The organism is Mesorhizobium sp. M1006 (assembly GCF_040318825.1).
Lineage (GTDB): Bacteria > Pseudomonadota > Alphaproteobacteria > Rhizobiales > Rhizobiaceae > Mesorhizobium.
In genome coordinates this window covers 166,344-210,570 of the sequence record NZ_JAMYMZ010000009.1, presented here as the reverse complement: position 1 = coordinate 210,570, position 44,227 = coordinate 166,344, and the positions used below count along the sequence as shown (strand labels likewise).

At 61.6% G+C, this 44,227-nt stretch carries 53 protein-coding genes and 4 pseudogenes (1 of these 57 running past the window's edge); 36 read left to right on the top strand and 21 right to left on the bottom strand.

Going from position 1 to position 44,227, the window contains the following annotated elements:
- The 3 genes from NKH60_RS11915 to NKH60_RS11905 form a co-directional block, all read left to right on the top strand.
- A partial coding sequence (locus NKH60_RS11915) for a zinc-binding dehydrogenase (protein ID WP_352872179.1) occupies positions 1-282 on the top strand: 282 nt, incomplete at its 5' end.
- Between the two features lie 93 nt (positions 283-375).
- Positions 376-678 (top strand): tautomerase family protein, encoded by a 303-nt coding sequence (locus tag NKH60_RS11910; RefSeq protein ID WP_352502116.1) that lies wholly within the window; start codon positions 376-378, stop codon positions 676-678.
- Between the two features lie 168 nt (positions 679-846).
- Complete coding sequence (locus NKH60_RS11905; protein ID WP_352541805.1) at positions 847-1,698, top strand: LysR family transcriptional regulator; 852 nt, start codon at positions 847-849, stop codon at positions 1,696-1,698.
- A gap of 410 nt (positions 1,699-2,108) precedes the next feature.
- Here the strand turns inward: NKH60_RS11905 and NKH60_RS11895 are convergent, their stop codons facing one another.
- From NKH60_RS11895 to NKH60_RS11885, 3 genes are read right to left on the bottom strand one after another with little or no spacing between them, the layout of a single operon-like run.
- Positions 2,109-2,450 (bottom strand): nuclear transport factor 2 family protein, encoded by a 342-nt coding sequence (locus NKH60_RS11895; RefSeq protein ID WP_352502118.1) that lies wholly within the window; start codon positions 2,448-2,450, stop codon positions 2,109-2,111.
- Between the two features lie 4 nt (positions 2,451-2,454).
- Entirely contained in the window at positions 2,455-2,856 is a 402-nt protein-coding gene (locus tag NKH60_RS11890; protein ID WP_352502119.1) for a VOC family protein, read from the bottom strand.
- Positions 2,857-2,866: 10 nt separating this feature from the next.
- Positions 2,867-3,610 (bottom strand): SDR family NAD(P)-dependent oxidoreductase, encoded by a 744-nt coding sequence (locus NKH60_RS11885; protein ID WP_352502120.1) that lies wholly within the window; start codon positions 3,608-3,610, stop codon positions 2,867-2,869.
- A 132-nt stretch (positions 3,611-3,742) separates the two neighbouring features.
- Between NKH60_RS11885 and NKH60_RS11880 the strand changes: the two genes are divergently transcribed.
- The 5 genes from NKH60_RS11880 (at position 3,743) to NKH60_RS11860 (ending at position 8,167) form a co-directional block, all read left to right on the top strand.
- On the top strand, positions 3,743-4,660 hold the full coding sequence (locus tag NKH60_RS11880; protein ID WP_352502121.1) for an AraC family transcriptional regulator: 918 nt from the start codon (positions 3,743-3,745) through the stop codon (positions 4,658-4,660).
- Between the two features lie 267 nt (positions 4,661-4,927).
- Entirely contained in the window at positions 4,928-5,179 is a 252-nt protein-coding gene (locus NKH60_RS11875) for a hypothetical protein (RefSeq protein WP_352502122.1), read from the top strand.
- Positions 5,180-5,492: 313 nt separating this feature from the next.
- On the top strand, positions 5,493-6,425 hold the full coding sequence (locus NKH60_RS11870) for an alpha/beta hydrolase (RefSeq protein ID WP_352502123.1): 933 nt from the start codon (positions 5,493-5,495) through the stop codon (positions 6,423-6,425).
- Positions 6,426-6,444: 19 nt separating this feature from the next.
- A complete protein-coding gene (locus NKH60_RS11865; protein ID WP_352617790.1) occupies positions 6,445-7,392 on the top strand; it encodes a sigma-70 family RNA polymerase sigma factor in 948 nt (315 codons plus the stop codon).
- Positions 7,393-7,429: 37 nt separating this feature from the next.
- Positions 7,430-8,167, top strand: a complete 738-nt coding sequence (locus tag NKH60_RS11860; protein WP_352617787.1) for an SGNH/GDSL hydrolase family protein — start codon at positions 7,430-7,432, stop codon at positions 8,165-8,167.
- 71 nt (positions 8,168-8,238) lie between these two features.
- Here NKH60_RS11860 and NKH60_RS35140 read toward each other — a convergent pair whose 3' ends face one another.
- Positions 8,239-8,730, bottom strand: a complete 492-nt coding sequence (locus NKH60_RS35140) for a GFA family protein (RefSeq protein WP_502894794.1) — start codon at positions 8,728-8,730, stop codon at positions 8,239-8,241.
- 14 nt (positions 8,731-8,744) lie between these two features.
- On the bottom strand, positions 8,745-9,110 hold the full coding sequence (locus tag NKH60_RS11855; protein ID WP_352872174.1) for a VOC family protein: 366 nt from the start codon (positions 9,108-9,110) through the stop codon (positions 8,745-8,747).
- An 88-nt stretch (positions 9,111-9,198) separates the two neighbouring features.
- On the opposite strand from NKH60_RS11855, the gene NKH60_RS11850 reads away from it, so the two are divergent.
- From NKH60_RS11850 to NKH60_RS11840, 3 genes are all read left to right on the top strand, one after another.
- Entirely contained in the window at positions 9,199-9,855 is a 657-nt protein-coding gene (locus NKH60_RS11850) for a TetR/AcrR family transcriptional regulator (RefSeq protein WP_352617784.1), read from the top strand.
- Positions 9,856-10,560: 705 nt separating this feature from the next.
- Positions 10,561-11,130, top strand: coding sequence for a TetR/AcrR family transcriptional regulator (locus tag NKH60_RS11845; RefSeq protein ID WP_352502126.1), 570 nt, complete (start codon positions 10,561-10,563; stop codon positions 11,128-11,130).
- Positions 11,131-11,179: 49 nt separating this feature from the next.
- A complete protein-coding gene (locus NKH60_RS11840; protein WP_352617781.1) occupies positions 11,180-12,097 on the top strand; it encodes an oxidoreductase in 918 nt (305 codons plus the stop codon).
- A gap of 713 nt (positions 12,098-12,810) precedes the next feature.
- Here NKH60_RS11840 and NKH60_RS11835 read toward each other — a convergent pair.
- From NKH60_RS11835 to NKH60_RS11815, 5 genes and pseudogenes are all read right to left on the bottom strand, one after another.
- Positions 12,811-12,923: pseudogene (locus tag NKH60_RS11835) on the bottom strand (alpha/beta fold hydrolase); the annotation flags it as partial.
- Positions 12,924-12,926: 3 nt separating this feature from the next.
- Positions 12,927-13,739, bottom strand: coding sequence for an SDR family NAD(P)-dependent oxidoreductase (locus tag NKH60_RS11830; protein WP_352473461.1), 813 nt, complete (start codon positions 13,737-13,739; stop codon positions 12,927-12,929).
- A 34-nt stretch (positions 13,740-13,773) separates the two neighbouring features.
- A complete protein-coding gene (locus NKH60_RS11825) occupies positions 13,774-14,280 on the bottom strand; it encodes an SRPBCC domain-containing protein (RefSeq protein WP_352450990.1) in 507 nt (168 codons plus the stop codon).
- Positions 14,281-14,283: 3 nt separating this feature from the next.
- A complete protein-coding gene (locus NKH60_RS11820) occupies positions 14,284-14,883 on the bottom strand; it encodes an NADPH-dependent F420 reductase (RefSeq protein WP_352872170.1) in 600 nt (199 codons plus the stop codon).
- A 62-nt stretch (positions 14,884-14,945) separates the two neighbouring features.
- Entirely contained in the window at positions 14,946-15,680 is a 735-nt protein-coding gene (locus NKH60_RS11815; RefSeq protein WP_352473458.1) for an SDR family NAD(P)-dependent oxidoreductase, read from the bottom strand.
- A 276-nt stretch (positions 15,681-15,956) separates the two neighbouring features.
- Between NKH60_RS11815 and NKH60_RS11810 the strand changes: the two genes are divergently transcribed.
- From NKH60_RS11810 to NKH60_RS35135, 3 genes and pseudogenes are all read left to right on the top strand, one after another.
- Positions 15,957-16,853, top strand: a complete 897-nt coding sequence (locus tag NKH60_RS11810; protein WP_352502130.1) for a LysR family transcriptional regulator — start codon at positions 15,957-15,959, stop codon at positions 16,851-16,853.
- Between the two features lie 460 nt (positions 16,854-17,313).
- Entirely contained in the window at positions 17,314-17,949 is a 636-nt protein-coding gene (locus tag NKH60_RS11805) for an NAD(P)H-dependent oxidoreductase (protein ID WP_352617777.1), read from the top strand.
- A gap of 96 nt (positions 17,950-18,045) precedes the next feature.
- A pseudogene (locus NKH60_RS35135) lies at positions 18,046-18,210 on the top strand (GMP synthase (glutamine-hydrolyzing)); the annotation flags it as partial.
- Between the two features lie 424 nt (positions 18,211-18,634).
- Here NKH60_RS35135 and NKH60_RS11795 read toward each other — a convergent pair.
- The 3 genes and pseudogenes from NKH60_RS11795 to NKH60_RS11785 all read right to left on the bottom strand — a co-directional run.
- A pseudogene (locus tag NKH60_RS11795) lies at positions 18,635-18,862 on the bottom strand (hypothetical protein); the annotation flags it as partial.
- Positions 18,858-19,508, bottom strand: a complete 651-nt coding sequence (locus NKH60_RS11790) for a TetR/AcrR family transcriptional regulator (protein ID WP_352612030.1) — start codon at positions 19,506-19,508, stop codon at positions 18,858-18,860. The gene NKH60_RS11790 and the pseudogene NKH60_RS11795, both read right to left, overlap by 5 nt.
- Positions 19,509-19,609: 101 nt before the next feature.
- Positions 19,610-19,798, bottom strand: coding sequence for a hypothetical protein (locus NKH60_RS11785; RefSeq protein WP_352542047.1), 189 nt, complete (start codon positions 19,796-19,798; stop codon positions 19,610-19,612).
- On the opposite strand from NKH60_RS11785, the gene NKH60_RS11780 reads away from it, so the two are divergent.
- Complete coding sequence (locus NKH60_RS11780) at positions 19,797-20,690, top strand: NAD(P)/FAD-dependent oxidoreductase (RefSeq protein WP_352872167.1); 894 nt, start codon at positions 19,797-19,799, stop codon at positions 20,688-20,690. The two genes, NKH60_RS11785 and NKH60_RS11780, sit on opposite strands and share 2 nt — an antisense overlap.
- A 730-nt stretch (positions 20,691-21,420) precedes the next feature.
- On the opposite strand, the gene NKH60_RS11775 is transcribed toward NKH60_RS11780, so the two are convergent.
- The 3 genes and pseudogenes from NKH60_RS11775 to NKH60_RS11765 all read right to left on the bottom strand — a co-directional run bounded on the left by NKH60_RS11775 (position 21,421) and on the right by NKH60_RS11765 (position 24,538).
- Positions 21,421-21,966: a dihydrofolate reductase family protein gene (locus NKH60_RS11775; RefSeq protein WP_352502134.1), complete on the bottom strand. Its 546-nt coding sequence runs from the start codon at positions 21,964-21,966 to the stop codon at positions 21,421-21,423.
- A gap of 281 nt (positions 21,967-22,247) precedes the next feature.
- Positions 22,248-22,331 (bottom strand): annotated as a pseudogene (locus NKH60_RS11770) (dihydrofolate reductase family protein); the annotation flags it as partial.
- Between the two features lie 167 nt (positions 22,332-22,498).
- Positions 22,499-24,538 carry a N,N-dimethylformamidase beta subunit family domain-containing protein gene (locus tag NKH60_RS11765; RefSeq protein ID WP_352872165.1) on the bottom strand — a complete coding sequence of 680 codons (2,040 nt, stop codon included), beginning with the start codon at positions 24,536-24,538 and terminating at the stop codon, positions 22,499-22,501.
- A gap of 225 nt (positions 24,539-24,763) precedes the next feature.
- On the opposite strand from NKH60_RS11765, the gene NKH60_RS11760 reads away from it, so the two are divergent.
- The 9 genes from NKH60_RS11760 to NKH60_RS11720 all read left to right on the top strand — a co-directional run bounded on the left by NKH60_RS11760 (position 24,764) and on the right by NKH60_RS11720 (position 33,605).
- Positions 24,764-25,537 (top strand): SDR family NAD(P)-dependent oxidoreductase, encoded by a 774-nt coding sequence (locus NKH60_RS11760; protein ID WP_352473450.1) that lies wholly within the window; start codon positions 24,764-24,766, stop codon positions 25,535-25,537.
- An 80-nt stretch (positions 25,538-25,617) separates the two neighbouring features.
- On the top strand, positions 25,618-26,940 hold the full coding sequence (gene hisD / locus NKH60_RS11755) for a histidinol dehydrogenase (RefSeq protein ID WP_352612040.1): 1,323 nt from the start codon (positions 25,618-25,620) through the stop codon (positions 26,938-26,940).
- 15 nt (positions 26,941-26,955) lie between these two features.
- Positions 26,956-27,978 carry a zinc-dependent alcohol dehydrogenase gene (locus tag NKH60_RS11750; protein ID WP_352502217.1) on the top strand — a complete coding sequence of 341 codons (1,023 nt, stop codon included), beginning with the start codon at positions 26,956-26,958 and terminating at the stop codon, positions 27,976-27,978.
- A 31-nt stretch (positions 27,979-28,009) separates the two neighbouring features.
- Positions 28,010-28,741 carry a histidine utilization transcriptional repressor HutC gene (gene hutC / locus NKH60_RS11745; RefSeq protein ID WP_352502138.1) on the top strand — a complete coding sequence of 244 codons (732 nt, stop codon included), beginning with the start codon at positions 28,010-28,012 and terminating at the stop codon, positions 28,739-28,741.
- A gap of 225 nt (positions 28,742-28,966) precedes the next feature.
- Entirely contained in the window at positions 28,967-29,968 is a 1,002-nt protein-coding gene (locus NKH60_RS11740) for an ABC transporter substrate-binding protein (protein WP_502904858.1), read from the top strand.
- Between the two features lie 97 nt (positions 29,969-30,065).
- The gene (locus tag NKH60_RS11735) at positions 30,066-30,863 is read left to right on the top strand and encodes an ABC transporter permease (protein ID WP_352569437.1); all 798 of its coding nucleotides are present in this window, start codon (positions 30,066-30,068) and stop codon (positions 30,861-30,863) included.
- Between the two features lie 10 nt (positions 30,864-30,873).
- Positions 30,874-31,656, top strand: a complete 783-nt coding sequence (locus NKH60_RS11730) for an ABC transporter ATP-binding protein (RefSeq protein ID WP_352451005.1) — start codon at positions 30,874-30,876, stop codon at positions 31,654-31,656.
- 204 nt (positions 31,657-31,860) lie between these two features.
- On the top strand, positions 31,861-32,262 hold the full coding sequence (locus NKH60_RS11725) for a YciI family protein (protein WP_051406115.1): 402 nt from the start codon (positions 31,861-31,863) through the stop codon (positions 32,260-32,262).
- 86 nt (positions 32,263-32,348) lie between these two features.
- Complete coding sequence (locus tag NKH60_RS11720) at positions 32,349-33,605, top strand: RNA polymerase sigma factor (protein ID WP_352612043.1); 1,257 nt, start codon at positions 32,349-32,351, stop codon at positions 33,603-33,605.
- A gap of 87 nt (positions 33,606-33,692) precedes the next feature.
- Here NKH60_RS11720 and NKH60_RS11715 read toward each other — a convergent pair whose 3' ends face one another.
- From NKH60_RS11715 to NKH60_RS11700, 4 genes are all read right to left on the bottom strand, one after another.
- Entirely contained in the window at positions 33,693-34,100 is a 408-nt protein-coding gene (locus NKH60_RS11715) for a PIN domain-containing protein (protein ID WP_352502141.1), read from the bottom strand.
- Complete coding sequence (locus tag NKH60_RS11710; RefSeq protein WP_023676182.1) at positions 34,090-34,320, bottom strand: AbrB/MazE/SpoVT family DNA-binding domain-containing protein; 231 nt, start codon at positions 34,318-34,320, stop codon at positions 34,090-34,092. Before NKH60_RS11710 ends, NKH60_RS11715 begins: the two co-directional genes overlap by 11 nt.
- Before the next feature lie 108 nt (positions 34,321-34,428).
- Positions 34,429-34,857 carry a type II toxin-antitoxin system VapC family toxin gene (locus NKH60_RS11705; protein ID WP_352612047.1) on the bottom strand — a complete coding sequence of 143 codons (429 nt, stop codon included), beginning with the start codon at positions 34,855-34,857 and terminating at the stop codon, positions 34,429-34,431.
- A complete protein-coding gene (locus tag NKH60_RS11700) occupies positions 34,854-35,096 on the bottom strand; it encodes a type II toxin-antitoxin system Phd/YefM family antitoxin (RefSeq protein ID WP_352502143.1) in 243 nt (80 codons plus the stop codon). Before NKH60_RS11700 ends, NKH60_RS11705 begins: the two co-directional genes overlap by 4 nt.
- Positions 35,097-35,290: 194 nt before the next feature.
- On the opposite strand from NKH60_RS11700, the gene NKH60_RS11695 reads away from it, so the two are divergent.
- The 6 genes from NKH60_RS11695 (at position 35,291) to NKH60_RS11670 (ending at position 37,768) form a co-directional block, all read left to right on the top strand.
- Entirely contained in the window at positions 35,291-35,614 is a 324-nt protein-coding gene (locus NKH60_RS11695) for an ArsR/SmtB family transcription factor (protein ID WP_023716560.1), read from the top strand.
- The gene (locus tag NKH60_RS11690; protein ID WP_352473443.1) at positions 35,611-36,021 is read left to right on the top strand and encodes an SRPBCC family protein; all 411 of its coding nucleotides are present in this window, start codon (positions 35,611-35,613) and stop codon (positions 36,019-36,021) included. Before NKH60_RS11695 ends, NKH60_RS11690 begins: the two co-directional genes overlap by 4 nt.
- Positions 36,022-36,092: 71 nt before the next feature.
- Positions 36,093-36,485, top strand: coding sequence for a VOC family protein (locus NKH60_RS11685; RefSeq protein WP_352502145.1), 393 nt, complete (start codon positions 36,093-36,095; stop codon positions 36,483-36,485).
- 87 nt (positions 36,486-36,572) lie between these two features.
- Positions 36,573-36,803, top strand: coding sequence for a hypothetical protein (locus tag NKH60_RS11680; protein ID WP_352612050.1), 231 nt, complete (start codon positions 36,573-36,575; stop codon positions 36,801-36,803).
- 4 nt (positions 36,804-36,807) lie between these two features.
- Entirely contained in the window at positions 36,808-37,278 is a 471-nt protein-coding gene (locus NKH60_RS11675) for a DUF1801 domain-containing protein (RefSeq protein ID WP_352569221.1), read from the top strand.
- A 109-nt stretch (positions 37,279-37,387) separates the two neighbouring features.
- On the top strand, positions 37,388-37,768 hold the full coding sequence (locus NKH60_RS11670) for a DUF1801 domain-containing protein (RefSeq protein ID WP_352612052.1): 381 nt from the start codon (positions 37,388-37,390) through the stop codon (positions 37,766-37,768).
- Here NKH60_RS11670 and NKH60_RS11665 read toward each other — a convergent pair whose 3' ends face one another.
- Complete coding sequence (locus NKH60_RS11665) at positions 37,769-38,677, bottom strand: dihydrodipicolinate synthase family protein (protein ID WP_352612054.1); 909 nt, start codon at positions 38,675-38,677, stop codon at positions 37,769-37,771. It abuts the gene before it with no gap.
- Between the two features lie 265 nt (positions 38,678-38,942).
- On the opposite strand from NKH60_RS11665, the gene NKH60_RS11660 reads away from it, so the two are divergent.
- The 6 genes from NKH60_RS11660 to NKH60_RS11635 form a co-directional block, all read left to right on the top strand.
- Complete coding sequence (locus NKH60_RS11660; RefSeq protein WP_352612056.1) at positions 38,943-40,040, top strand: Gfo/Idh/MocA family protein; 1,098 nt, start codon at positions 38,943-38,945, stop codon at positions 40,038-40,040.
- 11 nt (positions 40,041-40,051) lie between these two features.
- The gene (locus NKH60_RS11655) at positions 40,052-40,711 is read left to right on the top strand and encodes a ThuA domain-containing protein (protein WP_352612058.1); all 660 of its coding nucleotides are present in this window, start codon (positions 40,052-40,054) and stop codon (positions 40,709-40,711) included.
- A gap of 154 nt (positions 40,712-40,865) precedes the next feature.
- The gene (gene uxuA, locus NKH60_RS11650; RefSeq protein ID WP_352612060.1) at positions 40,866-42,065 is read left to right on the top strand and encodes a mannonate dehydratase; all 1,200 of its coding nucleotides are present in this window, start codon (positions 40,866-40,868) and stop codon (positions 42,063-42,065) included.
- Positions 42,062-42,976: a PfkB family carbohydrate kinase gene (locus tag NKH60_RS11645; RefSeq protein WP_352612062.1), complete on the top strand. Its 915-nt coding sequence runs from the start codon at positions 42,062-42,064 to the stop codon at positions 42,974-42,976. The genes uxuA and NKH60_RS11645 overlap by 4 nt, the downstream gene beginning before the upstream one ends.
- A 44-nt stretch (positions 42,977-43,020) precedes the next feature.
- Entirely contained in the window at positions 43,021-43,803 is a 783-nt protein-coding gene (locus tag NKH60_RS11640; protein ID WP_352451506.1) for an SDR family NAD(P)-dependent oxidoreductase, read from the top strand.
- A 70-nt stretch (positions 43,804-43,873) separates the two neighbouring features.
- Positions 43,874-44,227, top strand: partial view of a GntR family transcriptional regulator gene (locus NKH60_RS11635; protein ID WP_352612064.1) — the start only. Its footprint extends 408 nt past the window's final position; only the first 354 of its 762 coding nucleotides appear in the window; its start codon is at positions 43,874-43,876; its stop codon lies off the right edge, out of view.

Here is a 44,227-nt window from a genome sequence, read left to right as displayed (position 1 = left end):
CATGTCGTCAGTTCCCTCGGTTGGGGTAGTCACGCACTGGCGCCACTGTCGTTCAAGGCGGCGACCTATTCGGGCGTGTTCACGCTTCTTCCGCTGCTGACAGGCATTGGCCGTGAACACCACGGCGAGATCATGCGGGAGGCCGCGCGGCTGGCCGAGGCTGGCAAGCTTGTCCCGATCGTCGACCCGCGTCTCTTCACACTCGAAACAGCGAGCGACGCCTACGCTGCCATCGAAGATGGCAATGCCCAGGGCAAGCTGGTCGTCGACATAGACGTCTGATGCGGAACGTCGAAGCGGGCTGTTCCGGGACCGTGACAGCCTCCCAGACGACGTCTCCGTTCACGGATCCCAAGAACCTAAAAGGAAAACATCATGCCATATATTCGCGTTACGTTGGTCGACAACGTCTTCTCCGCCGAGGAGAAGCATGAAATGGCCAAGGCCCTCACAGACGTCATGGTTCGCTTCGAAGGTTCCGAGGCGTTTCGCGAAGTAGTGTGGGTCTTGATCGAGGAACTCCACACCGATGGCTGGCACATTGGCGGACGCCCGTTCGAAGGTCCGAAGTCTCTGATGGGCATGCTCGAACGAAGCAAGACGGTTTACGAGTCGATTGACGGAAATCCCGCGACGCGGGAGGAATTTGCTCGGTTGGCCCCACCCATATCTGCGTGACGGGCGGCGTGGATGCTCAAGAATCCCACGATTCGAGCCGGCGCTTGCATTCCCGGCTCGAATATATCGCGCCTCCCATGGCGCCCCGCCTCGATCTGCTGCATATGAAATCGCATGAAGATGGGCGATCTTCGTGAGAATCCATGCGAGCACGTTTGAGTATCAAGGATGGAATGGAGCGATCTAAAGATATTTCTGGCTATTTCCCGCGAGGGCACTTTGGGCGCAGCAGCGCGCCGACTTGGGCAGACGCAGCCGACAATGGGTCGGCGATTGCGCGCGCTGGAAGAGGCTGTCGGCCATACGCTTTTCCAACGCAACTCCGACGGTTTTGTTCTGACCGACGAAGGTCAAGCGGTGCTCGGCCATGCCGAAAAGATCGAGGAAGAGGCGCTCGCCTTCGAGCGGCGGCTTGCCGGCGCCGAGGCGCATCTCGAGGGCAACTTGCGCGTTTCGTCGTCGGATTGGTTTGGTCACATCATGCTGGCTCCCGTTCTAGCCGAGTTTGGCCGCCGGCATCCGAAGCTATGCGTGGAGTTGCTCACCGACGCGCGCCTCTACAGCCTTCCCCGGCGAGAGGCCGATCTGGTGTTTCGGATTACCCCATTCAGCGATGTGGAAGTGATCTCGCGTCGACTGATGCACATTCCCTATGCGCTCTACGCACCAGCAGGCATGGCCTCCCCGTTGCTGGGAGACGGTGCGGGCGCGCGTTTGATCACCATGGATATGGCATACGCAGAAATGCCCGACGCAGTGTGGCTTAAACAGAAGCTGCCTAACGCTGAAGTCTGCCTGCGCAGCAACAATCGCGAGGTCCAGGCGCAGCTTTGTGCGCAGGGCGCCGGGCTTGCGGTTTTGCCGAGGCCACTGGGCGACCGCACGCCTGGGCTCGCAGCGATAGACATCGGCGAAACGCCACCCGGCCGGGATACCCATGTGGGCTACCACCGGGACTTACGGCGGCTCGCACGGTTACGAGCCTTGCTCGACCTAGTCATAGAGCGGCTCGCAAATTGATCTCTCGTCGATTCCATTCAGTGCACGTCGATGTCGTCGCGTCGAAGCGACGTTCTTGCGCGGCCTGTTCGAACCGGCGCAGGCGCTTCACGTCGCGCAGAGGGGGAGCGCCAAACAGACGCCGGAACTCACGATTGAATTGCGTCGCGCTTTCGCAGCCCAATTGAAATGCCGAGACGTTCCCCTCGATGCCCGCCGACGTTGTTCTGCCAGGGTTCGCGTGCGTCGGCGACGAGCTGCTGGTCCGGGTGGACATCGAGGCATTGCCGTAGGGTGATGTGCTACGCCTGGTCGATGTTCTGGACGTTGTACGCGACGCGTTGCGCTTCGCCCAAAAGCTGCTGCGTGCGCTGGACAGACTGCTGGAACTGTAGAGAGACGAGAACGGCAGGTTCGTAAAGCTAGTCTAGTTATTCGAGATCGGCGTCAATGCGAACGATCAGCCCGGCGGCATTAACCGAGATGTCAAGAAGGCCGGTCTCGTGACCAAAGTCTCCGGTGAAATTGACCCGCACGCGCGCTTGGCCGGCGCCGATGCCGTCGATCGAGAGGAAGCGGGTGACCGTGTGATAGCCTACGAAATACCGCTCGATGTAATCGCGGACGCCGGCATGACCGTCGAATCGGTGGCCGGTCGACGGGTCGTCGATCACCGCATCTGGCGTGAACAAGGTCACCGCCGCGTCGGCGTCGAACGCGTTGGTTGCCGCGATCAGCGCATCTGCCGCTTTGCGCAAGGTGTTGGCGGTCATCGCTTTAGCTCCCGTGCTGCCAGCTCTTGAAGACGAATTCGAGGCTGCAACCGTCCAGGTCTCTGACCTGCGCCGCATAGTAGCGGGGATCGTAGTGCAGCTGCGGTCCCTGTGCGTTGATCTTGGTCGCACCGGCCGCCAAAGCTTCGGCATGGGAGGCATTCACCATCGCTTCAGAATCGGCGGCGAAACCGACATGCACCGCGCCGGGTGCTGCCGAGCCCTCCCTCAGCCAGAAGAACATCCGGCCCTTGGCGCCGAAGCCCTTGAGGTCGGGATGCCCCGCCGGTCCGTCCTTACCGTCGTAGTCGAGGCGGTCGGTGACCCCGAGCATAGGAAGTGGCCTTTCGCAAAAGGCGATCGACCGCGCCGTATCATTTACTGTCAGGAGCACATGATCGAGCATGTGAGCTTCCTCAAATCATGTAGCCGCCGCCAATTTCGATGTTCTGGGCGTTGATCCAGCGGTTCTCGTCTGACAGCAGGCTGGCGACCATGCAGCCGACATCGTCCGGTTCGCCGACGCGACCGAGCGCAGTCTGCCCGGCGAGTAGCGCCTCGAATTCTTCGCTTAGCCCACCGCCAAGCTCGGTGCGGATGGGCCCCGGCGCGATCGAGTTGGCACGGATGCGGCGCTCGCCGAATTCCTTGGCCATGTAGCGCGTCAGCACCTCGAGGCCGCCCTTGAAGGAGGCGTAGGGCGCAACGCCGGCGGTCGCGACGCGGCTGGTTGCGCTGGTGACGTTCACGATCTGACCGCCATCGGCGATCAGGGGAAGCAGGGCCTGCGTGAGAAAGAATGGCCCCTTGAGATGCACGCGGAACAGTCCATCGAACTGCTCTTCGGTCACCGAGGCGATGGGGTTATAGAGCCCGTACCCCGCATTGTTGACGAGGAAATCGAAGGTCTTTCTGTTCCAGGTCCTTGCCAGCGCTTCGCCGACTGCGTCGCGAAACGCAAGGAACGCCGAACTGTCGCTGACGTCCAGCTTTATGGCGACTGCCTTGCCGCCATCCGCTACGATCGCCTTGCCGACCTTCGCTGCCGCATCCGGATTGCTGTTGTAAGTCAGGATGACACCCATGCTGCGCCTGGCGCACTGGATCGCGACGCTGGCGCCGAGGCCGCGGCTGCCGCCTGTGATGATGACGATGCTCATTTGGTGCTCCTTGGATTTGCTGACCAGGTGATAGGCGCGGGGGATCGCGGCCGCTCGCACGATCCTACTCGGATCTTGCCTATTTCTGCTTCCCTGTTGATCGGCGTGCACCGCTGTGAAACAACGATGCCCATGGGCACGCAGCTTCAGGAACTCAGGCAGCTGGCTTCTCGCGCGGAAAACCGCCGCACGGAGACGGGCATTCCGCGTGTCGCCATGGTTCAGGGCGACATACCGGAACATCAGCTTGCCGCCGTCTACGATCCCATGGTCAATCTGATCCTGAGAGGGTCGAAGACGATGACGGTCGGCGATCGGACGTTTCGCTACGATCCCGCGACCTATTTCGTGATGTCGGTCGATCTGCCGGCGGTTGGCTCCGTGCACCCATCTGAAAACGGAGAACCCTATCTGGCGATCAGCCTGACTCTGGAGCCGGCGATCGTCGCCAACCTGCTGGCCGACCTGCCCAAACCTGCTGGAGGTGAGCTCTACAGACCCGGCTTCTCCGTCGCGCCGGTCACACCGGACCTGCTCGACTGCTGGCTTCGCATGCTGCGCTTGATGGAGCGTCCGAACGAGATCGCAGCCCTGGCGCCTGCCTACGAGCGCGAGATCCTCTTCCGCGTGATGCAGGGGCCGCTCGGCTGGATGCTGCGTGATGTCGCCACGCCTGACACTGCTCTCTCGCGGATCGGGATCGCCATCCAGTGGATCAGGGAGAACTTCGCCAAGCCGTTGCGCGTCGAGGCTTTAGCGGAGATGGCGGCTCTCAGTGTTTCCGCGTTCCACCGCCATTTCAAGGCCGTGACGGCGCTCAGCCCGCTGCAGTACCAAAAGCACGTGCGCTTGCTACACGCCCGATCCCTGCTCATTGCCGGAGAAGGCAACGCCACGTCCGTCGCGTTCGGTGTGGGTTACGAAAGCCCAAACCAGTTCAGCCGCGAATATGCTCGTCAGTTCGGGTTGCCGCCGTCGAGAGATGTGGCGCGATTGCGCCAGAGAGGCCCACGCAACGCCGAACATTTGCTGGCGATCAGCAATGGATGAATGTCGCGGGGCGAACTCGCGGACGACGAAGGACTACACCGTAGGCAGGGCTTCAATTCAATCCTGCTCCGACGTGGAGATGATATCCTTGTCGAGTCACATTCTTTTTTCTGACACGCAAAGGGTGAGCGATAGGGGAGGGCACAGCAGGCCTCACAACGCGACCTTCACTTCGCGCGCCTGGCCAAGCGGTTGTTTGAAGGTGAAGGACGTTCACGCGCCGGGGATGGCGGACCGAGCCGTGACGGTATAATTCCGGGAGGAATCGTGGGCGGCGTAGTCTGGCGTAGAGGCGGCGGTGCGGGCCAAGGAGTGATGTCGCCGCCGCGCCTGCCGATAGATGGCGGAACCATAATTTCCGCGATATGCCAGAAAAAACCAATGATTTCAAAAGCCGGTACTTTTGGCGGTCTATATGACGGTATGCAGAAACCGAAAAAACATTTTGTGAAGCGAATTCAAGTTCTTAAGTTAACGATTGATAATCGAGTGGGAGTGACGAGGAGTACTGCGGAGTAGAAGAGGATAGAGCAGCACGTTTAAGGCGATGTTGGCTCGGCGATAATAGTCAATAGTCCCAGCCCCCGGCCACCCGGCGACGGCATAGACGAAGCATCTGGCCGATCGGCGAATGTCTGGAACGAACGTCCCACAGAGAAGGGTGGAGCAGCCTAGCCTTGCTGGGTTTGACACCCGGGGTCCGCGGCAACTGCCACCGGCGAGGCGTTGCATCTGCCGGCCACGTATCCTTTCGCTGGGTTCATCCGTCTTAGCTGTTCATGGGCACGGTCATCCTTGACATCGCCCTCCTGGACGAATTGGAGCGTGACAAATGAACAGCAAGCAGAGCCTAGCGAACAAGATACACTACGAAACGCTCGCGGAGGCTTTTCGCAGCGGTCGAGAATCGCCACAGGAAGCATCCGAGTGGTCCGTTTTGACGGCAGAACCGGGCGGCGTCGATTACGTCGAGACGAAGGTCGGCGACAAGACCGCGCTGTGGGTTCAGCCAAAAACGGCGGCCAAAGACCGGGTCATGCTTTACCTGCACGGCGGTGGCTATGTCGGCGGATCGATCTGGACCCATCGCAAGATGGTCGGACACCTTGCTAAGGCGATCGGCTGTTACGCTCTGCTCGCTACGTACGACTACGTTTTCCAGAGCAAGTTTCCGCGCCAAATCGAGCAGGCCGTGACCGCGTTCGAATGGCTTGCCGAGCAGGGTGTCGCGCCGAAGCACACCATAGCTGCAGGCGATTCCGCTGGTGCTGGCCTGATCGTTGCGGCGGCGATGAAACTCCGCGATGCGGGACGGCCGCTGCCGGCCGCGATCCTCAGCATCTCTGGCTGGTATGATCTGTCGGCGAGCGGGCACTCCTACGAAAGCAACCGCGAGAAGGACGCCTTCTTCCAGAAGGCGGTCGTGGATATGCTGGTATCGCAAGTCCTTGCAGGGACCGATCCCCGGCATCCACTCGCCAGCCCGATCTTTGCCGATCTGAAGGGCCTGCCGCCGATCTATCTGCAAGTGGGTGGAGACGAAACCCTGCTCGACGACAGCCGAGCGCTCGCCGACCGCGCGAAAGCCGCCGGCGTCGAGATGCGCTTAGACGTATTTCCGGGGATGCTGCACTCGTTCCAGATGATGGCCGGCCGCGCTCCCGAAGCCGACGACGCGATCGCGCGGTTGGCACAATGGGTTCGCCCCAAGCTTGGTCTGGCCGCAACCGCAGCAACACGCGCTGAAGGTCAGGAGGTCGCATGACTGGCAAATTGAAACCAAGATGTGGCAGCTGAAGGACATGCCCGAGCGACCGACCGGCCTGTTCGACGCGCGATATCGCGCCTTCCTCGAGACGGTGTCAGGCGCCCGCGCCCAACTGCATCGCTACTGCGCCCGCATGACGGGCTCACGCCTCGACGGTGAGGATCTCGTGCAGGAGACGCTGTTCGAGGCCTACACGAAGATTGAGACCCTCGACGATGCCCGCCGGCTGAAGCCCTGGCTGTTTCGCATCGCTCACAATCGCTGCATCGACTTTCTGAGGCGACGCGATGTGCGCGAGCGCGCGGAGCACGCCTATTCGGACGACATCGGCGTTGTCTCTGCAGAGCCGGCAGCGACCGATGCACGCCGCGCCATCGAACGGCTGGTTGGCCGCTTGCCGCCCAAGGAGCGCGCCTGCATCCTCTTGAAGGACGTGTTCGACTATTCGCTGGAAGAGACCGCAGAACTCGTGGACTCGACGGTTGGGGGCGTCAAAGCCGCGCTCTCCCGCGGACGGGCGAAGCTCGCCGACTTGCCCGCTGAACCTGCCGGTGAACCGAACCGTCCGCTTGATCCCGACACCGCGCGGCTCTTGCAGCGCTATGTTGACCTCTTCAACCGCCATGACTGGGATGGCGTGCGGAGCCTGACCAGCGCCGATGCTCGGTTGCGGGTCGCCGACTGCTTCGACGGCCTGCTCAGAAGTTCTCCCTATTTCGTCGAATACGAGCGAAACCCGGAGACGTGGACCATGGAGTTGGGGGCGATCGACGGAGAGCCTGTCCTGATCGTGCTCTTCCAGCGAGGCGACCGGTGGCAGGTCGCGTGGCCGGTTCGTGTCCATGTCGCCGGTCGCGTCATCGATCGCATCGAAGATTATTATGCCTGTCCATGGATGTTGGAAAACGCCGCGGAATCCGACCTGAAACTCATGACTGGGCGGGCCGTTTTGGGAAGAGCATAAGGCGACGATTTCTCACTTCTGGCCTGGCGGAGTTACGATGGTGCGTCCTCAACGAAAAATCGTGGCGTGCCTCGGGTCGAGCAGCACGGCGGGCAAGCGCCAGGCATTCGATTGGATGGCGGAGCTCCGCCGGCGGCCGGGCAACGGGCAATTTGAGTTCCGGAATTTTGGCGTCGGCGGCGACTTGGCGTACAATGCGCTGCAGCGGTTGCCGGATGTGCTCGCCTGCCGTCCCGACAAGGTCATCGTCTGGGTCGGCGGGAATGATGTTCTCACGCTCGTGTCACGCAAAGTGCGGCGGTTCTTTGCGTTTTGGAAGCGTCTGCCCCGCACGCCTTCGCCCGATTGGTTCCACGAGAATCTGGCCGAGATAGCACGCAGGCTGAAGCGCGAGACGGCGGCGGACATCGGCCTTTGCTCGCTCCCTCCGATAGGAGAAGCGCCGGATTCGGACGATCCGTTCCAGAGCGAGCTCAACCGGCGGATCAAGGAATATTCTGCGATCGTGGCGGCCATCGCGCACGAGGAACGCTGCGGCTATGTCCCGCTCCATGAGGCGCTCACCGAGGAAGTTCGCGCCTCGCCTGGCCGGGCCTACACGGCGTTCAACTTTCTTCCATTCTATCGCGATGCTTTTCGCGTACTGGTGCTGCGGCAGCGTCCGGATGATGTCGCCCGCGTAAATGGCTGGCTATTTCACACCGACGGCGTGCACTTGAACAGCCGGGCAGGGCTGATCGTGGCGGATCGCCTACAGAAGTTCATTGAGGCCTGAGCCTGAGCGGCAGGGCCGTATCCGATTTGCGCACCTATCTGAATGTCTTATCGCGCAGGCTGGCGGCCGGTTTATCGACCTAGCAACATCGCCACGCGCGATGCCAAAAGTTTAACGACGAACCCTAGAGGATAACCGCGGTGGCTCGGCACGTCGTCAGGAATGACATCGCTGTCCGACTTGAACTTAGTGCAAATCCGCAGCTGCAGTGGCGGGAGTTCTCCGTGAAACCGCGCTCTGTATGCCGAGACCCAATGCGGACCTCTATCGAAGTTCATTAACATCGCTGAATTGCAGCACATGGCGATGACCCTATTCGTGGCTGAAGTTTCCTTAAGCTTGTAACCCCTCAGCAATTCGGCCCCCTTGGAGCACTCGATGCGGTCCTTTCGATAGAGGATGTATGCGGTGCCGCCATCGGGATCGCGTATGGCGCCAGCACCTGGCAAAGCTTCGATCTGATCAGCTCCCTTCCGGCAGTCGTCGCAGTAGCAGGCACTGCTCACGATCGGCCTGCCAAAGGCTTTGAGTTCGACGCCACCGCAAGAGCAAGTTGCGGTCATGATAGGTGAGTGCGTCATCTGCTGGTGATCATCATGCGATTGCCCTCGCTGTCCCGAAACTCCGCGATCGTGCGCCCCGGTTGCGATGGCGCGGGGCGCGGTTCTGCTATGATCTCGGCGCCTCGCGATTTGAGTCTCTGAACGGTGACTTCGATTTCGTTGTCAACCAGCACGAGGACGGGGCCCTCAGATGGTGTTTCGTCCTTGCGCCTTAAGAAGTGGAGGGTGGTTTCGGCACCTGGAAATCCGAGTTCGATCCATCGCCACCCATCATTGCCCATTGGCTGATCGGCGACGACGCGGCAGTTCAGGTGATCGATGTAGAACGCCTTGGCGCGTTCCTGGTCGAACACCGGAAGCTCCGCGAACTGGATGTGCATTGTCGATCTCTCCCTATTGCATCTCGGTCCAAATCAAACTAGACGGTCCAGTACCCATGAGTCAATCGGCAGCGGACACGCCAGGAGCATGACCACGACGCGTTCAGCAGGTGCTACAGAAGAACTCGAACCGCACGGACGGTCGGCGAAAAAGCGCCGGGCCATCCTCGAGGCGGCGACAGAAGTGTTTCTGCAAAAGGGCTATCTGGCCACCAATATGGACGAGATCGCGGCGCTTGCGGCGGTGTCGAAACAGACCGTCTACAAGAATTTTCCGAACAAGGAGATGCTGTTCGTGGAGATCGTGAGCAGCTTGACCAATCGAGCCAGCGATAGGGTCCACAGTAAAATGCCCGAACTCGCCGAGGGCGAAGATATTGCCGAATATCTTCGGCGCTATGCGTACCGACAGCTTACCACCGTGCTCACGCCGCGCGTCATGCAGCTACGCCGTCTGGTGATCGGTGAGGTCGGCCGCTTCCCGGAACTGGCAAAGGCGCTCTTCGATGGCGGACCCGGGCGCGCAATGACGGCGATGGCAGTGTTGTTCGAGCGCTTGGCTGATCGCGGCCTGCTTGCGATCGATGATCCGGCCGTCGCCGCTTCCCAGTTCAATTGGTTGATTATGGGCGAGCCATTGAACAGGGCCATGCTGTTGGGTGACGAGTCGATTCCGAAACCGGCGAAGCTTCGACGGCACGCCGCGGCCGGCGTACGGGTGTTCCTTGCGTCATACGGCAAGTGAGGCACGCCACGGCGACGAGCGAATGCCGGGCGCAACCGTGCGGACCGCTCGGCCGTGTTTGACGGTCCTTTTTTTGGTCCCCAGTGGGTCGCGGCTTGTTGCGGCGCGGCTGTCGAAAATAGACCGATTGTTGTCGATAGTCGCCGAAACCGAGCCGATCCCGAATCGCCGAAATTCCCTTTTGAAATCAAGAGCGCAGATTTCTGACGGATCGCAGAGTCGGTTCTTTAGGGCGTGCAGAAAAGTTTGTGCTGCCGCGTCAACGCGTTACGATGGCTCAAAACGATCGAGTGGGAGTGAGGGGAGCGTAGTTTCGGACACTGCGGGAAACTGTGTCGTAGTGTAGGCGGCTCACACATCTCGATAGATACCGAGTAATGTCCGCTTGTGGTGCCGTTCACGCTTTTGGATTGGTCAGGGCTGGGCGTGCCATCACCTGCTCTCATCGAAGTAGGCATGATGATGCCCCGGGGACTGCAATCAAGGCCCTGAATTCAATGCATTTCCCTTTCGATAGACATCTCGATCCCCACTGCGTCCCTTATTGAAAAGGCAGCCGCAGCCTCATGGTGTGTGCCCACACAATCTTCATTCGAGCTTGGTCGGTATGGACCGCGAAAGATGCGGGGCTGCATCCCTTGACCAATCTCATGCTATTCCCTATATAATCGAGTATGTACTCACTCAATGTCGTTGGACGGAAATATGGCGCGTCCCCTCAGTGAAGAAAAGCGACAGGCACTGCTCGATGCAGCGGCCGAGTTCGTCGCCAGCCTGGGCACAGGCGCGTCCACGGCCAAGATCGCAAAGGCTGCTGGCGTGTCTGAGGGAACGCTGTTCACTTACTTTCCAACCAAGGACGATCTGCTCAACCAGCTCTTTCTCGAGATCGAGGCCGACTTGGTAGAGATGATGCTGGCGCCATATCCGGCGGACGCCTCCCCCAAAGACCGACTATTCGCGGTCTGGAACCGTCTGATTGACTGGGGACTGGCTCACGCCACGGCGCGCAAGGCCCTTCGTCAGTTGAAGGTCTCGGATCGCGTGACAGCGGAAAGCCGGAACCGGTGTCACGCCATGCAGCGGGATGCGCGGACGATGGTGGAGGAGTGTCTCGCCGGCCATGCCGCGCCTGACAGGATCGCCTTCTACATCGATACCATTCTCTTCGACTTGGCCGACATCAGCATCAACGCGGTCACAGCCAAACCTCAGGAAAGTGACGCCATCCGGCAGGCCGGGTTCGACCTTTTCTGGAAGGGGTCTGCCGCCTGAGTTTTAGCCCCTAAATGAGTATGTAGTCACTCATAGATAAGGATCGAAAATGTCGAATTGCAAGGGTTTCACCGAAGCTAACGTTCCCAAGCAGACGGGAAAAAGCTTCATCGTCACAGGCGCCAACGCCGGCGTCGGGTTCGAAATCGCGCGGGTGCTTGCCGCCAGGCGCGCGCGCGTCCTGCTTGGCTGCCGCGAGCAGACCAGGGCGCAGGACGCCATCGCGCGGATCAAGCGGATCACGCCGAATGCCGATCTCGTCTGGTTGCCGCTCGACCTCGGTGACCTGGACAGCGTTCGCACCGCAGCCGAGATCGCGGCGAAGGAGCCACGGATCGATGCGCTCATCAACAATGCCGCGATCATGAATCCGCCGCTGACGCGCACGAAGCAGGGGTTCGAATCGCAGTTCGGCGTCAATCATCTCGGCGTGTTCGCGCTCACCTCGCTGCTCCTGCCCAAACTGGCGGAGACGCCGGGATCGCGGGTGGTCGTGACCTCGAGCATCGCGCATCTGAAGGCCAAGATCGACTGGGACGACCTCAACGCCGACAAGAGCTACATCAAGACCGATCGCTACGGCGGCAGCAAATTGGCGAACGCGCTGTTCTTCTTCGAACTGGATCGTCGCCTGCGCGCGCCGAAGTCGCCCGTCACAGCCATCGGCGTTCACCCTGGCGTCGCCAATACAAGTCTTGGCCGCCACATGGGGATTGTCCAGATCGCAGGCCCAATCGTCGGCCTGCTGCTCAATAGCTCCGACAAGGGCGCGTGGCCGGCACTTTTGGCTGCGACCGGCAAGGTGAAGCCCGGAGGCTATTACGGTCCCACCGGCCTTGGCGGAATCCGCGGTGTAGCCGGCGAAGCAAAGCGCGCGCCGCATGCCGAAGATCCCGCGCTTGCGAAGCGGCTCTGGGACGTCTCCATCGCCATGACCGGCATCGATCCAGGCTTGCCGGCCACCTGACTTCACGGCGACACGGTGCGTCAGGCCCTCGTGTAGGCTTGCTCTGGGGCGCGGATTGGACGAGCCTCGCCCGGGCGACGAAACCTTGCTATAAGAGACATGACGGTACTTTTCCGCTGTTAGCGGAGCGGCTCCCAGCCGCTAAAAATCGGCTCTCAGAGGCAATCGACCTCGATAGATGCCGAAACCATGCGAAAAATATTCAGTGAAAAATCTGTTTAAAATCAACAGCGTAGATTTTTGACAGCCCCCATGTCGGCTTATTGTCATCTAAACTGAGAAATTTCGAGCGAAATCAGATGCTTATGGTCCGTCCGAACAATCGAGTGGGAGTGAGGGGGCGTGCGGTAGAGTAGGTTGGAGTACTGTGGGATATATTCGGAAATTGTTGGTCAACGATAGGAGGCGATAGTTCGCGGGCGATTCTGCAAGAACAAGCAGCCGTTTTGCAGGTCGGCGATAGACCTTCGATTATGTGTAGAGATGCTCAAAGGGATCGATCCACCGCGCCGTTCACAGCACATGCTTTGGATTGGGATCGGAGCGCCGATCAATTCCTCGGACAATAGACATTATGTTCCGTGGATTTGTATCATGGTCTAAGCCCCGGGGCGGGACCAACGAGACGAGCACACAGCCGCCGAGCACAGCGGGGACGGCGCCGTAGCTGAATACGTTCTCGTGCCTCGCATAGTTTCAGAGTGCTCCCGCAATGCGTGGACCGTGCGCATGCCGTGCGCCAGATCCCTGTAGGCTTAAGCGTGCCATGCTTCAGCAGCTTGGCCGACAGCGGACCCGAGTTGGCGAACGGCACAATTTGGTCGTCCTGCTACGCGACGAAGCGGACCACGCCACCATCCACCCGCAAAGCCGCGCCGGTGGTCGCCGAAGCCTGCTCCGAGCATGTGTAGATGATCATGTTGGCCACCTCATCGGTGGTCGCGAAGCGGTGGATGAGGCTCGTCGGACGCATCGCCTGCAGGAAGCCCTGCTCGGCTTCGTGCTGCGTGATTCCATTTGCGTCAGCCTGTTTCGCCATGAAGTTGCCCAGGATCTCAGAGCGGGTAGGTCCCGGCAGGACGGCGTTGACGGTGACGCCCGTGCCCGCGACCGCCTCGGCAAGCCCGCGTGAGACCGCGAGTTGAGCGGTCTTGGTCATGCCATAGTCGAGCATTTCCTTAGGGATGTTGACTGCGGATTCGCTACTTATGAACACGATGCGGCCCCAGCCTTTCGCCACCATCCGCGGCAGGTAATGACGGCTCGCGCGCACGCCACTCATTACGTTCAACTGGAAGAGGTCAAGCCAGTCCTCATCGGGGATATTTGCGATATCCTCGACGCCGTTGTAGCTCCGGATGTGTGCTGTACCGACGTTGTTCACAAGGATATCGGCGTCAGGCGCATGCGCGATCAAGGCCTTTGCCCCCTCCGCTGTCGCAAGATCAGCGGCGATACCCGAGATGTCGCTGCCGGGGAAGGCCTGCCGCATCTGCCGCACCGCCTCATCGACCCGAGCGTTTCCACGGCCGTTGACGACGACCGATGCACCGGCACGTGCCAACCCCTCCGCCGTCGCGCGGCCGATACCGGCGGTGGATCCGGTAACAATGGCCTTGCGGCCTTTGAGTTCGATATTCATCTCATTCATCTCCAAAATTAAACAGGAAGCGCAATCAATCCACTGTCGTCTTCGCTGTTTCCGCCTCCGCTGCGTGGGCGAGGCTTTCGACCCAGTCTTGGTGATACCGATAGAGTGCGCCGGGATGTTTGCGCCCGAGTTCATCGAGGAAGAAGGGGCCCTGCTGCGTTTCCTCGGTCAGCACATGGCAGCCATGGTCCGTAGGCGTGATGACCCAGCCATGGTATGCGCTTGAGCCGGTCTCGTCGCCATCAACTGTCGTCGCCCATGCGAGCCTGCGAAGGGGCTCGCATTCCGTCACGACCAGACTCATCGGAAATCCAACCGTCACACGGCTGTATCGCGTTCCGAGCGCCAGTTCCGGCTCCCCCGTCAGAATCTTGACCTGATCCTCGGCGGGAAAGTAGCTCGACCAATTCTCGGCTTCGACGAGCAGCTTCCAGACCGCTTCAGGCGGCGCCTTCACGTCAATGTCGTTGAGTGCGTAGATGGCCGACGTTTTCGGATCATATCGCTCGGGCCAAGTCACATGGTCGTACATCGATTACTGCTCCTTCTTGAACAAATCCTGGAAGATGAGCTGGCCCCAAGTGCGGGCGCGCGCGTGCACCAGCGCGCCACCCTCGTTGAGCTTTCCCAGCTTGACGGGTGCGAACCCGAGTTGTTTGGCCAAGGCCGCCACGGGAGCGGTCGCGTCCTCGTCGTCGCTCGACAGAAAGACGACACGGTGCCCGCCCTGGACGATCGGATCGGCAGCCAGAGTGGCCGCACCCAGATGATTGAACCCTTTGACGAGCTTGGCGCCGGTGAACGCCTTCGCGACGAAGGCGGAGGACGGGAGACCGTCCAGCTCTTCAGGCACTGGAAACGCGTTCATCGCGTCGATGACTGTCTTGCCTTCCCAGCTCGGCAGAGCCTTCGCAACCTCGCGATGCTCCCCGAACGGGACTGCCAAGATGATTGTGTCGGCCTCGAGTGCATCCCGCAGCGACTTGGCGACTACCGTGGGTCCAATCGCCCGAGCCTGCGGCGCCAACGCCTCGGGCGGTCGGCGGCTCGCGACGGCCACGTCGATGTTTTTACGGGCGAAGGCGTGGGCGAGGGCCTGGCCTATCTTACCGAATCCTACAATTGCGTAGCTCATGATCTTCTCCGATCCGTGTTGGTATTGATTTCCCCGGCCTTCAACGGCGCTGGGTTAGCGCGTCAGAGTTGCGCAAGACCGCCGTCAACGGCGACCTCGCTGGCAGTCATGAAGCTGCTGTCCGACGACGCGAGAAAGGCCGCCGCCGCCCCGATCTCCGCCGGATCGGCCATGCGCTGGAGCGGAGTCATCGAGGCGAAGACCTTCTGGCCCTCCTCGCCTAGCGCTTCCTTCGCTAGCTCGGTCGCAGTGGCCCCGGGCGACAGCACGTTTACCCGGATGCCGGTGCCCTTTAGGTCCTCCGCCCAGGTCCGCGCGAGGTTGCGCACTGCCGCCTTGCTCGCGCTGTAGGCGCTCATCCCCGGGGCGCCCGTGGTGCCAGCGCTCGATCCGGTCAGGATTATCGAACCGCCCTCGCTCATCAGCGGCAGCGCCTTCTGGATCGTGAAGATCGTACCCTTCACATTGGTGTCGAAGGTTTCGTCAATGTGCTCGGCGGTGATCTCGCCGAGCCGAAGCTGGCTTCCCGCCCCGGCATTGGCAAAGACGATGTCGAGGGTTCCACGCTCGGCCTTCACCGCAGCGTAAAGTCGGTCGAGGTCGGTCAGATCGGAGACCGAGCCCTTCACCGCGCGGGCATTGGGCCCGAGGTCGGCCACAGCGGCGTCGAGCGCTTCCTGCCGACGGCCGAAGATGAAAACGAAGGCGCCCTCCTCGATGAAGCGCTTTGCTGCGGCGCGGCCGATGCCGGTAGCGCCGCCGGTGATGACTGCAACCTTCCCTTCAAGCTTTCCCATGACTTATCCTTCCAGGCCTTCGCCTTTGGTTGTGCGGGGACACCCCCGAGAACCTCGAAATGGGTCCGCCGGCGTCAGTTGTTGAGTGCGGAAGCGCGCACATCGGTGGTGCGAAATCGATCCGGCTGGACGACTGACGCCAGCCGCGACGATCGGCGTCCGCCGTTCGGAATTGAGCCGCGCGCGTCGACATAGGCTATGATGACCGCCCGTACTGCTGTTCGATGTGTTAGATACGGGCTTTGGAAGGCGCACCGCGCGGTGCCGGATTGCACCATGATCGACTGGGATGACGTTCGCTACTTTCTTGCCGTCGCGCGCGGAGGCTCGGTGCGGGCCGCCGCCGAGCGCCTCGGTGTGAACCACTCGACCGTGCTGCGACGTGTCGCCCAGCTCGAGGAACGCCTCGGGGTGCACATGTTCGAAAAGCTGCCTTCGGGCTACCGCCTGACGACTGCGGGCGAGGAGGTCCTCGAGTTCGCGGACCAGATGGAAGTGTCGTCGCACCTGCTGGAGACGCGCGTCTTCGGGCGCGACCAGAGCGTGCGCGGGCTTCTGCGGGTGACGCTGGCACCGCCCCTCGCGACACACCTGCTCATGCCGGACTTCGCCGACTTCGCGCGTCTGCATCCGGACATCGAGATGGAAATCTTGTCGTCCGGCGAGCTGGCAAATCTGACCAACCGAGAGGCCGACGTCGCGATCCGCGTCGTCTACGACCGCAAAACCCTGCCGCTCAATCTTCACGGCCTGAAGGGACCGGAGCTGTTCGGCGGCGTCTATATGTCCTGCGATCGACTAGCCGCGTGGCGTGCGGGCGCACCTGATCCCATCCGGTGGATCGTCATAAGCATTCATGGAATTCCGGAATGGGCCAGCGAGGGTGAGGTTCGCACCACGGCGGTTCCCTTCAGGACCACGGACGCCGAGGCGCAGATCGTTGCTGTACGGCAAGGGCTCGGGATCACGACACTGCCCTGCTTCGTCGGCGATGCCGACCCCCTGCTGGCGAGGGTGCCGGGCACCGACCTGCACATGTACGGAACGCTCTGGCTTCTCACACAGGGGGAGACACGCAAGACGAAGCGCGTACGGCTCTTCACGGAGTTCGTATCCCGCAGGCTCGCCGCGTACGCGCCGCTTCTCGCGGGGCTGTCCATATCGCGCGACTGACGCCTGGCAGGTCGCCGATGGCGCTGTCTCGAGCGGTCGGCGGCCGTCAGAAAGAAATCGACCGATTGATACCGATAGTCGCCAAAACGAGCAAATCGTGGACCGTCGAAATTGGTGTTTGAAATCAAGAGCGCAAATTTCTGACGGATCGCAAGAGGGTTCTTCGTCATGCGCAAAGGATTTGCGATAGCCAAATCAGCGAGTTACCATAGCTATGAACCATCGAGTGGGAATGAGGGGGAGTCTTAGCGAGCTGCCGAGAGCAGAGTGGCGGAAGCGATAATACCCCGGCAGATGTAGGCGATTGTCCTTGCATGGTGGCCTCTAGTCCCTCAAGGCGACGAGAAGGGCCATTCTCGGCGTTGAAAAACAATTGCTCTTTGAAGACTGTGGCGCGTACAGCTATTTCGAAATCCCATGATTGGTATGAGAAGCTTTGCCCGAGCACCGCGCCGCACGAATGATGACGCGCAGCGCAACCAAATTGGGGAGGATTCAAAATATTAGTATGCGATGTTTGATTGTCACGGCTCATCCACTCAATCCAAGCCTTTGCCAAACGCTTTCGAACGCAGCTATCGACACCCTGGTGGATGCGAAGCACCAGTGCCGACATGTTGATCTGTATCGATCTGGCTTCTTCCCGGCTCTTACACCGGCGGAGCGCGCGAGCTACTATTCCGGATTCGAGACCACAGAGGTAGCTAAAGAGATTGAGGATCTTCTCTGGGCCGAGACTATCGTCTTGATTTTTCCCACGTGGTGGTTCGGACCTCCAGCTATATTGAAGGGCTGGTTCGACAGGGTATGGGTGCCTGGTATTGCATACGATCACGCAGCCGATCTTGGTGCCATACAACCGCGACTTCACCAGTTAAGGAAGGTGGTTGCAATAACAACTTTGGGCTCACCTTGGTGGGTCGATTGGCTGATCCTCAGGCGGCCAATGCGGCGTGTTCTCAAGACAGCTATTCTGAATACCTGTGCTCCTCAAGCCTCGCTTACGTTCCTTTCATTTTACAAGGTTGAAAGTCTGCCTAGGCAAGGCGTCGATGCTGCGATAAATCGCATTAGATCAATGCTACAGCGTCTATAGCTAAGCCCCGTCACAATGCTCCTTTTCCTTGAAGGGCGCACGTAGAGCAATGCCCGTGGGGACAGCGCGGCTCGTGACCGCTGCCCTTATCGGTATGTACGCGCATCACCATCGGTAGATGGCAGCACCGCGGATATCTACCGTCACGACATGGCATTCCTGGGCGCAGCCGCCACCGGCATCATCAACGAGGTGCGCGGCATCAACCGCGTCGTCTATGACGTGACGAGCAAACCGCCAGGCACAATCGAGTGGGAGTGAGGGAAACGGCGATGATAGGCGGCTCTAGCGTAGAATTTCGCAGAAAAACAATGATTTGCGGGCAGAGAAGACTGCTAGCCAGGGCACATTATCAATGGAATTGACAAACCTATCAAATCATTGAAATCGTTAAGTTTATCGGAGCGCCTGGCGCGGCTCGCAGCTTGTAGCAGATCACTCTGACGGTACTTTGACGGTACTTTTCGTATCCGACAGAGCATTCTAAAAAGTACCGTCATTCGTTTTTGGGATTTGACGGTACTTTTCTGTGCGTCAACGCTTTGAAATATAACGAAAATTGCCCGTACCATGACATTTCTGCGCTGACGGAACTTTAGTTATCGACATACATAGTTTCAGCTTTGGCTGCGGTACCGATCGATGTTCCGGACCCGATAGCATATCGTCGGATGGCACCGTCGCATCACCTATCAAATGTTGTCCCGACTGCTGCCGGATCTGCGATGGAGAGAAGCGTCGACCGCATCCAGGCGGGAGCTTGGACCGCGGTAGATGCGAGCGTCTTTTTGTCGTTGGGAGAAAGATGAGGTGCCGCGATCTGTGCAAGCTCGGCCGCGCGCGCCGGCCCAATATGACGAAGCGCCTGGACGACGGTCCCGGCCAAGCTGCCCGGAGCAATCAAATGCTTATCCGCCCGCGTGGTCGTTGCCACCGTGCGCGGCGATGAACATGGCGACGGCCGACCGGCAATAGGATTCGATTTCGTTGTCGTCCTCTGCTCTCGCCTCATCGAAGCGTGCGATAATCAGGAGATCGGATCCTTTGAAAAGCGCGGCAAACAAGCGGGCGGACCGGAGAGGATCGGGCACGTTCAGAACCGCCTTCGCGTGCAGCTGGCGCAACAGGGCCTCGATTTGGGCGATGACATGGGCGGGGCCGGCTTCGTAATGGAGCTTGCTTAACGACTTTTGATTCGTCTTGTCGGCCATGACCATGGCTTCGACACTGCGGACGTCTGATCTCAACAGCGTGCGAAGCAGTGATGATCCCACCGCCATGAGCTGATCGTCGACCGAACCGTCGACGCCTTCAAGAAGGGCCTGTGGTGCAAACAACTGATGGCAGCCGGCCGCGATGGCCGCGCTGAACAGCGCCTCCTTGTTCTCGAAGTGCCGATAGATGCTGAGCTTGGATATCTTCGCCCGCTGGGCGACCTTGTCCAATGTCGTCGCTTGAAAACCCAATTCCACAAAGAGTTCGCAAGCGGCGTCGAGTATCGTTTGGCCAAGCGCCTCGTTGGCGGGCCGGCCGCGCCGGCCCTGGCTGTTTTCGGTCACGACAATTCCAGTCCTTGACAGTATCCTAATTCTTGAATTACGATACCATGTAGTTTCCGAAATGTGCAAGCTAGCGGGTGGATTTCAACCTGTCCTCCAAATCAAGTTTCCCCGGGCCGCCCGGCGATATCGAATGCGGCATTGTCCGGCCGGCCAACACAGTGATGGGCGACTTTCTCGCCGATGCCGAAGCCCTGCTCGCTGCCCGTCTCGAGCGCGTATCGCTGGACGATATTTCGCGCCAGGCCCAGCCCACTCCCCTCCATCAACAACACGGAGCCCATCACCATGGATGACGTCATCATCATCGGCGGCAGCTTTGCCGGTCTCGCCGGCGCCCTGCAGCTCGGCCGTGCCCGCCGCAAGGTCACAGTTCTCGATACCGGCCTGCCGCGCAATCGCTTCGCCGGCCACTCGCATGGCCTGCTCGGTCACGATCACAAGCCACCGCTGGACATCCTGGCCGAGGCGCGGCAGCAGCTGGCGCGTTATCCCACGATCAGGCTGGTCAGTGCCCGGGCCGACAGCGTCTCCGGCGCCATCGACGATTTCTCCGTCCTCACTGGCGATGGCGAAAGCCTTGGGGCGCGGCGCCTGATCCTGAGCTATGGCGTCGCCGACCAGATGCCTGATGTTCCGGGCTTTGCCGAAAGCTGGGGCACGTCCATCGTACCCTGCCCCTATTGCGACGGCTTTGAAGCCGCCGGCCAGCATTGGGGCCTCGTCTGGTCCGGCCCGCAGTCGCACAATTATGTCAGGCTGTACCACGATTGGACCGACACGTTGACGCTCTTCGCCGATGGTCACGACATTCCACCCGATATCCGGGCCGATCTGGCGCGCCGCAACATACCTGTCGTCGATGGCCGGATCACCGAGATCGCCCATCACGGGGGCCATATCGCCACCGTCAATCTCGATACCGGCCGCAATGTCGCGGTCGACATCCTGTTCGCCCATCCGCGCAACAAGCCGTCCGCAAGCCTGCATGAATCACTGGGCCTCGCCACGGTCGATACGCCCCTCGGCATCGCCCTCAAGGTCGACGAGCGCCGCGAAACTAGCATTCCCGGCATCTACGCCGCCGGCGACCTCGCCAACCCCCTCATGGCCTCGGTCACCCTGGCAACATCGCAAGGCGCGACGGCGGGTATCTCCGCCCAGCAGTCGATGCTGGTTTGAGAGCACAGATTCCCTTCTCCGGTTGCCGCGGGCTATCATATTCTGAAGGTTGCGGGCCGGTGCCACGGAACGCGGGGCCCCTCTCCCCTGAGGGACGTCTTTGGCCGGTCAGCCGTCTCGAAGGGGCAGTTGAGCAAAACGATTCCTAGGCTCAGGCCGGTCCGCAAACGGTCCCAAAAAGACCCACAGGCTTTCCACAGGTTATTCAACCTCCCCCGGCCCCCTCCGGGAAGAAGTTCAGCAAGTGGAGGGCGCGACATTGCACCTTGAACCGTGCTGTCGCGTCCTCGGAGCGGGTGGGTCTTGAGGTGTCCAGTTTATGCTGCCGGGAGTGTCCAGTTTGCACTGCCAGCGGTATCCAGTTCACCTACAAACGGAGAGGGATGGCGCTTGGATGACGCTGCCGCGGCGGGTCGCGTTGTGGCGCGCTGTGCTATGAAAGTTAGTGACGGTACTTTCTTGGTTCGCTGTGAAACCCACCTGAGTTGCCCAAAGTGGGTCGGGAAAAGGCGATCGACTTCGATAGATGCCGAAACCGCACAAAAAATTTTCGTGCTATTTTTCCATTTGAAATCAAGACTGTAACGTTTTGACGGCCCATGGGTCGGCTTCTTGCGCGGCAACGAATAAAAACCTAGCTATATCAATGGCCTAACTAGATTTGGAACAATCGAGTAGGAATGAGCTCAAATTCGGTCCGACGGACGTTAGGGTGTCGGGTGGGTTGTGATCAGGCGGGAACGTACGTCACTCTGATCGCGTCCTCGCCAACCCGGTCGCTGGCCACGAGACGCAGCGGCGGCCGCGGGCCGGCGAAGAATGGCTTGCCGCGACCAAGCACGATGGGACGGAAGTAGAGCCGGTACTCATCGACAAGGCCAAGCTCGGTCAGACTACCCGCAAGCTCCGGTCCGGCGACTTCGATCTCGCCCTCGTGTTCGGCTTTAAGCGCCCTAACGAACCCTTTGAGATCGTCGTCCACCAGCGTCGCGTTCGGCCCGACCGACTTCAGGGTGCGAGAGACGACCCATTTCGGCTGCGCCCGCCAGGCCGCCGCAAAGTCGCGCCCGACCTGGTCCTGTCCTGGCTGACCCTCGTCCCAATAGCGCATTACCTCGTACATGCGCCGGCCGTAGAGGCTGCCGGCGATCCCGCGCACATGGGCGTTGAAGTGGCGATGGAGCGCCTCGCCCGGCATCGGCAGCCCGGGCCCGCCCTCGGCGCCAGCGACATAGCCGTCGAGCGACTGCATCATTCCGAACACAAGCTTCGCCATGCACAGGCTCCTATCGATCGACGACGATCCGAAGGGATCGCATTCATTTATACCTCGCCCTTACTTCGTCGGTTCGTTGGCTGCACACATTCTCTGACCTGTTCACGTTGGCCGGTAAATCTGCGCCACCGCGGCCCCCGGAAAGGCTTTCGAGCTCACCAGCTTGAGAGACATCGGCGTGGCGAGTTCGGAGAACAGCGGCAGGCCTTTGCCCAGCGCCACGGGGCCACCATCAGGGCGAGCTGGTCGACCAGTCCTTGGGCGACGAGACTGCGGGCGAAGCTCACTCCGCCGTGGGCGATGATCGGCTTGCCCTCTTGGGCTTTCAACTTCGCGACTTCCTCCGCCAAGTCACCGCTCGCCACATAGGCCTCCGCCCAACTTTCACCACCGGGCTGCAATTTCGCCGGCTGGTTGCGGCTGAGGCAACTGCCGTCCGCCAGGTGGCGAGAGGCATGTGAGACGAAGCCGGTGCACGCCGACTGATTTGATTTCCCAAGACCGGATACGGGTCTTTCCGTAACGGCGCCAATCAGCTTATCGATTTTTCTCGGCCTGGTTCTCCTTTCGTCGCACCGAGGCGGGTAAGCAGATTGAGCGTGATCCTGCCGACATCGTTCATGGCGCCTGCGGCTGGCAGCGCGCCGCACCAGGCAACCGAGCTTGCGGAAAAGATCAAGCCGCCTGCTGCGAGCTTTCGCAGGGTCATTTCGGCGCAGCGGCGGGCGATGCGTTGCTTATCCCCGCCCTCATACCAGCGCGTCGGATCCTGGAAGAAGCTGTCGGGAAATCCCGTCGCCCGCGCGATCACGACGGTGTCAGCGGAAGTGCCGAGGGCTGGATACGTCGCATCCACTTCGTAGCCCGCGGCACCGCCCAGCACCATGCCGTCGGTGCCGAAGGTCGCATTTTCAACGCCTTCGAACAGCCATGCGCATCCTGCTTCATGGCTTTCCTCAGTGCGCGTGAAGGGGCGTGCGCCATCGAAACCCATCAATGAGATTGCACCGCCGATCAGCGAGAATTCGCCTCGGCCGCGGCAGGGGAGATAGCCGCCTGGTTCGTTGGTGATCGACAGCGCCTGTTCGGCGACAGGGCCGTCCCAGGTGCGGCCGGCCTCCAGCGGCGAGCGCCGCAACTCCATCAGGTCGTCCTTGAAAGCCACAGTGGCAGCAAAGCCGTTTCCGCCGAGATAGGCGATGCTGCCGCCTTCGGCTACAAACTGCCGCAGCGCCTGCTCCATCTCGATCGACATATATTCGGGATGACTGCCGGTGACGACGGCTTGATGTCGACGCAAACCGTCTATGCCGCATTCGTGCAAATCGTGATCGGTCATGACGTCAAACACGATTCCATTGTCGTGGCAGAATCGGAGGAAATGCAGATCGACCGGCAAATTGTGTGGGCAGCCGCAGAGCGGATAGTCGTAATCGTCCCTGAGCGTCACTTTCGGCTTTTTGTAGGAGCAGATGGAAACACCGCTAAGGTCGGAATGGTAGTCGTAAAGGGATTTCAGATTGTTGGCGATCGCGAAGCGATGTCCCCGGTCGTCGCCTTTCCATTCATAAAGATGATCCGGGAGATATTCGTCCGCATAAGCGAGATAGGTGGCCGTCGGCACGAGATACAACAGCGGCGACGAAACCTGTGAAGAGGTGACGAAGAACACCACGCGTTCGTAGCCACCCTCCCATTCGGCCTGGAACGCGTAGACGCCTGGGTGTGCGTTTTCGGGGATCGTCACGCGGTGCGAGACCGGCCACTCAAGCGGGCCGATGTCGTCGTCGTGGCAATGGATAGCGTCGTAGTGCGACGGCACCAAGCGAGGCTCGAAGCTCGATCCGTCCCAGCGTGCCGAAGTCACGCAGAAGGCTGGCTGATTGATCACGTCGAGGAGCAACGGATCTGCTCCGCCCGACGTCAGGATCGCCTGCGTTGGTAACAGCGTCGGGAAATCCCAGGCAACAGTCCCCTGTGGGGTGTCGAGCCGGATCGCAGCAAATTTCGCGTTGAGGGTAGGTTCGTGGTTGGTGGCGCTTGCGCCGAAATGGATGTCGTGCGCCTGGAGGGTCCGCTCAGGGCCGGCAAAACCTTCATGGAGTTCGTAAGGCGCGAGACGGTCATGGGATTTGATGCGCAGGCGCAACTGCTCCTGCCGCAGGTCCAACTCGACAGTGAGCCACACACCAGTTGGCGCCTTCTTCTCGACAAGGGTTTCGCCGCCGATTTCCACGACAAATGCGCCGTCGCGGAGGCGCAGCCCGAGGGCGCCTGCTTCCAGGATCGTGCGCGCACCTTCGTTGCGCGTGAGGAACAGCTCGAAACGTATGTCGTGGACGGCTTGTACTTTGGCCAGTTCGCCGGCTCGCACGAACAGGAACGACCCTTGGTCGAAATGCCGACGCCGTGCTTCACCTACCGTTTCGATGGGCCAGGCGAGAAATTCCGGAACCGGCTTGTCGAGCCGGCAAATTCGTGTGGCCTTTATCGGCCGGTCGCATGACAGGCTGAGGGTGATCCGCTGGCCTGCTTTGGCACTCCAGGGGGTTGTATAGCCGACCACGCTCATCGCGTCGTGGTTTACTGCGCGCTTCATCTATCCCTCCCGATGAACTCCAGATGGGCTGGGGCGAACCGCGTAGACCGGTCCGATGTCGGCCAATGCGCTGCCGCTCTGACAAGCAGAGTTCCGCATGGCGCACTACGGCCATGATGTACATGCTTGTATAGATAAGCTGCATTCGGATAGTCTCGACGCGATCGGTCCAAGCGCGACATTACCAAGGAGGATGACATGCGCAACGCATCTCTCTTCGATCTGTCAGGCAGGAAGGCGCTTGTAACCGGCGCAAGCCGTGGCATCGGGCGCAGCATCGCCGAGGCGCTCAGCGCGGCCGGCGCCGACGTCGCGGTCGCGGCGCGCAGCGTGGCCTCGCTCGAGAAGACGATGGCCGCCATCCGCACCGCCGGCGGGGTCGCGCACGCCGTCGCCCTGGATGTCACCGATGTCGACCGCTGCCGGGCGGCGACAGCCGAGGCCGGCAGCCTGCTCGGAGGTCTCGATATTCTCGTCAACAATGCGGGGGTGGAAGAGGTCCGGCCTTCACTCGATGTCGACGAGGCCTTGTGGGACCGGATTGTCGATACGAATCTCAAAGGCGCCTTCTTCTGCGCCCAAGCCGCCGCGCGGCAGATGAGAGACGCCGGGCGGCCCGGCGTCATTATCAATCTCTGCTCGCTGACCTCCGAGGTTGGGGTTCCCACGGCGGTGCCGTACGGCTCGTCGAAATCAGGCCTCCTCGGCATGACGCGGGCGCTTGCTGCAGAGTGGGCCGATCTCGGGATCCGGGTCAACGCCATTGCGCCTGGCTATTTCAGAACAGCGATGACAGACGTGTTCTACAGCAACGAGGCATGGCAGCAATCGATGCTCGCCAAGATTCCGCAGCGCCGTTTTGGTGATCTCTCGGACCTGCACGGAATCGCGGTGTTCCTCGCTTCGGATGCGGCAGCCTACATAACCGGCCAGTCCATTCCCGTGGATGGAGGCTTTCTCGCATCGATTTGAAGGCTTCAGGGGCCGGAGACGTGTCCCAGAAGTGATCGACAAGCGCTAATCGTAATTGCGTTCTAACAAAAGGAGCCGCCATGTCTGACGTCAGCTTCCACCGCCTGTCATCCCTCAGTGTCGATCAGCGGGCCAGTTTACTGAAACGCGCCGAAGGAGATCTGTCTTCCTTCATCGAAAAGGTCCGTCCAATCATCCAGGCCGTCAAGGATGAAGGTGACGCGGCACTGCTCCGGTTTGCACGCGAACTCGACAAAGCCGATGTTGCCGACGGTGGACTGAAAGTTTCGGAAGCGGAGTTCGACGCGGCATTCGACAAGGTCGACAAGGACGTCGTGGAGAGTATCCGGTTCGGCATTGAGAACATCCGGCATTTCCACGAGGAGCAGCGCCCGGAAACGATGTGGCTCAAGGAAGTTCGGCCGGGCGCCTATGCGGGCGACCGATACACACCGATTGCTTCCGTTGCGCTTTATGTTCCGCGCGGCAAAGGCGCCTTTCCCTCGGTGACGATGATGACTTCGGTTCCGGCGGTGATTGCCGGGGTTCCCCAGATCGCGATCGTGACGCCTGCGACTTCGGATGGTTCCGTCGACGCCGCGACGCTGGTTGCTGCCCGCATCGCCGGCGTGGAGACCGTGTACAAGTGCGGCGGCGCCCATGCGGTCGCCGCCGTCGCCTATGGGACCGAGACTGTGAAGCCTGCCGTCAAGATCGTCGGGCCGGGGAGCCCCTGGGTGGTGGCGGCAAAGAGCGTGTTGTCCCCGATCATCAACACAGGTCTCCCCGCCGGTCCTTCCGAAGCGATCATTTTTGCCGATCACAGCGTCGACGGCGGCCTGGCTGCTCTTGACCTGTTGATCGAGGCCGAGCACGGGCCGGATTCCTCGGCCTACCTGGTGACGCACAGCCGCAAGGTCGCCGAAGCCGCATTGATTGCGATACCGGAACATTGGTCCCGGATGAGCGAACAGCGTGTGGAGTTCTCGCGCGCGGTGCTGACTGGAAGGCGCGGCGGCATCGTGCTGACCGAGTCGCTGGAGGACAGCTACCGGTTCATCAACGACTATGCGCCGGAGCACCTCGAGATTCTGTCAGCGGAGCCATTTGCGCATCTCGGACGTATCACGGAAGCTGCCGAGATACTCATGGGTCCGCATACGCCGGTGACCCTCGCCAACTTCGTCCTGGGACCCAATGCGGTGCTGCCGACCAGCCGGTGGGCGCGAACCTTTGGACCGCTTTCCGTGACGGATTTCGTCAAGAGATCGTCGGTCGGCTATGTGACCTCGGCGGCCTATCCGGAACTCGCCCTGCATGCCCGCAGGCTCGCCCGCTACGAAGGATTCAGCTCGCATGAGAACGCGGTTTCGGAGATCCGCGATCGCTATCTCGCCGGCTGAGCGGAAACGATGACGATGAGGGCGGCGCGGCTCCATGGACCCGGCGACCTGCGCGTCGAGGATATCGCCGCGCCAGGCGCTCCCGAGCCAGGCTGGGTGAAGCTGAGGGTCGATGCCGCAGGCATTTGCGGTTCCGATCTCCACAACTTCCGCACGGGCCAATGGATAAGCCGATCGCCTTCCACGGCCGGCCATGAGCTGACAGGCACGGTGATTGCCATCGGCGAGGGCGTGGATACCGTCGGTGTTGGCGACCGAGTGGTCGCCGATTCCCGTTTCTGGTGCGGAGAATGCGCGCAATGCCATGCAGGCAAGCGGCATCTTTGCACGTCGCTGGGCTTTGTCGGCGAGATATGCGACGGCGGATTTGCCGAACAGGCGGTCCTGCCCGCACGCCTCCTGCACATCGTCGATGCCGTGCTTGACGAACGGGTCGCGGCGATGGCCGAGCCGCTGGCTGTAGCGTTGCACGCAGTGCGGCGTCTGCCGAAAACGGCCGGTTCCGTTCTTGTCGTCGGCTGCGGGACCATTGGCGGGCTTGCCGCACTGCTGCTTTCCCGGACATTCGCAGGTACCGTGCTCGTCGCCGACCGCAATCAGGGCCGCTGCGCCCGCGTGGCGCGGGTCACCGGCGCCAGCATCGTCGATTTGAACCGGAACGCCATCGCCGCCGCCACCGCGGATGCCCCCTTGCTCGCTGCCGTCGAAGCGACCGGCAGCATCGCAGCACTCGGCCAGTTGCTCGGCGTTCTCGACGCCGGCGGCACCGTTGCGATGGTCGGCATATTCCACGGCCGCCTCGATATCGATCCCAACATCCTGGTTGAACGCGAAATCGCATTGCTGGGATGCCACGCCTTTGCCGATGAGCTTCCCGACGCCATCCGGATGCTCGGCGAATTGACCGAGCCCATGGTCGAACTGATCGACCGGGAGATCGGCCTGGATGATGTTCCCGCAGCCTATAAGCGGTTGTTGGCGGGACAGGGCGATGGCTTGAAAACAATCATCCGGATGCGGTCTGCCGGGCGCGTGTGATTTCCGAACCTTGCCGGAAAGGATTTTTGTAATGATCACTTTGCCCGACACCGCCAGCCCTCTTTACGAGAAGGTCAAGGACTACATCCTGACGAATATCGGAACGGGGCGATGGAGCAAGGACCGCAAGCTGCCGTCCGAAAATGAATTCGTGGCGACACTCGGCGTGTCTCGGATGACGGTCCATCGTGCCTTGCGGGAGTTGACCTCTGCGGGTTTTCTGATCCGGCTCCAGGGCGTCGGCACATTCATCGCGCCGCCTCGACCGCAATCCGCACTGATCGAGATCAACAACATCGCGGCGGAAATTGTCGCGCGGGGAAACAGGCATCGCTCCGAGGTTATCGTCCTCGAAAAGATCACGCCGACAAAGGAGCTCGCGCTTTCGTTTGAGTTTGCAAAGCGCGTGTCGGTCTATCATTCCATCGTCGTCAACTTCGAGAACGACCTGCCTGTGCAACTGGAAGAGCGCTTCGTCAACCCGGGCCTGATACCCGACTATGACAAGCAGGATTTTTCCAAGACAGCGACCTACGACTACCTCATGCAGAAAACCCCCGTGACGGAGGTCGAGCACATCATCTCGGCGACCCCTGCCGATGCCGAGACGGCGCGGTATCTGGGCATCGACGTCGGCAGCTGCTGCCTGTTTCTGCATCGCCGGACATGGACGGGCGCCGTCGTTGCCACGATCAGCAAGCTGACTTACGTTGGCAGCCGCTACTCGCTTGGCAGTCGATATTCTCCATCCAAAAAAACCTGATCGCAGTGAAGCGAATCAGAGTCGGAAGGAGCGGGCTAACTTGTATATGCATGTATGTATTTAGCCTTGACATCCGCTGTTGCTGACGTTGAAGTGTCGTCGCACTTTCGTTGAACGAACAGCTAAGATGCCGAGGCACGGTGCCGCAAGAGCAGAAGCCCGCATTCTCACCAGGCCGGATGTTTGGTTCAAAAAAGCGGCCTGATCATCAAGGGGAACAAGATGATGCGTAACCTAGCAGGACAATTTCGGGCACTCGTTATGGCTGCTGCCGTCGGGTTTGCCCCGGCGGTCTACGCGGCCGACACGACAATTCCGGCGACGCCTGAGGCAGGAACATTCAAGATCGGTATCGAGCCATGGCTTGGCTACGGCCAGTGGCACATCGCCGAAGCCAAGGGTCTGTTCAAGGCAAACGGGCTGTCCGACGTGCAGATCGTGAACTTCGCCGAGGACAAGGACATCAACGCCGCCCTGGCGAGCGGCCAGCTCGATGCCGCCAACATCGCGACCCACACGGCTATGGGCATGGTTGCGGCCGGCCTGCCGGTGAAGATCGTGCTTCTGCTCGACGTCAGCATGACGGCGGACGCCATGATCGCCGGCAAGGACATCGCCTCCGTCGCCGACCTCAAGGGCAAACAGGTGGCTTTCGAGGAAGGCACGACGAGCGACATCCTGCTCAAATACGCGCTCGCCAAGAACGGCATGTCCATCGCCGATGTCCAGCCGGTTCCAATGCCGGCGGCGGATGCCGGCAGTGCGTTGATCGCCGGCCAGGTCCCGGTCGCGGTTACCTATGAGCCCTATCTCACCGCGGCCAGGGCACAGAACAAGGACGTCAAGCTGCTCTTCACCGCAGGCGAAGATCCCGGCCTGATCAGTGACGTGTTGGTGGTGCGCGATGAGGTGATCAAGTCGCGTCCCGGCCAGGTGCTTGCCATGATCAAAACCTGGGATGCGGCCCTGAAGGCTTACAATGCCGACACGCCCGACGGCCGGGCGATCATCTCCAAGGCGGTTGGTTCGAGCGTCGAAGACCTCAACACCGCCTTTGATGGCGTGCGTTACTATACTCTCGCCGAAAACAAGGATGCGCTGACGGGCGAATTTTCCACCAAGACATTCGCCGATGTCGAGGCAGCCGCCAAGAACGCCGGGCTGCTTCAGGCGGACGTGACGCCGGAGCAGATGATCGACCCGTCATTCGTCAAGGCCGCGAAATGACGAGGGCCGGCTCGCGGTGGTGACGCAAATGTCCGAGCAGCGTGCGACCAAGCCAAGCCCGTCTCACGCAGCGCCGGGGCAGGTGATCAAACAGCCGATGCGCCGTCGCCGATCCTCCGGGATCGGCGCGCCCATCGCACGCTCGCGCTTCCTGATGATAGCAGTGGCGGTTTTTGCCGGCCTCGGCCTCGCCTGGTGGGCGGCAACGGGGTTGGGGCTGGTAAAGCCGATTTTCCTGCCCTCGCCGGGGAGCGTGGTGACCCAGCTCGGCAAGCTCTCGGGTGACGGCACGCTGTGGCTGGATCTCAGGACCTCAATATACCGTATTTCTGTTGGCTTCCTCATCGCCTCGGCATTGGCGATTCCGATTGGCGTGCTGATCGGCAGCTTCAGGACTTGGGAAGCGGCGATCGAGCCGCTTGTGGATTTCATCCGCTACATGCCGGTGGTCGCTTTCGTGCCCCTCTCCATCCTGTGGTCGGGGACCGGCGATGCCCAGAAGTTCCTGATCATCTTCATCGGCACCTTCTTCCAGCAGGTGCTGATGATCATGGACAATGTGAAGCGGGTTCCCGCTGATTTCATCGGCCTTGGCAGGACGCTCGGCCTGCCGGATCGCAGGATCCTGACGCGCATCGTGGTTCCCAGCGCCTTGCCAGGCATCTGGGATACGTTGCGCATCAGTCTCGGCTGGGCATGGACCTGGCTGGTGTTGGCGGAACTTGTCGCGGCGACATCAGGGCTCGGCTACCGCATCACCGTGTCCCAGCGTTATTTCCAGACAAACACCATCATCGGCTACATCTTGCTGCTGGGCGTGCTTGGCCTCATCACCGACCAGGTCATGAAGGCACTGGGAAAAGTGCTGTTCCGGCAGGAGGGCCACGTGCAATGAGGCCGGGCCGATGAGTTTGCCCAAATTGCGGATCGAGGGTCTCCACAAGAGCTTCGGCACGGGCGCGCGGCGCACGGAAGTGCTGCGCGATATCAATCTCGATCTTGCCGACAACGAGTTCGTGTCGCTGGTGGGCACGTCGGGTTGCGGCAAGAGCACGCTGCTGTCGATCGTTGCCGGACTGCAGGATTTCGACGCGGGAGATCTTGCCATCGATGGCGCGCCGATCCTGCAGCCGGGCCTCGACCGCGGCGTCGTCTTCCAGTCCTACACCCTGCTTCCCTGGCTGACGGCGCAGCAGAACATCGAGTTCGCCCTCAAGGCCGCGGGTCATGATCGCGCGACCTGCCGCAGGATAGCACGCGAGCATCTCGATCTGGTCAAGCTCCCTCACAGCGCCAATCGTTATCCGTCTGAGCTTTCGGGCGGCATGAAGCAACGGGTGGCCATAGCGCGTGCTCTTTCCTATCGACCCAAAATGCTTCTGATGGACGAGCCCTTTGGCGCGCTCGATGCCTTGACCAGGCATCAGATGCAGGAACTCCTGACGCAGATCTGGGAGGAGCACAGGCTCACCGTGCTCTTCGTCACCCATGATGTGGAAGAAGCCGTCTACCTGTCGGACCGCATCGTCGTGATGGGGATCGGCCCAGGACGCATCATGCAGACCTTCAATGTCGACATCGAGCGCCCGCGCCGGGAAGAGGTCATGGAAACCCCGGCCTTCATGGATTTGCAGCGCAGCGTGCACAAGGCGATCCGCGAGGCCTCAAAACGTCCCGAAATGGTTTAGGCGGGCCACTCAATTACTTACAATCGGCGACCAGCGTTGCGCCCAATCTCGATATCGCGCCATCGCGATTCCTGACCAGGGGAGCCGCGATCGGCGGCTTCTCCTCAACCTCGAAAAAAATTTGCAGGACAATGTCGATTTCCTAAACTCCGTTCGTCGTTTCGATGCCGGGCCGGTGAGTCCGGCTCAACAAGGAGACAGACGATGCGTGTGATGGTGCTCGTGAAGGCTACCGAGGACAGCGAAAAGGGCTTTGTCCCCACGCCCGAGGCGAAGGAGGCGATGGAGGCGATGGGCAGGTTTAACGACGAGCTGCGCAATGCCGGCATCTTGCTCGACGCCGATGGCCTCAAGCCCTCCTCGCAGGGCAAGCGCGTTGCCTTCGATGGCCCCCGCCGGACGGTCATCGACGGGCCTTTCGCCGAGACCCGCGAACTGGTCGCCGGCTTTTGGCTCTGGGAAGTCAAGGACATGGACGAGGCGGTCGCCTGGGTGAAGCGCTGCCCCAATCCCATGCCGGGACCGAGCGAGATTGAAATCCGGCCGCTGTACGAGATGGCTGATTGGCAATGGGAATCTGACGCCGGAGGTCACGGAAATCCATGACCGGACGCGCGAGAAGCTCAGCGGCAACTGAACCTGTCGGCCGCAACCTGCTTTGCCTTCGTTATGGCTTTGGCCGATAAGGCAGCATGACGGCAGGCGAGACGCAGCAGGCGATCGAGGCGATTTTTCGCATTGAACGGGCCCGGCTCATCGCGGGCCTGGCCCGCCTCGTGCGCAATGTCGATCTTGCAGAGGAACTGGTGCAGGACGCCCTCGTCATAGCCCTATCCGAATGGTCCAGGACCGGCGTTCCGGCCAATCCTGGCGCTTGGCTGATGACAGTCGCCAAACACCGCGCCATCGATGCGATCCGTCGCGACAAGATGCGCGAGCGCAAGCATGAGGAGATCGCGCGGGAGCTGGACGGCGAGTGCGACGGTACGGCCGAGGGAAACGAAATAGCCATGAACAACGATCTTGGCGACGAACTGCTGGGCCTCATCTTCACAGCCTGCCACCCCATACTTTCGGCCGACGCCCGCGCGGCCCTCACGCTGCGTGTCATCGGCGGCCTGACGACGGACGAGATCGCCCGTGCTTTCCTGTCGAGCGAGGTGACGATCGCCCAGCGCATCGTCCGCGCAAAGCGGACGATCGGAAAGGCCAGGCTCAGCTTCGAGGTGCCGCGCGGCGCCGAGCGTGCGGCGCGTCTGTCCTCGGTGCTGGAGGTCATCTATCTCATCTTCAATGAAGGCTATGCCGCCACGGCAGGCGACGACCTTGTCCGGCCGAGCCTGTGCCTGGAGGCACAACGGCTCGGCCGCATGCTGGCGGGGTTGATGGCCGAGGATGCCGAGGTGTTCGGCCTGCTGGCTCTGATGGAAATCCAGGCATCGCGCCTGCCGGCACGCATCGGGCCGGACGGCGCCCTCTTGACCCTGACCGAGCAAAACCGCGCGCGCTGGGACCAGCTGCTGATCCGCCGAGGCCTTGACGCGCTGGCCCGTGCGGAAGCCCTCGGGGGCGATGGCCCCTATGTGTTGCAGGCCGCGCTTGCAGCCTGTCACGCGCGGGCGCGCAGTCCGGCCGACACCGACTGGCCCCGCATCGCAGCGCTCTACGACCGGCTGCGTGCAGTGATGCCCTCGCCGGTGGTCGATCTCAATCGAGCGGTCGCCCACAGCATGGCCTTCGGGCCCGAAGCGGGCCTGCGGCTGGTAGACGAGATTGCCGACGCCGCCGCCTTGCGCAATTATGCGCCATTGCCGGCGGCGAGAGGCGATTTTCTGTTTCGGGCCGGCCGGCTGGCCGAGGCCCGCGCCGAATTCGAGGCTGCGGCCAAGCTCACCCGCAACGTGCGCGAAGCGGCCTTTCTCCTCGCCCGCGCAGACGCTTGTGGTTGACAGCATCGCTCTCCGTGCCCGACGCGCCGCTCGGCAACATCGAAAGCCGCCAGTTCGCTCCCGGCCAGCCCCCTTCAATGAGCGTGATCAGCTCGCAACGCGAAAGGGATTAACGATGCGCAAGCCTTCGTCGAGCGCCATTCCGTGCTGCATGTCCTCTGACCAGAGTGTATCGCAGCCAGCGTGAACCGCCGCGGAGGCGATCATCGCTTCATAGGTGGAAAGGCCGTACCGCTCGGCGAGCCTCAATCCTGTTTCGTGGGTCTCGTGCGTGAGCGGATGAACCGTCAACAGGCCGCGCAGCGTGGTCAGCAGCGCATGCGTGTCGTCCCATGACATTTGCATCTTCCGACGCGCGACATTGGTGAGTTCATTGAGAACCTGCACGCTGATCGCCCCGCCATCGGCGATGACCGCCTCGGCCCGATCCGCCTTCGCCGTGTCGTCTGACGCGATATAAAGAAGGACATTGGTATCGAAAAAACTAGCGGGCATTTGCCTCGTCCCGATCGAATTTGAAGTCAGCGGGAAGCCGACCGCGGAAGGCGCGGAGACGCTTCAGCAACTCCTCACGCCCGGGCTTCCGCGCGACGCCAAGCTGGCGGGCGTCAGCGACATGGATTTCGATCTCATCGCCTTCCCTGAGTTCAAGCGCTTCGACCACAGCGGCGGGAAGGCGGACCGCAAGACTGTTTCCCCATTTGGCGACCTGCATGCCACTTCCTCTCTTAGATATACGCTGGGAGAAATGTATATCCACAAGTCGTCAAGGGTCAAGAATTGCAGCCAATAGGTGTGTTCATTTTGGAGGAGAGGGCCTCGATCATGCCATCAACTGCGTCGGCACGCCGAGAATCGGTCCTGCCTCGGCGAGCCGCTGGTCGAGGGTCCACACCGTGGCGCCATGCTCCGATGCCGTCGCGAGGTGCAGGGCGTCGCCAGCACGAAGCCCGAGGATATGCTGATCGGCGAATTTCGCGGCGACCCGAAAATGCCCGCCCGTCACCGGCAGCACGGTGAAGCTCTCAGCGACAAGCTTATTGAACATCGCGAGCGCTGCCGCGCGTTGATCCAGGTCGATCTGTCCGGTCCGAAGCTTGACCGCCATGGCGGAGGACATCTCGGTGATGGTCCAGTCGCTGATCACAAGTTGCGCAGGGTCCTGCTCCGCCAGCCAGCCCTGAACGCGCGCGGTCACGGCTTCGTTGGATAGCGCCGCGATGATCAGCGAAGTATCGAGATAGGACGTCAATAGCGATCGCCATCTCGCATCGATCGCACCAGATCGGTGGCAGCCTGAGCCTGCAGAGACATGGTTGCGGTCAGGGATTGGAGCAGGACGGCGTCGATCCGTTTGCGAGGGCGGGCCACGGCCGTGAGCCTGGCGACCGGCTTGCCACGCCGGGTTATGTCGATCGAGTCTCCAGCTTCAACCCGGTCGACGAGCTCACTCAGATGTGCCTTGGCGTCCGCCAGATTGACTGCATCCATGTCACGCTCCTGACCATGTAGATGGTCATGTAGCGCATAACGCGTGACAATTCAAGTGCAGAGCACGGCGAATAAGCAACTGGCTGCGTGAGCGAAGCAGGTGACCTGCAACGAGAATTATGCCGCTTCCCGCTTGACTCACACATATCCCGGCGGTTATACATCGATCAATAGCCGAAGAGTTATCGATCCCAATGCCAAACGCTCACGATGTACTCTTCAGAACGCTTGCCGATCCGACTCGGCGCGCTATTTTTGAGCGGCTGTGTCGCGAAGGAGAGCAGACGGTCGGGGCTCTGACGGCTCAGGCCGGAATTTCGCAACCGGCCGTGTCAAAACATCTCGGCGTTTTGAGGCAGGCCGGGCTCGTGCGCGACCGCCATGCAGGGCGACAGACCCATTATAGCGCGCAGCTTGCTGCGCTTGCCCCCCTGATTGACTGGACAAGCCAGATGACCGGGTTCTGGCAGAGCCGGTTCGACGACCTCGAAGACCTGCTCAAAAGGATGGACCAGTGAACCGAACGTCGACCGAAACGCTCTCCGTCGTTGTCGAACGGGAAATCGCTTATCCGCCCGAGAAGATCTGGCGCGCGCTCACGCAACCACACTTGATCGAGGAGTGGCTCATGAAAAATGACTTCAAACCTGTCGCGGACCACCGTTTCAATCTTCACGCAGACTGGGGCGCTGTCGAATGTCAGGTGCAGACGGTCGAGCCGAACAGAACACTGACTTACACGTGGGATACCAAGGATCTCAAGAGTGTCGTCTCCTGGACCCTCACCCCCACGAGCACCGGAGCCCGCTTGCGCATGGAACAGTCGGGCTTCCGGCCGGATCAGCAGCCTTACTTCCGGGGTGCCAAAGTCGGCTGGCCGAGGTTCTTTGACGATCTGGAGCAGGTTCTGGCGCGGACGGACTGAGATCCGCTGGGCTATCCAGGCAAGGGCTCTGTTACAGAGCGACATCACGAGGCGACAATGGAGGCAAGCCAATGAAGATCAAGTTGGCCAAAGTATACGTGGACGACCAGGAAAAGGCACTGGGCTTTTACACCGAAACGCTCGGCTTTACCAAGAAGGCCGATTTCAGCAATGGGCCGTTTCGCTGGCTGACCGTCGCATCACCCGACGAGCCGGACAGTGCCGAGCTGCAACTCGCGCTCAATGACAACCCCGCTGCAAAGACCTACCAGCAAGCCATTTTCCAGCAGGGCCAGCCCGCGGTCATGTTCTTCACCGATAACGTCAAGGGCGACTACGAGCGCATCAAAGCGCGCGGCGCCGAGTTCACGATGCCGCCGACCGAAGTAACCGGCTCGACCATCGCCCAGCTGAACGACAACTGCGGCAATCTCGTTCAAATCACCCAACTGGCGCGCTGGTAAAGCATGCGTTCAGTGGCGTGGCTGCCCGGCGGGAGTCGCCAAACGGGCTGCCCGATCCGCTTCGGTTGGTCTTCAGAGGAGGTCTCAATGGATTGGAACAAATGGGTTCGGCAGATCCACCGCTGGCTGTCGATCATCTTTGCGGCGGTCGTCGCCGCCATCTTCATCAGCCTGGGAGTAGGCAAGGAACCCGCCTACTGGGTATACCTCTTGCCGCTGTTTCCACTCTGCTTGCTCCTGCTTACCGGACTGTACATGTTCGTGCTGCCTTACGCTCCCAAGTGGCGCAACGCAGGGGGCACCGGCGCATTGGAGTGACCGCATGGCCAACAAGACGTCCATCAAGTCAGCGGCGGTCGCGAAGAAGCCCGCCGCCAAGCCTGCAGCCGCCAAGCCGGTCCTCCTCGCAGGCGGCAACCCGCAGATCCCGAAGGGTGATGGTGACGCTCCCGTGCAGGCCTACATCGCGGCCATGCCGGGCTGGAAACGCGACGTCGGCCGCCGCCTCGACGCACTCATCGAGCGCAACGTTCCCAACCTGCGCAAGGCCGTCAAATGGAACTCGCCCTTCTATGGCGTAGAGGGTCAAGGCTGGTTCCTCAACTTCCATTGCTTCACAAAGTACATCAAGCTGGCTTTCTTCCGCGGCACGTCGCTGCATCCTTTCCCTCCAGGCGAGTCCAAGCACAAGGACGTGCGCTACCTCGACATCCGCGAGGACGACCAGCTCGACGAAGCTCAACTCACCGACTGGGTAAAGCAAGCCAGCCAGTTGCCTGGCGAGCGAATGTGAGTGGAATGCCAGTCATTCCCGCAAACCCGGTGCCGACTAGCGGTATTCATGTGACGGGCGAGCGGCAACAACCCTAGGGAAAGCGACAATGGTGATGAAGAGTGGCTCTATGGAAGGAAATGCAGAGAGCTCCCCCTCGCAGCTGATAGATGCGAGGATCAGTGAGCTGGGCGATTGGCGAGGCAAGACGCTTTCCCATGTCCGCGCTCTCGTCAAGCAGGCTGACCCGGAAGTGGTCGAGGAGTGGAAGTGGCGAGGCGTTCCGGTGTGGTCGCACGCCGGAATAATCTGCACCGGCGAGACCTACAAGAACGTCGTGAAGGTGACCTTCGCAAAGGGCGCCGCCCTGCAGGATCCTTCAGGCCTGTTCAACTCCAGCCTCGAAGGCAACACTAGGCGCGCCATCGATATCCGTGAGGGCGAAGACATAGATGAGAATGCGTTCAAGGCGCTGATACGCGCTGCTGCCGCCCTGAACACGGCCCGATAGTCAGCTCCGGCCGATATGGTCGGCTAGCGGGCCGAGAGCGGCGAGCAAAGCTTCGCCGGTGGCTTGCGTCGCGTTCTCATGCGGCGCGCGCAGGTTCAGCCAGCGTCTGTCGCCGGACCGTACCGCCAGCACTGCCTTCATCGCGGAGATGAGGCCGGCGTCCTGGATGATTTTGCGGAACGCCTTGATGGCGGCATCCGCGTCAGTAATGTCCTCTCCCGCCAGCGCTGCGTCGTAGAGGGCCCGGATCGCTGCGGCATTCAGATTGACCGTCGCCGAGATGCAGCCCGCAGCACCGTTGGCGAGGCCTTTCGTCAGCTGTGCTTCCGAACTCGGGAACACCGCGACCCCTGGAGCTGCCGCAATGACCGCCACGGTGTTGTTCCAATCGCCGGCGCTGTCCTTGTAAGCCACCACGACATCCGGAAACGCTTGGCTCAAGCGGGCGGTCAGCGCCGGGCTCACCGGTACGCCGGAATTCTGCGGGATGTGGTAGAGGATCATCCTCATCGCCGGGTTCGCCACCCGTTCGATCAGCTCGCCATAGTAGCGGGCCTGTCCGTTGTCGCCGGCGGCCGTATAGAAGAACGACGGCAGCACCATCACCCCGGCACAGCCGAGCCCGACGGCATGCACCGTCAGCTCGACGGTCTCGGCAAGTGCCGTGACACCGGTGCCGGGCATCAGATGGCTTGGCGAAATGCCGGCCTCGACCAGCCACTCCAGCGCTTGCATGCGCTCGCGCAACGAGACGGACAACGCCTCGCCCGTGGTGCCGAACGGCGACAGGAAATGCGCTCCCTGATCCAGCACCCACTTGGCGTGTGATATCCAGAGGTCGCGGGCAATGCGGCCGTCGTTTTCGAACGGCGTCAGGATCGGTGCGATGGTTCCTTGTGGGCGGATCATGTGCGTCCTTCTACGGGTGAAAATCTGTGCTGTGCTCAAAGCCGGCATCAGAAATGTCGAGCAAGCTACATGAAGCAGTGTTGCTGAGTACCGGCCGTTCGACCTCGAAATCAAGCCGCTCGCGCATAGGCGCGCGATTGTGATCGGGCGGCGGTTCTGAGGCTCTCGAGGTATATCCTTGTCACGGGACAACCTCGTCCGGCCGAAAGGGGGGTGACAAACGAGTTCTGCTGTTTCATCAATGCCGCCTTTTGAGGAGAAGCCCATGCGCAGCATCGGCGTCGGCATTATCGGCTGCGGCAACATTTCGGATGCCTATCTGAAGGCATCGCCACAATTCCCGGTGCTCGACATTGTCGGCGTCGCCGACATCAACCGGGCGGCAGCCGAGGCGAAAGCAGCGACCTACGGCCTGGCTGCCATGCCGGTCGACGCGCTGTTGGCCGATCCGCGCGTCGAGATCGTGCTCAACCTGACGACGCCGCAGCATCATGTGCCGGTCGGCCTGCAGGCTGTCGGGCAACGCAAGCACGTCTATTCCGAGAAGCCGCTGGCAACGACGCTCAGCGACGCCGAGCGGCTGGTCGCGGCCGCGCGCGAAAAGGGCGTGCGCGTCGGCTGTGCACCCGACACCTTTCTTGGCGGCTCCCACCAAACGGCGCGGCGGCTGGTCGATAAGGATACGGTCGGGACCATTGTCGCCGGCTCTGCCTTCATGCAGGTGCCCGGCCACGAGCTCTGGCATCCCAATCCGGATTTCTACTATCAGCCCGGCGGCGGGCCGATGCTCGACATGGGACCGTACTACCTGACCTGCCTGGTCAATCTCCTGGGTCCGGTAAAATCCGTGACCGGGCAGGCGAAGTCATCCTACGCCACCCGCACCATCGGTTCTGGACCGCGCCAGGGCGAGACCATCCGGGTCGAGGTGCCGACCCATATTTCCGGCCTGCTCGCATTCGAGAATGGCGCCGCGGTCTCGATCACCACCAGCTTCGACGTCTGGAAGCATGAACACAATCACATCGAACTTTACGGAACCACGGGCTCGATGATCGTCTCCGATCCCAACCAGTTCCAGGGCGACATCAGGACCAGCCAGCGCAAGGGCGACTGGACGGTGGCCGATCAGATCCATTCCTATGGCGACGGCAATTACCGGGGCCTCGGCCTTGCCGACATGGCGCAGGCGATCGTCTCGGGCAGGCAACACCGCGCCAGTCTCGACCTTTCCCTCCATGTCCTGGAAATCATGGAATCGATCATCTCTTCAGCAGACGTAGGGCAGCGTATCGATCTCAGATATGGCTGCGCCCGGCCGGCGCCGATGCGCGCCGATCTGCCTTTCGGAATTCTGGAATAGGGAACAATGCGATGAGCAAGACGGCACTGATTTTCTGGGGCGGCTGGGAAGGTCACACCCCGGCTCGAAGCGCCGAAATCGTCAAGGAGATGCTGGCCGGCAACGGCTTCGACGTGCAGCTGGAGCAGGGGACTTCGGCGCTTGCCGATCCGCAACTGAGCAAGCTCGATCTCATCGTCCCGGTGATCACCATGTCGACGATCGAAAAGCCGGAACTGCAAAACCTGACCAGCGCCGTCGGGGCCGGCACCGGCCTTGCGGGCTTTCACGGCACGATGTGCGACAGCTTCCGCAACGAGCCGGAATACCAGTTCATGACCGGCGGCCAGTGGGTCGCCCATCCCGGCAACATCATCGACTATCACGTCGATATCACCAGGCCAGACGATCCGGTCATGCAGGGCATCGACGGCTTCGCCTACCGTTCAGAGCAGTATTACATGCATGTCGATCCGACCAACGAGGTGCTGGCGACGACTACTTTCACCGGCGAGCATCTCGATTTCATCGCCGGCGTCGTCATGCCGGTCGTCTGGAAGCGCCGCTACGGCAAGGGCCGCGTCTTCTACAGCGCGCTCGGCCACACCGCCGACGAGTTCGCCGTGCCGCAAATGCGCACGATGTTCGAACGCGGCGCGATTTGGGCCAGCCGAAACTCGGACCTTGCATAGCCGTTCAATCTGAACGCCACGTACCGTTGTAATCTCTCATAGGGCGGCCGCCCGAACGCGGACACAGGACCGGGCTGCGGCAAGCAATTAACTGCCATGGTAGTATCCAATACATCAGCGGTTCCCATCGAGAAATTCCGCAGCTGGAGGTCGAATGGAGCAGACGTGGCGATGGTTTGGCCCGAGCGACGCAGCAACGCTTGCCCATGCCAGGCAGGCCGGCGCGACCGGCATCGTGACGGCACTGCACGACATCCCTTACGGCGAAGTCTGGCCGATCGACGCCATCAGGCAGCGCCAGGCGCTTATCGAAGCGGATCCGGCGATGGGCCTGAAATGGAGCGTCGTCGAGAGTGTGCCCGTGCACGAGGACATCAAGCTCGGCCGCGGCGATCTCGACCGGCTCTACGACAATTTCAGGCAGACCTTACGCAATCTCGGCGCCTGCGGTGTGCGCACGGTCTGCTACAACTTCATGCTGATCCTCGACTGGACCCGGACCGACCTGGCTGCGCCGCTGCCGGGCGGCGGACGGGCGCTCCGCATGAACATGCACGAGCTTGCCGCGTTCGATTGCTACATGCTGCAGCGCAAGGGATCGGAGCGCGACTATGCGTCCGATGTTCTCCAGCGGGCGAGCGAATGGTTCGAGACGACGCCGGATACGTCAAAAGAGCGTCTGCTCGCCAACATCATGGCCGGCCTGCCGGGCGCCTTCAAGCGCTACGACATAGCAGAATTGCGCGAAGTGGTGGCCGAGCAGTCGGGCCTGTCGCACGACCGGCTGCGCGAGAACCTCGTCCGTTTTCTCGAAAACGTGCTGCCGGCGGCCGAAGAGGCGGGCGTCACGTTGGCGATCCACCCGGACGATCCGCCGCGCGATCTCGTCGGCCTGTGCCGGATCGTCAAGAACGCCGACGACATCGCCCTTATCCTGGACGCCGTGCCATCGGCCCATAGCGGCCTCACCTTGTGCACCGGGTCACTGGGCGCCAACCCGGCCAATGACGTGCCCGCCATCGCCAGGCGCTTTGCGCACAAGATAAACTTCGTGCATCTGCGCAACGTCAGCAAGGACCCGGACGGCTCGTTCATGGAATCCGAGCATCTGAGCGGCGATGTCGACATGGTCTCGGTGGTCTCGATCTTGCTCGACGAGCAGCAACGCCGCCGCGACGCCGGCGAACCGTCGGCGCTGCTGCCGTTTCGCCCGGATCATGGCCACGAGCTGATTGATGACGCTGCGCGGCACACCCATCCGGGCTACCCCGTGGTCGGCCGTCTTCGCGGCCTCGCCGAACTGAGAGGCGTAATGACGGCGATTGCCCATCAGCGCGGCTACCGGCTGCAATGACGGCGCCCCGCCTGCTCTGCGTCGGCGCGCTCACCTACGACACGATCTTGCGCCTCGATGTCCTGCCCTCCGGCGCCGGCAAGTTCCTGCCGAGCGAGGCCGTGCAGATCGCGGCCGGCATGGCGGCAAGTGCCGCTGCGTCAGCCAGCCGCCAGGGCGGGCAGGTCTGGCTATGGGCAAGCGTCGGCGACGATGCTGTCGGCCGCGATGTCATCGGCCAGATGGAGGCGGAGCGGGTCGACTGTTCGTTGGTGCGCAGGGTTGAAGGTGGCCGCTCGGCCATTGCCACGATCCTGGTCGATGCCGCCGGCGAGCGTATGATTGTGCCCTTCTACGATGCCGTCACGCAAGCCGATCCTGACCGTCTTCCGCCCGCGGATTTTTCCCGCTTCGACGCCGTGCTGGTTGATGTCCGCTGGCCCGGAGCCGCGGCCCTGGCGCTGGCGAAGGCTCGCGAGTGCGGCATCCCGGCGATCCTTGACGCCGATGTCGCGTCGCGACCGGTGCTCGACCGGCTACTTCCGCTCGCCTCGCATGTCGTTGCTTCGCTGCCGGCGGCACGCATCCTTTGCGGTCCAGAGGTTTCCGCCGGTTCCGCCGTCGCCATTCTCGGCGAACGGACCGGCGCCTTCGTGGCGGTCACCGATGGGGCGAACGGCACCGCGTTCCGGCACCCGGGCGGCAATGATGTCCGTCATCTGCCGTCGCCGCGGGTCGAAGCCGTCGACACCCTGGCGGCAGGCGACGTGTTTCACGGCACCTTCGCTCTCGGCCTGGCCGAAGGTTGGGACGAAGAGCGGGCGATAGCAGTGGCCAGCGCCGCCGCCGCGCTAAAGTGCCTGCGCTTTGGCGGACGGCTCGGCGCACCGACGCGCGCGGAAACGCTGGCTTTCATGCAAGGATCGACATGACGCCGAACACGCTTGGGCCGGTTCAACTGTTCGAGGGAGGATAAATGGCTGAGTTCAAAAAACGCGCACTGGTCACGGGAGCGGCCATGGGCATCGGCCGTGCTGTCGCCGAAAGACTGGCCGGGCAAGGCGTCGACCTGATTCTGTTCGACCGGGCGGGCGATCAGCTGGATGACGTCGCGGCGCAGCTTTCGGCGCGCGGCGTGACCGTGCACACCGTGCTTGGCTCGACCGCCGACACTGAAGCCTGTGGCCGCGCCGTCGAGCTTGCCCGGTCCGCGTTCGGCGGGCTCGACATGCTCTCCCACAATGCCGGCATCCAGCGTTACGGAACGGTGGAGACCACGGACGAGGCGCTTTGGGACGAGGTGATGAACGTCAACCTCAAGGCTGCCTACCTGCTCTCCCGCGCGGCGATGCCGCTGCTGCGGCAAAGCCGCGGCGCCATCGTCCATATGAGCTCGGTGCAGGGTCTGGCCAGCCAGGAAGGGGTTCTGGCCTACAGCACGGCCAAGCACGGCCTGATCGGGCTGGTCAAATCGATGGCCGTCGATTATGCGCCGCTCGGTGTGCGCGTCAATGCCGTCGCTCCGGGCGCGGTCGACACGCCGATGCTGCGGGATGCGGTCAAGCTCAACGATAAGCCCGACGAGATCCTGCGCATCCTCGACAACATGCATCCGCTCGGCCGTACCGCCCAGCCGCAAGAGATTGCCGCAGTCGTCGCCTTCCTGCTGTCCGACGATGCCTCCTTCGTCACCGGCGAGGTCGTACGCGTCGATGGCGGCCTGCTGGCGCGCATCGGCGGTTCTCCGCGCAAGGAATAACGTCGGCGCTGCTGCTTGCGCAGGCATTTCATGAACGGCTTGAAGCTGCAGAGCCTATAAGGGGTCGCCGATGGCACGGCTTTTGGGAACGCGGACCATCACCGAGGGGCGGCTCGACGAAACCGCCCCCGGCGCTTCAGTCGCGGCTAGGACGTTCGAGGTTTTGCTCGACCAGATCCTGACCTTCCGCCTGAAGCCGCACGAGCTGATTTCTGAAAAGGCGATGTCGGAAGCCCTCGGCGTGAGCCGCACGCCGGTCAGGGAGGCGCTCGCCCGGTTGGCCGGTCTTGGCTTGATCGACATTTATCCGCAGCGCGGCAGCATGGTGGCGCCGCTCCGAATTGCCGATCTCGAAAAATCGCAGTTTCTGCGCGAAGCGCTCGAAGTCGGCCTGATCAAGCGCGCGGTCGAGAGCCCGCGCCGT

Bases quoted from the DNA above. Each gene is read 5' to 3' on its own strand.
- NKH60_RS11710 (WP_023676182.1), bottom strand. From the start codon at position 34,320: ATGCAGGTCGCCAAATGGGGAAACAGTCTTGCGGTCCGCCTTCCCGCC.
- NKH60_RS11865 (WP_352617790.1), top strand. From the start codon at position 6,445: ATGTGGCAGCTGAAGGACATGCCCGAGCGACCGACCGGCCTGTTCGAC.
- NKH60_RS11785 (WP_352542047.1), bottom strand. From the start codon at position 19,798: ATGGTGATGGGCTCCGTGTTGTTGATGGAGGGGAGTGGGCTGGGCCTG.
- NKH60_RS11660 (WP_352612056.1), top strand. From the start codon at position 38,943: ATGCGCAGCATCGGCGTCGGCATTATCGGCTGCGGCAACATTTCGGAT.
- NKH60_RS11725 (WP_051406115.1), top strand. From the start codon at position 31,861: ATGCGTGTGATGGTGCTCGTGAAGGCTACCGAGGACAGCGAAAAGGGC.
- NKH60_RS11895 (WP_352502118.1), bottom strand. From the start codon at position 2,450: ATGACCGCCAACACCTTGCGCAAAGCGGCAGATGCGCTGATCGCGGCA.
- NKH60_RS11850 (WP_352617784.1), top strand. From the start codon at position 9,199: ATGACCACGACGCGTTCAGCAGGTGCTACAGAAGAACTCGAACCGCAC.
- NKH60_RS11775 (WP_352502134.1), bottom strand. From the start codon at position 21,966: ATGGCGAAGCTTGTGTTCGGAATGATGCAGTCGCTCGACGGCTATGTC.
- NKH60_RS11685 (WP_352502145.1), top strand. From the start codon at position 36,093: ATGAAGATCAAGTTGGCCAAAGTATACGTGGACGACCAGGAAAAGGCA.
- NKH60_RS11665 (WP_352612054.1), bottom strand. From the start codon at position 38,677: ATGATCCGCCCACAAGGAACCATCGCACCGATCCTGACGCCGTTCGAA.
- NKH60_RS11700 (WP_352502143.1), bottom strand. From the start codon at position 35,096: ATGGATGCAGTCAATCTGGCGGACGCCAAGGCACATCTGAGTGAGCTC.
- NKH60_RS11810 (WP_352502130.1), top strand. From the start codon at position 15,957: ATGATCGACTGGGATGACGTTCGCTACTTTCTTGCCGTCGCGCGCGGA.
- NKH60_RS11655 (WP_352612058.1), top strand. From the start codon at position 40,052: ATGAGCAAGACGGCACTGATTTTCTGGGGCGGCTGGGAAGGTCACACC.
- NKH60_RS11880 (WP_352502121.1), top strand. From the start codon at position 3,743: ATGGGCACGCAGCTTCAGGAACTCAGGCAGCTGGCTTCTCGCGCGGAA.
- NKH60_RS11695 (WP_023716560.1), top strand. From the start codon at position 35,291: ATGCCAAACGCTCACGATGTACTCTTCAGAACGCTTGCCGATCCGACT.
- NKH60_RS11840 (WP_352617781.1), top strand. From the start codon at position 11,180: ATGTCGAATTGCAAGGGTTTCACCGAAGCTAACGTTCCCAAGCAGACG.
- NKH60_RS11675 (WP_352569221.1), top strand. From the start codon at position 36,808: ATGGCCAACAAGACGTCCATCAAGTCAGCGGCGGTCGCGAAGAAGCCC.
- NKH60_RS11855 (WP_352872174.1), bottom strand. From the start codon at position 9,110: ATGCACATCCAGTTCGCGGAGCTTCCGGTGTTCGACCAGGAACGCGCC.
- NKH60_RS11870 (WP_352502123.1), top strand. From the start codon at position 5,493: ATGAACAGCAAGCAGAGCCTAGCGAACAAGATACACTACGAAACGCTC.
- NKH60_RS11680 (WP_352612050.1), top strand. From the start codon at position 36,573: ATGGATTGGAACAAATGGGTTCGGCAGATCCACCGCTGGCTGTCGATC.
- NKH60_RS11750 (WP_352502217.1), top strand. From the start codon at position 26,956: ATGAGGGCGGCGCGGCTCCATGGACCCGGCGACCTGCGCGTCGAGGAT.
- NKH60_RS11805 (WP_352617777.1), top strand. From the start codon at position 17,314: ATGATGACGCGCAGCGCAACCAAATTGGGGAGGATTCAAAATATTAGT.
- NKH60_RS11760 (WP_352473450.1), top strand. From the start codon at position 24,764: ATGCGCAACGCATCTCTCTTCGATCTGTCAGGCAGGAAGGCGCTTGTA.
- NKH60_RS11830 (WP_352473461.1), bottom strand. From the start codon at position 13,739: ATGAATATCGAACTCAAAGGCCGCAAGGCCATTGTTACCGGATCCACC.
- NKH60_RS11640 (WP_352451506.1), top strand. From the start codon at position 43,021: ATGGCTGAGTTCAAAAAACGCGCACTGGTCACGGGAGCGGCCATGGGC.
- NKH60_RS11730 (WP_352451005.1), top strand. From the start codon at position 30,874: ATGAGTTTGCCCAAATTGCGGATCGAGGGTCTCCACAAGAGCTTCGGC.
- NKH60_RS11670 (WP_352612052.1), top strand. From the start codon at position 37,388: ATGGAAGGAAATGCAGAGAGCTCCCCCTCGCAGCTGATAGATGCGAGG.
- NKH60_RS11825 (WP_352450990.1), bottom strand. From the start codon at position 14,280: ATGTACGACCATGTGACTTGGCCCGAGCGATATGATCCGAAAACGTCG.
- NKH60_RS11780 (WP_352872167.1), top strand. From the start codon at position 19,797: ATGGATGACGTCATCATCATCGGCGGCAGCTTTGCCGGTCTCGCCGGC.
- NKH60_RS11820 (WP_352872170.1), bottom strand. From the start codon at position 14,883: ATGAGCTACGCAATTGTAGGATTCGGTAAGATAGGCCAGGCCCTCGCC.
- NKH60_RS11860 (WP_352617787.1), top strand. From the start codon at position 7,430: ATGGTGCGTCCTCAACGAAAAATCGTGGCGTGCCTCGGGTCGAGCAGC.
- NKH60_RS35140 (WP_502894794.1), bottom strand. From the start codon at position 8,730: ATGACCGCAACTTGCTCTTGCGGTGGCGTCGAACTCAAAGCCTTTGGC.
- NKH60_RS11845 (WP_352502126.1), top strand. From the start codon at position 10,561: ATGGCGCGTCCCCTCAGTGAAGAAAAGCGACAGGCACTGCTCGATGCA.
- NKH60_RS11885 (WP_352502120.1), bottom strand. From the start codon at position 3,610: ATGAGCATCGTCATCATCACAGGCGGCAGCCGCGGCCTCGGCGCCAGC.
- NKH60_RS11890 (WP_352502119.1), bottom strand. From the start codon at position 2,856: ATGCTCGATCATGTGCTCCTGACAGTAAATGATACGGCGCGGTCGATC.
- hisD (WP_352612040.1), top strand. From the start codon at position 25,618: ATGTCTGACGTCAGCTTCCACCGCCTGTCATCCCTCAGTGTCGATCAG.
- NKH60_RS11815 (WP_352473458.1), bottom strand. From the start codon at position 15,680: ATGGGAAAGCTTGAAGGGAAGGTTGCAGTCATCACCGGCGGCGCTACC.
- NKH60_RS11645 (WP_352612062.1), top strand. From the start codon at position 42,062: ATGACGGCGCCCCGCCTGCTCTGCGTCGGCGCGCTCACCTACGACACG.
- NKH60_RS11910 (WP_352502116.1), top strand. From the start codon at position 376: ATGCCATATATTCGCGTTACGTTGGTCGACAACGTCTTCTCCGCCGAG.
- NKH60_RS11715 (WP_352502141.1), bottom strand. From the start codon at position 34,100: ATGCCCGCTAGTTTTTTCGATACCAATGTCCTTCTTTATATCGCGTCA.
- NKH60_RS11735 (WP_352569437.1), top strand. From the start codon at position 30,066: ATGCGCCGTCGCCGATCCTCCGGGATCGGCGCGCCCATCGCACGCTCG.
- NKH60_RS11740 (WP_502904858.1), top strand. From the start codon at position 28,967: ATGCGTAACCTAGCAGGACAATTTCGGGCACTCGTTATGGCTGCTGCC.
- NKH60_RS11905 (WP_352541805.1), top strand. From the start codon at position 847: ATGGAATGGAGCGATCTAAAGATATTTCTGGCTATTTCCCGCGAGGGC.
- hutC (WP_352502138.1), top strand. From the start codon at position 28,010: ATGATCACTTTGCCCGACACCGCCAGCCCTCTTTACGAGAAGGTCAAG.
- NKH60_RS11765 (WP_352872165.1), bottom strand. From the start codon at position 24,538: ATGAGCGTGGTCGGCTATACAACCCCCTGGAGTGCCAAAGCAGGCCAG.
- NKH60_RS11720 (WP_352612043.1), top strand. From the start codon at position 32,349: ATGACGGCAGGCGAGACGCAGCAGGCGATCGAGGCGATTTTTCGCATT.
- uxuA (WP_352612060.1), top strand. From the start codon at position 40,866: ATGGAGCAGACGTGGCGATGGTTTGGCCCGAGCGACGCAGCAACGCTT.